Origin of the sequence: Aquitalea sp. FJL05 (genome assembly GCF_003852595.1) — a bacterium.
In the GTDB taxonomy this organism is placed as follows: domain Bacteria; phylum Pseudomonadota; class Gammaproteobacteria; order Burkholderiales; family Chromobacteriaceae; genus Aquitalea; species Aquitalea aquatilis.
Map to the genome: position 1 here is coordinate 243,149 of NZ_QAJS01000018.1, position 56,461 is coordinate 299,609.

Here is a 56,461-nt window from a genome sequence, read left to right on the forward strand (position 1 = left end):
TCGAGCGCGCCTTCAAAAAACTGGACCAGATCAAACCATTCATCCAATGGTGGGAAGCTGGAGCCCAGCCCGCCCAGTATCTGTTGGCGGGTGATGTGGTGATGAGCACGGCCTATAACGGACGCATTAGCAATGCCCGCAAGGAAGGACGCAATTTGCGAGCGGTGTGGCTCAACAACATCTACGAAATGGATTACTGGGCCATTCCCAAAGGCTCGTCTAACAAGGCAGCTGCACTGCGTTTTATCAGCCTCGCCAGCCGTTCCAGCCAGCAGAAACGGTTTGCCGAGCAGATTGCCTACGGCCCCACCAATAACAAGGCGCTGACCCAGCTATCACCGGCGGCACTGGCCGACCTGCCCAGTGCCCCACAAAACCAGCGCACGGCGCTGGCGTTGGATTACCGCTTCTGGATCGACCATGGCGAATCGCTGGAACAGCGTTTCAATAGCTGGGTTGGGCGTAAATAAATTAAGGGTCCGTCAGTAATCTGACGGACCCATCTCATTGCAGTGTTGCCAGATAATTGACAATGGCGGCACGCTGGCCGGCATCCGGCACGCCAGCAAACGGCATCACATTGCCGGGTACTGCTTGCTGCGGATTGGCCAGATAGGCGGACAACAAGGCCTTGTCCCAACTCTTGCCCAGGGTTTTCATGGCGCGGCTGTAACGAAAACCCGGAGAGCTACCGACCTTGCGTCCGATAATCCCTTTCAGGCTGGGGCCGACACCATTGCTACCGTTCACGCTGTGACAGGCGGCGCACTGCGCAAAGGCAGCCGGTGCAGTAGCCGGGCTATCGGCAAAGACGGGCAAGGAAAGCAATAGCAGGCCAGTCGCCAACAAAATGGTACGCATTGGAATCTCCTTCTGTGGACAAGGGCCGCACTCTGCGGGCAGCCCGATAGTATTACAAGCGACCAGGGCGTTGCAGATAACGCAGCAGATCGTCACCCAGACGCAGGGCCAGTGCCGCCAGTGGGCCGGTAGGGTTGTAGCCGGAGTTGTGTGGATAGACCGATGCGCCCACGACAAACAGGTTATGGGCATCCCAGTGCTGCAGATGGGGTGACACCACGCTGTTATGCGCTGACTCGCCCATGATGGTGCCGCCCACGATATGGGTGGTCTGGTAGAGACGGCTGTCAAACGGCGTAATCAGCGGCTGCAACCTGCCCACTTGGTCGGCACCGCAGGCGTTGGCAATCTCCATCATCTTGCCACTGACGAAACGGGCCATTTTTTGCTCGTTGTCGCGGAAGTCGAAGGTCATGTGCACCAGCGGCCGGCCGAATACATCACGATAGGTGGGGTCCAGGCTGAGGTAATTGCCACGATTGGGGTAGCAGCTGCCCTCGATGCCCAGCGACATGGAGTGGGCATACCAGTCGGCATTGGCCTGTTTCCAGGCAGTCCCCCAGCGTGGTATGCCATCCGGCACGCGTCGGCTCTTGATTGGCCGGCCGCCAAACTGCCAGCCCTGAATGGTGGCACCACCCAGAAAGCCCAGCCCGGTGTGGTCGAAGTTATCGTTGTTGAAATCGTCGATCACCATCTGGGTACTGCCGCTGGCCAGGTAGGGATTGAACCATTTGTCCTTGAAGAACAGATCCACCCCGGCGTTCACCTGATAGCAGAAATTCTTGCCCACCACACCGCTGTTGCTGACCGGGTCGTAAGGTTTGCCGATCTTACTGTGCAGCAGCAACTGGGTATTGCTCATGGTAAAGGCCGCCAGCACCACCACCTCGGCCGGCTGTTCGTATTCCTCCCCGGTGAGCAAATCCAGACAATGCACGGCCGTGGCCCGCTTGCCGTGACTGTCGTAACGCAGCCCGAGTACCTGGGTATTGAGTCGAACCTCAAAACTCTTGCGCTGACGCAGCATGGGGTAGAGCAGCACCTGTGGCGAACCCTTGGCATTGGCTTCGCAGATGAAACGCTCGCAATGACCGCAGTACTGGCACTGCCCCAGTTTCTGCCCATCCGGATTGGTATACGCACCGGAAGAGTTGGCCGCGGCTTGCGGAAACGGGTGATAGCCCAGTTTTTCGCAGGCGGTTTTGAATACCTGGCCCGACTCCAGAATATGCAAAGGTGCTTGCGGGTACTCACCTCGCCGCGCTGCTTCAAATGGGTTGCCACCCTCCTGTTTTTGGCCCTTGATGTTACCCGCCTTGCCAGACAGACCAAACAGGCGCTCGAACAGATCGTGGTAGGGCTCCATCTCGGCGTAGCTCACCCCCCAGTCCTGCAAGGGCATGTCGGCCGGAATGGCCTGCTTGCCATAACGCTGGATAGTGTGGCTGCGCAGTTGCGGGTCATATTCCGCCCAGCGGTAAAGGTGGCCATTCCAGTGGTTGCCAGCCCCACCCAGCCCCTGGCCCGGCAGGAAGGACTCCATCCAGCGCACCGGCAAGGCAGTCTGGCCATGCTGATGGCGCAACGTGTAAGTTTCGCGTGACCAGTCCTGCATCAGCCCCTGGCGCACCGCCCAGCGCAGCTCGTCACGCTGGTTGGGCAGGCTCGATTCAGGGCCCTTGCGGTGATCCCCACCGCGCTCCAGCACCAGTACCTCGCAGCCCTTGGCCGTCAACTGGCGGGCAATCAGCCCTGCCGTAAGACCACCGCCGACAATCACCACCGTCTTGCTTGCACGTGTTTTCATGCCGGCCTCCTTAGCTGAAATCTGCAATCGATTTGGGCGTGGCACGTCCCGGATAGGGTTTGCCCAGATAATTCACCACATCCAGCGCATGCGTGGCGGGCAGGCCGGGGTAGCCAATCATTTTCCAGAACACCATGCCGACATTGCCGCCGTAGAGTGGATCGGCAAAACAGGCCTCGGTGAACAGCGGATACACCAGATCGTTAAACCAGTGGTCCAGTGCCAGCTGCTCCCCATCCACCGCACCGCCAGCCAGGCGCTGCAAGAAGGCATCGGCCTGGGCCGGAGCAAGCGCGTCGAATAATTGGCCATGCAAGCGCAGGGCTGCACGGTCGGCCTCTGCTACGCCTGCCTTGAAATATTGCTCCGGCGTCAGTGGCAGTTGTGGGCCACTCTGCGGCGCCCCCTGCAGGAAAGGGCCAGCCATATAACGCTTGGCACCCTGGCCAAAACTACCAGCCAGCTGGCGGTCGATATAAATGGCCAAGCCACAATCCACGCCATTGGGCGTGAGAGGGTCGGCTGGGCACATCAGGTTGACCAGCGCTTCGACAAACGCCGCTTCATCCGGGCTGAAACTGGCATAGCCATAGACCGTATTGATTGGTGGGCTGGCGCTGGCCGAGTTGGCAGCAAGGGCATCCTGCCCGGGCAGCAGCAGGGCAGCGGCACTGCCACCCGCCAGCGGCAGGCTGCCGGAGGCGGCGGCCAGCTGTTTGAGGAAAAGGCGACGAGACGTTTGCTGCTCATTAGCGGGGGGCAAATCGACAGGGGCGGTCATTACTTGCTCCTTCCTGTGACGGAGGCAGTGGAACAATATGGGTCGCGCCGCAGTATGCAGCCAGCACAACCAGACAGGAGTCGTCATCGGGCGGACAACTTGCCCCCAGAATGGGTGTCGCCGGATCAGTTGCACAAGCAGCTGACGCCGGCCGCTGGGCAAAAAGGAAAATTCGCCCCGGCTAGGGATGGGATAAGGGCCAGGGCATACATTTTCGGTATGTAAAAAAAGAAAATGCAGCAGCCCGTCGCCAAGCTCCGCCGGTCATAACAATCTGCAGATGTCAGTGCCCCGCCAAAGAAAAACCGCCACGCGAGAGTGGCGGTTTTGTCATTTTCTACCGGAACGACAGCTCAACCGCTGTTACGCAGGCCGGCCGAGGTGCCGTTGATGGTGAGGTGGATGGCGTACAACGCTTCGGCATCGTCCGGGTTTTCGCGCAGACGCTGCAACAGATCAGCCTGCAGCAGGTTGAGCGCATCCAGATAGGGCAGACGGGTTTCCAGGCTGCGATGCAGGGTGGGGTTCTGCTGCAACAGGCTGCTCTGGCCGCTGATGGCGAAGAAAGCATCGTGGGTTTTCTGCCATTCGGCCTCGATCTGGCCAAACAGCTGCTCGGCCAGCGCCCGGTCGGAAACCAGGCCGGCAAAGCGGCGGGCGATGCCCAGGTCGGCCTTGGCCAGCACCTGTTCCATATTGGACAGAATCACCTGGAAGAAGGGCGAGGTGCGGTACAGGCCCTGCAGCCTTGCCAGCCCGGCGTCGCCATGGCCGGCGATGAAGCCGGCAACGGCCGAGCCGAAACCGAACCAGCCCGGCAGCATCACCCGCGACTGCGACCAGGAGAATACCCAGGGAATGGCGCGCAGGTCCTTGATGGAAGCCAGGCTCTTGCGCGAGGCCGGGCGGCTGCCGATATTCAGCTTGGCAATGGCGTTGATCGGCGTGGCTTCCAGGAAGTACTGCATGAAGCCTTCGGTTTCCACCAGCTGGCGATAGGCCTTGAAGGCCGCCTCGGACAGCTCGTCGAATACTTCGCCATCCGCTTCGCAGCTGGGGTGAGTGGTGAGGCTGGCTTCCAGTGTGGCCGCCACCAGCGCTTCCAGATTGCGGGTGCCGATGTCCGGATCGGAATACTTGGAGGCAATCACCTCGCCCTGCTCGGTAATGCGGATACGCCCGGCCACACTGCCGGCCGGCTGCGCCATGATGGCCTCGAAGGACGGGCCGCCGCCACGCCCTACCGAGCCGCCACGGCCGTGGAACAGGCGCAGCTTGACGCCCGCCTTGTCGAAGCTATGCACCAGACGCTGCTCGGCCTTGTACAGCTCCCACTGGCTGGTGAGATAACCGCCGTCCTTGTTGCTGTCGGAATAGCCCAGCATCACTTCCTGCATCATGCCGCGGCTCTTCAGCAGCAACTGGTACCACGGCAGGGCAAACAGCGTGTCCATGATGTCGGTGGCGGCCACCAGGTCGGCAATGGTTTCGAACAGCGGCACCACATTGATGGTGGACACCGGCATGCCATTTTCCAGCCGGATCAAGCCGGTTTCCTTCAGGATCAGCGCCAGCGACAGGATGTCGCTGACGGTGGCGCAATTGGAAATGATGCTCTGGCTAATGGCTTCCTTGCCGAATTGCTGCTGGATCAGCGCCGCTTCGCGGAAGATGGCCAGCTCTTTTTCGGTGTCGGCGCTGTAACTCAGATACGGCGAGTACAACAGCCGCGGGGTGGACAGTTCGCGCAGCAGCACGCGGATGCGCGCCGCCTCATCCAGTGCCGGGTAATGCTCCAGCCCGGCGCTGGAGAACAGCTCGCTCACCACTGCCTCGTGCATGCCGGCAAACTGGCGCAAATCGACCGGCATCAGGAAGAAGCCGAACACCTCTACCGCACGGCGCAGGCGCGCCAGGCGGCCATCGGCCAGCAAGTCGCTGCCATGGGCGATAAGCGAATCAGCCACGGTGGCGAGGTCGGCCTGAAACGCCGAGATATCGTGATAGGGCTCACCCACCGGCCAGCGGCCACGTACCGCCAGCCCCAATTCGGCCGCCTTGCCCAGCAGGCGGGCTTCGATGGTGGCCAAGGCGCGGCGGTAGGGTTCCTGCTCGCGGCTTTCTTTGTTGTCCGGCGTCTGGTCCGACAGCGCCTGCAAGGCCGGGCTGACGGCGACATGGCGCTCGGACAGCGACAGCTCGCGGTACAGGGATGCCAGTTCGGCCAGATATTGTTCGAAAGCCTGGGTGGCTTGCAGGGTGAAGGCGTGGCGCAAGACCGAGGCGTTGACATTGGGGTTGCCATCGCGGTCGCCACCAATCCAGCTGCCAACACGGATAAACGGCGGCAGGGCCGGAACCTGGCCCCAGGCCGCCTCGACTTCCTTGCCCAGACGCTGATACAGCCGTGGCAGGGCGGAGAAGAAAGTCATCGGGTGGTAGGCCACACCGTTCTTGATTTCATCTTCCACCGACAATTTGAAGTGGCGGATTTCCGAGGTTTGCCACATGGACAGGATCACCCGCTTGAGCTTGCCGTCCAGCTCGGTTTCTTCTTCGGGAGTGATGTCAGGCGAACCCAGCTGGCTGAGGAATTTGCGCACAGCACGGTGGCCGTCCAGCACGCTCTGGCGCTGTACCTCGGTGGGATGGGCGGTGAGGATGGCGCCGACATAGGCATCCTGCAGCGTTGCCGACAGCTGGGCAAAGCTGACGCCGTCTTCCTTCAGCCGCGCCAGCGCCCGGTTCAGGCTGCCCTGCTGCGGACGCGAGCCGGCAATCTGGTGCGCACGACGACGACGGGTGTGGTGCAGGTCTTCCGCGATATTGAACAGCTGCGCATACAGGCCACAGGCGCGCACCAGTGCGGTGGTGGCCTTGGGCGACAAGCTGGCCGGCAAGGGCAGCGCGCGCTGTTCCGGCGTGCGCGCGGCAATGGCCTTGACCTCCTGATACACCTCGGGGCCTTCCTGGGCATGCAATACCTCGCCCAACAGGCGGTCCAGCCGCGCCAGGTCGGCACGTAGGGGAAGATCCTTGTCCAGCTCCGTCATGTCCAGTTTCCTTTGTCGAATCGTCTGGCCGGCTTGTCCGCTTGCGGTGCATATGGCACCGGAACCGTGATGACGGCCTTGTGTATGAATGGGATGGCAATCTTCTCAAGACAGGTTGCAACCTGGCTTCAGCAGACTGGCGAACAAACATCATAGGCAGCATTGCCGCTGTAGTGTGTTCATTACCGAATTTTCCTGATTTTTTTCGCACATTTTGTGCACAACAGCAACGGGGGTTGACCCTTGCCCACCACCACCCGGCCAATTGGTTTTCCTTGATCCGACTCCGGGCGTTGCCATGCCTGCATGCTAGAATCGGACGAAAATTCATCGTCAGGAATGCAATTCATGGACAAGATCGTCATCGCCAGCCGCGAAAGCCGGCTCGCCATGTGGCAGGCAGAACACATTCAGGCCCGCCTGCAAGCGCTGTATCCGCACCTTACTGTCGAAATCCTCGGCATGACCACCCAGGGCGACCAGATCCTGGACAAGACCCTGTCCAAGATCGGCGGCAAGGGCCTGTTCGTGAAAGAGCTGGAAGTGGCGCTGGCCGAAGGCCGTGCCGATCTGGCCGTACACTCCATCAAGGATGTGCCCATGGTGCTGCCGGAAGGCTTTGCCCTGGCCGCCATCTGCGAACGCGAAGACCCGCGCGATGCCTTTGTTTCCAACAAGTTTGCCAGCCTGGCCGAGCTGCCGGCCGGCAGCGTGGTGGGCACCTCCAGCCTGCGCCGCGAATCGCAGCTGCGCGCGCGCTACCCGCAACTGGTGATCAAGCCCTTGCGCGGCAATGTGCAAACCCGCCTGCGCAAGCTGGACGAAGGCGAGTACGACGCCATCATTCTGGCGGCAGCCGGCCTCAAGCGCCTGGAGCTGCACGACCGTATCCGGTCAGAACTCGCCCCGTCGGAAAGCCTGCCGGCTGCAGGCCAGGGTGCGCTGGGCATTGAAATCCGTGCCGACCGCGCCGACATGCTGGCCCTGCTGCAGCCGCTGAACCACCCGGACACCCACGCCTGTGTCAGCGCCGAGCGCGCACTGGCGCGTGAACTGGGCGGCAGCTGCCAGGTGCCGCTGGGCGCGTTTGCCACCCTCAGCGACGACGTCATCAGCCTGGGCGGCTTTGTGGCGCATCCGGATGGCTCGGTCATGCTCACCGCAGCCGCCAGCGCCCCGCGCCAGTATGCCGAATCGCTGGGCCGTGCCGTGGCCAAACGCCTGCTGGATGATGGCGCCAAGCCGCTGATCGACGCCGTACTGAAAGACCAGCAATGACAACTGCTGGCCGCCGCATTCTGGTGGCCAGACCGGCCGCGCAAAGCGGCCGCTTGCTGCAACTATTGGCCGCTGCCGGCTGGCAGGGGCAGGCCTTTCCGGTGATGGATATCCAGCCGCAGCCGGAAGCGCTGGCCCAGCTGCCGCAGCAGGCCGCGCAGGCCGACTGGCTGTTTTTTGTCAGCCCCAGCGCCATCGACATGGCCTGGCCTACGCTGCAGGCACAGCCACTCAAGGCACAGCTAGCCTGTGTCGGCCAGGCCAGCGCCCGCCGCCTGGCCACGCTCAGCGGGCAGGACATCCTGTTTCCCACGGCAGGCAGCGACAGCGAAGCCCTGCTGGCCCTGCCGCAGCTGGCTGATGTCGCCGGCCAGCACTGGCTGATCGTGCGTGGCCAGGGCGGCCGTGCCCTGCTGGCCGATACCCTGCGCCAGCGCGGTGCCACGGTGACGCTGGCCGAGGTCTACCAGCGGGTGGATGGCGCACCTGACTGGAGCCTGCTGGATGATGGCCCGCCGGACGCCATGGTGATCACATCCAGTGAAATGGCCGAGCAATTGTTCAGACTGGCTGGTCCGGCAAGAGCCGGGACGTTACAATGCCTTTTGTATTGTGTGCCGCACCCGCGCATTGCCGAACGATTGCAGGCTCTGGGCGCGACACGCATCGTGACAACCCGGGCCGATGACGATGCGCTCGTCGCCGGCCTCAGAGAATGGTTCTCCCGTCACCCATGAGCGAAACCCAGACTGTCGACACCCCCCGTCCGTCCCGCAAAAAACAGCTGAACCTGGCCCTGCTGGTGGCGCTGGCTGCCCTCGGCCTGTCCGGCTGGCAGCTGTACAGCACCCAGCAGGAGCTGACTGCCGCCCGCCAGGAACTGGCTGGCCGGCTGGCTGAAGGTAATGGCGCCTCCAAGGAATTGCGTGGCATGACCGAGCAGGCACTGACCGCCGCCCGCGCCACCGACGCCAAGCTGGCGGTACTGGAAACCCGCGTCAACGAATCCGCTGGCCAGTACGCCACGCTGAACGGCATGTACCAGGAGCTGACCAAAACCCGCAGCGACTGGCTGCTGTCCGAGGTGGAACACACCCTGGCCATTGCCAGCCAGCAGCTGCAACTGGCCGGCAACGTCCCCGCCGCCATTTCCGCCCTGCAGATGGTGGACGCCCGCCTGTCCAAATTCGACCAGCCGCAGCTGATCGCGGTGAAAAAAGCCGTGGCCACTGATCTGGAAAAGCTCAAGGCCCTGCCCTATCTGGACACCGTCGGCCTCACCGTCAAGCTGGACCGGCTGATGCTGTCCGGCGACAGCCTGCCGCTGGTGGTGGATGCGCATCGCCTGCAAGACAAGCGTGCTGCCAAGCCGCTGCCGGCCAGCGCCCCCTTCTGGGAACGCCTGGTGGCCGACATCAGCCAGAGCCTGGGCGAGCTGGTGCACATCCGCCGCATGGACAAGCCCGAAGCGCTGCTGCTGTCGCCTGAGCAGTCCTTCTTCCTGCGGGAAAACCTGAAAATGCGCCTGCTGGATGCCCGCCTGGCACTGATCCAGCGTGACGGCACCACCTTCGATGCCGATGTCAGCGCCGCCCAGTCCTATGTGCTGCGCTACTTCGACAATGACGCGCCGGCCACTCGCCAGTGGCTGTCCACCTTGCTGGAACTGAAAGGTGCGCCACTGTCCGTAACCCTGCCCGACCTCAATGCCAGCCTGAAAGCGGTACGTGATGCTCAGGGCAACAAGGGAGACTGACCGGTGAAATTTGTCATCTGGATTACCGGGCTGTTCGCCCTGGCCGTGCTGGTGGGGCTGGCCTCCACCCTCAATACCGGCTACGCCATCCTGTTTTTGCCGCCCTACCGCATGGAGGTGTCGTTCAACCTGCTGCTACTGGGCATCGTGGCCCTGATTGCGCTGGCTTACGTGGTGATGCGCATCATCAGCATCACCGCCGGCCTGCCCACCGAAGTGCGCCGTTTCCAGCGTCAGAAAAAGCTGAAAGCCGCCCGTCACGCCCTGCGTGAAGCCGGTATCGCCTTTTTTGAAGGCCGTTTCCAGAAAGCCGAGCGCGAAGCGCTCAAGGCCATGGCCGACGAATATGCGCCGGAAAACCGTGCCCTTGCCCTGTTGCTGGCCGCCCGCTCTGCGGGTGCCACCGGCGATCTGGACAAGCGTGACAGCTATCTGCAACAGCTGGATGCCCTGCCGGAACGCCTGCAGCTGGCGCGCCACATGCTGGATGCCGAACTGAAGCTGGAAGCCAAGGACGCGCTGGGCGCACTGGCCGCCATCGAACGTGCCCGCGCCCTGTCGCCCAATCTCACCAATGCCCTGCGCCTGGAGTTGAAAGTCCGCCTGCTGCAACGCCAGCCGGAAGCGGTACTGGCACTGACCGAAAAGCTGCTCAAGGCCGAAGCGCTGGAACCGGCACAGGCCCGCCGTTACCGTCTGGCCGCCTACAGCCAGCAGCTGACCGGCTTTGTCGGTGGCCGCGAAGTGCGCGACTGGCTGCGCCGCATCCCGGACGCCGAACGGCGCAATCCGGTACTGGTCAGCGAAATCGTCAGCCGGCTGATTGCGCTGGAAGACTTCGACTATGCCGCCACCTTGCTGGGCGAGGCGCTGGCCGACGAAGAACAGGCCACGCCGGAACTGGCACGCGAGCTGGGCCAGCTGGCCGAGCGCCTGTCGCCGGAAAAGCGGCTGGAACTGATGCGCGATGCAGAAGGCTGGCTCAAGAGCCGTCCACGCGACCACATGCTGTTGCTGGCGCTGGGCCGTCTGGCGATGAACCAGCAGCTGTGGGGTAAGGCGCAAAGCTATCTGGAAGCCAGCAACTCCATCAGCGCCACGCTGTGTGCCAATGCAGAGCTGGCCCGGCTGTTCGAGGCCACCGGCAAGGAAGAACAGGCCGCGCAGCATTACCACCGCAGCCTGGAGCTGGCACTGGCCAAAGGCGACTGAAGCCTGGCCACACAGCAAAAAGCCCGCGCTTAAAAAACGCGGGCTTTTTCATTTTCTGTGCGGTACTCAACTGCCGCCGTGACTGTCCTCGCGCTGGAATTCCAGCCGATCCGTACCCGCCTGCAATTGCAGCCGATTGCCCTGCACCACCAGCCGTGGCTGTGCCGACAGCAACTGGCTCAGGCTACGCTCACGCTCATCCAGCGGCGGCGGGCAAGCCATCAGGGTCGACATCATCGCCCCGGTCTTGAGCAAGCCCTGCTCCAGGCTCACCACACCGCCCAGACCGTTGCAACCGGCTGAGGCATGCACCCGGCCGGCGGCGAATTCCAGCCGGTAGGGCTGATCCTTGCCGGCATCCACCTGCTGCCAGCGTCCTTCCAGACTGGCCAGATCACGCGGTGCCTGCCAGCCCTGCGGCTTGTCGGCGGGCGTGGCCGGCGGCGCGCTGGCACAGCCGGTCAGCCAACCTAATACCAGTACCGGTAACCAGAAATGTCTCATGCGCTGACTCCTGACTGAGCGGCCCGTGCTCATTGCACGCTGCGGCTGATGGTTTCGCTGAACACCACGCGGTCCAGGATGGTCCGCACGGCGGATGCATCCGCTGGCGGGTTCTGCACGGTTTCATAGCGCAGCTTCAGGTAGTAGGCGGTATCGGGCTGCGGTGTAAAACCCTCGATCTCACCGTAGAACAACTGCCAGGGCTGGTTTTCGCTGCTGCGGACCTGCAGGCATTGCATCTGCCCCGCGCCAGCACTGCAGTTTTTACGCTGGCTGCTGACATACAGATACTGCGGCCGCTGCGCCGGGGCCGTGGCTGCTGCGGGATGGCCTGCCACCTTGTCCTGCTTGCGCACAAAGCGATATTCGCCTGCGCTACTCGTCAGCACCAGTTGCTGCGCCTTGCCATCAGTCTTGATCTGGAAGGGCTGCGACAGGAATCCGATATACGCCTGTTCGGTCTGCATCATGGCGGGCGGACACATCATGCGCGTGGTGGCCACCATCAGCTTGCCTTCGGCATTGGTATGGCCGGTAAAGCGGTTACAGCCGGCAAAACCACTGATGCCCTTGGCCTGAAACGACAGCGTGGGCAGCGGTTCGGCCACTTTGGGTGATACCAGCTGCCATTCACTGCCCACCAGATTGGGCTGGGCAACAACAGGAGCAGACAACAGAGCGGCGATAATGGCGGTGGTTTTCCAGTGCATATTCATCTCCAAAATTAAATAACGCTAATATTTAAGAGGCCGGAACAAGCCATGAGTTCCATATAGCGACTACAGTCAACCCATCCTAAGGATGGCTGCGCCTGCCGCCAAGCCTGCGCGGCGGGCAAGAAAAAACCCTGCCGGCGCGGCAGGGTTTTCGTTGTGACAAGCGGCAGTGGCTTAGTGCACCACGCCCTTCACCAGGTCTTCCACCACTTTCTTGGCGTCGCCAAACACCATCATGGTCTTGTCCATGTAGAACAGCTCGTTGTCGAGGCCGGCATAGCCGACGCTCATCGAACGCTTCACCACGATCACGGTACGTGCCTTGTGGGCTTCCAGAATCGGCATGCCATAGATGGGGCTGGCCTTGTCCTTCTGTGCCGCCGGGTTGACCACGTCGTTGGCACCAATCACCAGCACCACGTCGGTATTGTTGAAGTCGGAGTTGATCTCCTCCATCTCCAGTACCTGCTCGTAGGGCACTTCGGCTTCGGCCAGCAGCACGTTCATGTGGCCCGGCATGCGGCCCGCCACCGGGTGGATGGCATAGCGTACGGTGACGCCCTTCTCGTGCAGCAACTCGGCAAACTCCTGCAAGGCATGCTGGGCACGGGATACCGCCAGGCCATAACCGGGCACGATCACCACATTGTCAGCATTGCTCATCAGGAAGGCTGCATCTTCTGCCGAACCGGACTTGTAGTTCTTCGGACCGGCATCACCAGCCGGGCCAGCACCACCCGACTCCGCACCAAAGCCGCCCAGCAGCACCGATACGATGGAACGGTTCATCGCCTTGCACATGATGTAGGACAGAATGGCACCGGACGAACCCACGCAGGCACCGGCAATGATCAGCACCGGGTTGTTCAGCGTGAAGCCGATACCCGCTGCCGCCCAGCCGGAGTAGGAGTTGAGCATGGACACCACCACCGGCATGTCAGCGCCGCCGATGGGGATGATCAGCGTCACGCCCAGTACCAGTGCAATCGCCACCATGGCGAGGAAGGCAGCGTGGCTATCCGTCACGAAGTAGGCCACGCCGAAGCCGACCATGGACAGCGCCAGCAGCAGGTTCAGCAGATGCTGACCATTGAAGCTGACGGCCTTGGAGCCAAAGCGGCCAGACAGCTTGCCGTAGGCAATGACCGAGGCGGTAAAGGTGATGGCACCGATAAAGGCACCGATGAACAGCTCCACCTTCTGTACGCCAGTGTGTTCCACACCGCTATGGAAGATGGCAGCCACGGCGATCAGCACCGCCGACAGGCCCACCAGCGAGTGCATGGCAGCCACCAGTTCCGGCATGCCGGTCATCTCCACCGTTCTGGCCTTCCAGCCACCAATCACGGCACCGGCGACAATGGCGCCAGCAATCAGCCCCAGCACCGGCTTGTCCATGATCATGAAGGTGGTGACCACGGCAATCAGCATGCCGATGATGCCGAACTTGTTGCCGCGCAGCGCTGTCACCGGGCTGGACAAGCCCTTGAGCGCCAGGATGAACAGCACGGCCGCCACCAGATAAAGTACTGCAGAAATATTAGCCATGGTTCTTCCTTACTTTTTCTTCTTCTTGAACATGTCCAGCATGCGCTGGGTGACCATGAAGCCGCCGAAGATGTTGATACTGGCCAGGAAGATGCCGATGGTACCCAGCACCGAGGTGAGGGTGATTTCGGAACCATTGATGTCCACCACCTGCAGCATGGCACCGACGATGATGATGCCGGAAATGGCATTGGTGACGGCCATCAGCGGGGTATGCAGCGCCGGGGTGACATTCCACACCACGTGGTAGCCGACAAACACGGCCAGCACGAAGACGGTAAGGCTGGCGATAAAGGGATCGACCATCTTGTTCTCCTTAGTTGGCCGCCGGGAAACGCACCTGGCCGTCGTGGGTCACCAGGGTGGCCGCCAGCAGGTCGTCTTCCAGATTGAGGGTGAAACCTTCCTTGCTCAGCATCAGCGACAGGAAAGTCAGCAGGTTTTTGGCATACAGGCTGGAGGCATCTGCCGCCAGTTCGCCCGGCAGGTTGAACTGGCCCACCACGGTGACGTGGTTGTCAGTGACCACCACCTCGCCCGGCTGGGTGCGTTCACAGTTGCCACCGGCTTCGGCGGCGATGTCGATGATGACCGAACCCGGCTTCATTGCGGCCACGATGTCGGCGCTGATCAGCGTCGGGGCCTTCTTGCCCGGAATCAGCGCGGTGGTGATGATGATGTCGGCCGCACGGGCGTGCTTGCTCACCAGTTCGGCCTGACGACGCTTGTAGTCGTCCGACATTTCCCTGGCGTACACGCCATCACTGGCTGCTTTTTCTTCATCGGTCATCGGTACTTCGATGAACTTGCCGCCCAGCGATTCCACCTGCTCCTTGGTGGAAGGCCGTACGTCGGTGGCTTCCACCACCGCACCCAAGCGCTTGGCCGTGGCAATGGCCTGCAGACCAGCCACACCCACACCCATGATCAGCACCTTGGCCGGCTTCACCGTGCCGGCTGCGGTCATCAGCATGGGCATGAAGCGCGGATAGTAATGGGTGGCCAGCAGCACCGCCTTGTAACCGGCGATATTGTTCTGGCTGGACAGCACGTCCATGCTCTGCGCCCGCGTGGTACGCGGCAGCAGTTCCATGGCAAAGGCCGAGACCTTGCGCGCAGCCAGTTGCGGGAAGGTGGTGTTCTGATACGGGGCCAGCTGGCCGATCAGCACCGCACCCGGTTTCAGCTCGGCAATGCCGGCTTCGTCCAGCGCACGCACGCTGAGCACGATGTCGGCCTGCGCCAGCGCCTCGGCCCGATTGGCCGCAATGCTGGCACCCAGTTCTGCATAAGCCGCGTCGGGAGCAGCGGCAAACTGCCCGGCTCCCTGCTCCACCACCACGGTGTGACCCATGGCGATCAGCTTTTTCACCGTTTCCGGTGTCGCGGCCACGCGTTTTTCACCAGCCAGCCTTTCGGCCGGAATAGCGATCTGCATGGTCAAATTCTCCTGCAATGTGAAATGACAAAAAACAAAACCCAAAAGATAGCGAACGCCCGTGCGAGGCTTTTTCGAACGAGCGTTTGAATTATATTAAAACCATGAATGTTGATTTTGCGCAATACTTTTACACAATTGCGACAGTCACCAACCATATACCGTCTGACGATCCGGTCAATACGGCAGGGTGTTCCGGGCCGGGGTCACGCAGCGCGGAAGTCGGGTGCGGGCAGGGAGTCGGCATTGCCTGCTTTGCACGTCAGCCTGAGCTGCACCGCTGGCGCAGGAAAAATCAACTGGCATCCAGGGTGGCAAGAGCAGTACCAAGTATGGGAAAGCACCGCGTTGCCTGACACTAACGGTTCGCCCGCCAGCTTGTAAAGCAGGGTTAACCATTAACACTAAGGTACTGTTAATCAAAATGAATAGCCGGGTGGCCGGGGTGAAAACATTGAGCGGAAAGGGTTTTATCGTGCAGTGCACCATAGTGCAAAGCCCATTACCGGCAAGGGCAAAGAGCCTGAAGGCGATGCCAGCGGGCAAAGCCTAGTCACAACGCTGACATTTGACGCAGCACAGGCTACTGGCAGTGAGCCTGACTCCTCTGCCCGAGTGGTACAGGAAGGCTGACTCGCCATCTGGGTCATTTGGGTGCGATGGGCATGACGGCCAGCAATCTGGCAATGCTGCCATCACGCAGCATGCCACGCAGCACCGCCGTCAATCGGCCACGCCGGGCATACCAGGCTGAGCGACGCGACAGCCCGAGCCGGCGCTCTTCCTGCGCCGGCAACTGCAGTGGCTGCTCGCGAATCAGAGCTTCCCAACCCTGGCTGTGCAACAACTCCATGCCGTTGCGCCGATTAATGACCACAGCATCAACTCGCCCAGCCAGCAGCTTGCGAAAATTGGACAGACTACTTGGTGCAAAATCACGCTCTAGCTGTTTATCTGCATCAAAAACAGGCTGATAGCGCATCCCCTCGACCACACCAATACGCAATGGATAGAGGTCGGCATAGCGGCGTACCTTGCGCGAATCGACACGCCGCAGGTAAATCGCCAGCGGCGTGGCTGCCGCATAGGGAGGATCGAGAAAATCGATGTATGCATCACGGTCATCGCTGTTGCGTACGCCGATCACCAGATCAGCCTGCCCCTGCTGCATGGCCTGCAGGCAACGTTGCAAGGGACAGGGCAGGTATTGCACGGGGACATCCAGCCTGGCAGCCAGCAGCTTGACGATCTCCACATAGGGACCAGATGGCTGGCCGTGTGCATCCAGCGTTTTCCAGGGGCTGAAGGTATTGAATGCCAATACCAATGGTGGACTGGCCGCCCAAACCGGGCATAAAAACAGTGACAGGACCAGCGGCAACAGCCCGCGCAGGAAAGGAAACATGACATCCGCAAAATGATTTTTGCTCATGCTATAGCCAAACCCTGGTACTGAAAAGGTATTTTCTGCGCGCAGCCTAAGAACCAGTTAATCGTCTGCTGCGCTGCGGTGATACTGCGTTAAAAACGCCTGCGGAATGCGCATTTACTCCAGGTAGAATCCGCCTCCCCACTTGTTTTCGGTCGTTTTCGCCTGGTCTCACTCGCACTCGCAAGCCGCTGACACAGGCTATTACAACAGCCAGGCAGCCAGCATGAGCAGGGCATCCAGCAGCAGCAGACCGACCACAGCCAGACGTCCCTGCAGCAGGCTGCCCAGCCCGGTGAGGCCGGCCACCAGCAACAAGGCAAATGCCCACCGCTGTAGGTTGTCCAGGCCATCCACTTGCCACAGATAAGCCGCACCGGCGGCCGTCAGCAGGACAAACTGCAGCAGGGCCAGCGCCATACTGGTGCGGGTCAGCGGCAGATCAAAGCGCTGGCGGGCGCGCTGCAGATCAAAGGCCGGGCTGTTATCCGCCACGCCGGCCGGCAGCCAGCCCGGCGGCTTGAACCATACCTTGAACTTGTCCTGCCAGCGCGGGGCCTGGCAAGCCAGCCGCCACAGCGGCACATAGCCCGATGCCACCGCCCACAAGGGATTCCAGCTGTTGAGCGGGCTGCGGGTGCCGTATACCGGGGCTTCGTCCTCCTCGGCAAAGGTGCCGAACAGCCGGTCCCAGATGATCAACATGCCGCCGTAGTTCTTGTCCAGGTACGGGTCATTCACCGCATGATGCACCCGGTGATTGGACGGGGAAGAAAACACCCGGTCGAACCAGCCCAGCTTGCCGATATGCTCGGTATGAATCCAGAACTGGTAGAGCAAGACGATCAGCCCGGCCAGCGCAAATTGGGCCGGAGCGACACCGGCCAGCGCCATGGGCAAATAAAACGGCCAGCCGAGAAAGGCCACGGTGCTTTCCTGGCGCAGTGCGGTGGACAGATTGAAATCCTGGCTCTGGTGATGCACGGCATGCGCCGCCCAGAACACCGCGCTCTCATGCCCCACCCGGTGCAGCCAGTAATCGCAGAAATCGAACATCACGATGGCCAGCAGCCAGCCCCACACGCTATTCCATAGCGCAGCACGGGGAAACAACGCCAGGTGCCGCCATGTCAGCGCATACAGGCCGATCTGGAACAAGGTACTGACACTGGCCACCAGCTGGCTGAGCAAACCCTGGCTCAGGCTGGCCAGCGCGTCACTCAGGCGATAGGTGTTGCGGCCAATGGCCAGGCCATAGCCCAGTTCCCCCAGCATCAGCAGCAGGAAAACCGGGAAGGCGTATACGGTGATTTGTTCCATCAGACTTGATCCGCGAGACATGGCAAAACGGCAGGAGAAATGCCTGTACCCAACGGTACAGCAAAGCCAGGTGGAAGATTGTTGGAATTTTGTTGCGGCAAGCGCCAGGCTGCAGGCGCCCGGCCGGGAGAAGCAGCTGGCGGGTGTTACTTGCCGATGCAAAAACGACTAAAAATCACGCCCAGCAAGTCGTCCGGGGTGAACTGGCCGGTGATTTCCGATAGCGCGTTCTGCGCCAATCGCAGCTCTTCGGCGAAGATTTCCACCATTTCCCAATCTGTATGCGCCAGCTCCATGTGTTCGGCAGCACGGCGAATGGCGTCCAGATGGCGTTCGCGTGCCAGGAACACCCCTTCGCTGGCCCCGCTGTAGCCAATCAGCTCCAGCAGGCGGGCTTTCAGCAGATCGACCCCGGCATGGGTGCGGGCGGACAGGTGCAGTACGCTGCGGCCATCCTGTTCAGACAGGCCGATGGCGTCGCCGCTGAGGTCGGCCTTGTTGTAGATGAACAGGCGCGGCAGTTGCGGCGGAATGCGCTCCAGAATGGCCTCCAGCTCGGCGGTGACGCCGTCGCGGCTATCCACCAGCACCAGCGCCACATCGGCGCGCTCTACCGCCTGCCAGGTGCGTTCGATGCCGATTTTCTCCACCACATCGTCGGTATCACGCAGGCCGGCGGTATCGATGATGTGCACCGGCACGCCGTCGATAACGATTTCCTCGCGCACGGTGTCGCGGGTGGTGCCGGCGATATCGGTGACGATGGCAACATCATCCCCCGCCAGCGCATTCATCAGGCTGGACTTGCCGACATTGGGCTGGCCCACCAGCACCACATGCATGCCCTCGCGCAGGATGGCCCCCTGCCGCGCCGTGGCCTGTACCTGTTGCAGGCGCTGGCGCAGGGTTTGCAGTTTGCCCAGCGCGTCGGCCTGCTTGAGAAAATCGATTTCCTCTTCCGGGAAATCCAGCGTGGCTTCCACCAGCATGCGCAGGGTGATCAGCTCATCCACCAGCACATGGATTTCATTGGAAAACGCCCCCTTCAGCGACTTGAGCGCGCTGCGGGCTGCACTTTCACTGGAGGCGTCGATCAGGTCGGCCACGCTTTCAGCCTGGGCCAGGTCCATCTTGTCATTCAGGAAAGCGCGTTTGGAGAACTCGCCCGGCTCGGCCAGCCGTGCGCCCAGTTGCAGGCAGCGCGACAGCAGCATGTTGAGCACCACCGGCCCGCCGTGGCCCTGCAATTCCAGTACGTCTTCACCGGTAAAGCTGTTGGGGCCGGGGAAGTACAGCAGCAGGCCGTTGTCGATGGCCTGGCCATCGGCAGCGTAGAAGTCGGTATAGGTGGCATAACGCGGCTTGGGCTGCTTGCCGCCGCTCAGTGCCGCGGCAAAAGGCAGCAGATCACGGCCGGACACACGGATGACGCCCACGCCACCGCGACCGGGTGCAGTGGCAATGGCACAGATGGTGACGGGAGCGTAGAGAGTAGACATGCGGGCTTTCCTTGCGGCTGACAGGCTGGCCGAAACAGCCGCGGGGCGTGCGGCGGCAGCTGTTTCGGTCAGCTTGCGCTGATTTTTACTGTATCAGAAAAAAGCCCGGCCTTTATCCGGCCGGGCTTTCTGGGGCACTACCGTCCACATCAGGACTGCAGCGCGACTTTCTTGCTGTTTTCAATGCTCTTGTTGATGTACCACTGCTGGGCAATCGACAGGATGTTGTTGACTGCGTAGTACAGCACCAGACCAGCCGGGAAGAAGAAGAACATGGCCGAGAAGGCAACCGGCATGATTTTCATCATCTTGGCCTGCATCGGATCAGTCGGCGGCGGGTTCAGGAAGGTTTGCAGGAACATGGTAGCGGCCATGATCACCGGCAGTACATAGAACGGGTCCGGACGGGCCAGGTCGGTGTACCACAGGATCCACGGAGCCTGACGCAGCTCGACCGAAGCCAGCAGCGCCCAGTACAGGCCGATGAACACCGGAATCTGGATCAGCATGGGCAGACAGCCACCCAGCGGATTCACCTTCTCGCTCTTGTACATCTCCATCACGGCCTGCTGGAACTTCATGCGGTCGTCGCCGTATTGTTCCTTCATGCGTTCCAGACGCGGTGCCAGGGCCTTCATCTTGGCCATGGAGCGGTAGGATGCAGCAGTCAGCGGGTAGAAGATGGCCTTGACGGTGAGGGTCAGCAGCACAATCGCCCAGCCCCAGTTCTGTACCAGACCGTGCAGCTTGGTCAGCAGCCAGAACAGCGGCGAAGCAAAGATGTGCACCCAGCCATAGTCCTTGGAATATTCCAGGCCATCAGCAACACGGGTCAGCACGCTGTAATCTTCCGGGCCGGCATACAGCGGCACGGCGATGGAGGCGGTCTGGCCGGGATTGATGGTTTTCAGGTCCACGGTGGCAGCAGCCGAGTACAGGCCGTTGCTGTCCTTCAGCTCGAAGTGGCAGGATTTTTCATCCTTGCACACGCTGGCAGCATCCACCGGCTTCAGGATCCAGGCGGTCATGAAGTAATGCTGCAGCATGCCCACCCAGCCGTCGGTGGCGTTCTTGGCGTAGTCGCCCTTGCCCTTGGCCAGGTCTTCGAAGGAAACCTTCTGGAACTTGTTGTCGGCAGTGTAAACAGCCGGGCCGGTAAAGGTGTGTGCAAAGCGGCCTTCGCCTTCCGGTGCCTGGCCGTCACGCAACAGACGGTAATAGGCGGTCGGGGCCAGCGGCGTACTGCCGCCGTTGTGGATGTCGAAGCGAACCCCGATATCGTAACTGCCCTTCTTGAAGGTGTAGGTTTTCACCACCTGCACGCCATTCGCCACCGGGGCGGTCAGTTTCACCTGCAGGCTGTCGCCGCTCAGGGTGTAGCTGGACTGCTCGGCGCTATAGACGGTTTTGTGGGTGGGCAGTGCCGGATTGCTGGCTGCCACCAGGCCGGTCTGGGCTACATACACGCGACCATTCTTGTCGGTGAGCAGCTCGAACGGCTTTTTGGCATCCGTGGCGGAATCGTGCTTCAGCAGGTCGAGCTGACGCAGGTCGCCGCCTACGGTATCGATTTCGGCCTTGATCACATCGGTGCTGACGCGAATGCGCTGACCGGCGGTAAGCTTGGCTGCATCAGCAGGCTGGGCGCTGGCGGTATGGCTGGCCTGTGCGTCCGGCTGCGAAGCCGTTTGGGTCTGTGCCACCTGCTGCGGAGCAGGCTTGGGCGCAAAGTACTCCTGCCACAGCAGGAGGATGCCCATGGACAGGACGATGAAGATTATGAGTCGCTTGGAATCCATCTCTACGATACCGGAAAGTTCAGGGAACCGGGTCATAACCACTGCCACCCCAGGGGTGACAGCGCCCGATGCGTTTCATCGCCAGAAAGCCGCCCTTGCAGGCGCCATGCTTTCTCACCGCCTCGATCGCGTAACTGGAACAGGTCGGCACATAGCGGCACCGTGGTGCCAGCCAGGGGCTGATGGCCAGTTGATAAAAACGGATCAGGAGGATGAGGAGGCGCGACATCGTGCCAGTTTAGCAAAGAGTGTAGACAAGGCGATGACAGCTTCTGCTCTGTCAGCGCGGGAAAAGGCCTGTTTGGCTCGGACGATGTAGTCCTGCGCCGGCAAAGCCGCCTGGTTCAGGCGAAACCACTCGCGTACCGTACGCTTGATGTAGTTTCGGCGTACTGCCCGCTTGTGAACCTTTTTGCCGACAACAAGGCCGACACGGGCATGGCCCAATTCATTGGGGCGGGCGTACACCTGAAACAAAGCTGTGCTGCGCGCTTGCCGCAAACTAAAAACGGATGAAAATTCATCCGTTTTTAATAGCCGGTGCACACGGCGAAAGCGATAAGTCATTGCTAACTTATACGGCCAGGCGCTTGCGACCCTTGGCGCGACGGGCGGCAATCACTGCGCGGCCACCGCGGGACTTCATGCGAACGAGGAAGCCGTGAGTGCGCTTGCGGCGGGTATTGGAAGGCTGGTAAGTACGCTTCATGATAAAGAATTCCTGTTTCGAAACGGAAATAAACGCGTGATTTCACAAGAAAAACCGCCGCTTGTCAATGGCAAATTTTTAGTACACCTGTGGATAACTTTGCTGAAAACCGTTAGAATGTCGAAACTTAACGCACCTCACCCCCTGCGTAATTATTAAACGAGACCACCCGCCCAGGGCGGTATGCGCGACAGGAGGATGGTGCAAGCCACTGCCATGCATGAACACATGCCAAGGTTACGCCCCACGCCAGGCGCACTGCGCCGGCCAACCCACCGGGCGGCAAACCATGGCCCATCCCGCCGAACCTGATAATCGTCACGGCGGGTTTTTGCTTTTACTTGTGTGTACTTAATGACCGAACTGGATCAATTCTGGCCTGCCTGCCTCGCTCGCCTCGAGGCCGAACTGTCTTCACAGCAGTTCAACACCTGGATCAAGCCGCTGGCGGCCGAAGCCAACGATGAAGGCATTGCGCTGTTTGCACCCAATCGCTTCATCATGCAGTTCATCAAAGACCGTTTCCTCGGCCGCATTGAAGAACTGGCTGTCGAGCTGGTTGGCGAAGCACCGGTCGAGCTGCGCCTGGGTGCACCCAGCAGCAAGCCGCTGGCCGTGCCCGCAGCCGTGGGCAATGGCGTGCGCAAACCCGCGCCCACCCCGGCAGCCAGCAATATCCCCAGCCAGGCCAAGCAGGCCGCAGTAAAAGCCATTGGCGGCAGCCACGAAAGCACCCGGCTCAACCCCTCGTTTACCTTTGACACCCTGGTAACAGGTAAAGGTAACCAGCTGGCGCGCGCCGCTGCCATGCAGATTGCCGAAAACCCGGGCGACCAGGCCTACAACCCGCTGTTTGTCTATGGTGGCGTGGGCCTGGGTAAGACCCACTTGATCCAGGCCATCGGCAACCACGTGTTCCAGAAGAACCCGCAGGCCAAGATCCGCTACATCCACGCCGAACGCTATGTGGCCGACATCATGCGCGCCTATCAGCACAAGGCGTTTGACGAATTCAAGCGCTATTACCACTCGCTGGACCTGCTGCTGATCGACGACATCCAGTTTTTTGCCGGCAAGAACCGCACCCAGGAAGAATTCTTCTACGCCTTCAATGCGCTGATCGAGGGCGGCAAACAGGTCATCATGACCTGCGACACCTACCCCAAGCAGATAGAAGGTATGGAAGAGCGACTGATCTCGCGCTTCTCCTGGGGCCTGACGGTGGAAATCCAGCCGCCGGAACTGGAAATGCGTGTGGCTATTTTGATGAAAAAGGCCGAGGCCGACAGCATCAAGCTGGATCACCCGGTGGCGTTTTTCATTGCCCAGAACGTGCGCTCCAACGTGCGCGAACTGGAAGGCGCGCTCAAGCGCGTGGTGGCCTATGCCCGCTTTACCAACCAGAACATCTCGCTGGATCTGGTAAAAGAAGCACTGAAAGACATCCTGGCCGCCGGCAACCGCCAGGTTACGGTGGATGCCATCCAGAAAACGGTGGCCGAGTACTACAAGATCAAGCTGTCCGACATGCACAGCAAAAAGCGCAGCCGCGATATTGCCCGGCCGCGCCAGGTGGCGATGGCACTGGCCAAGGAGCTGACCCAGCTTTCCCTGCCCAATATCGGCGACGCCTTTGGCGGGCGCGACCACACCACCGTGCTGCATGCCTGCAAGACCATTGCCGAAATGCGCAGTAATGACGCCGATATGGCACACGATTACGATACGCTGCTATCCATGCTGCGTAACTGAACGATGTTGATTCAACCGATAACTGACTCTGGACACATTCGGGAGCCCGAAACATGCTGATCCTGCAAGCCGAACGCGATGCCCTTCTCAAGCCCCTGCTGGCGGTGACCGGTATTGTCGAACGACGCCATACCCTGCCGATTCTTTCCAATGTACTGATTGAAAAGAAGGGCGGCCAGGTAGGCTTTCTGGCCACCGATCTGGAAATCCAGATCACCACCGCCAGTGCCGACGAACTGCCGGGCGAAGACTTCCGCCTGACCACCTCGGCCAAAAAGCTGCAGGACATCCTGCGCGCCATCCCGGACAAGGCCACCGTCACGCTGGAACAGCTGGACGGCCGCCTGACGCTGAAGGCCGGCAAAAGCCGCTTCAACCTGCAAACCCTGCCGGCGGAAGACTTCCCGCTGCTGTCGGTAGGCTCGGCCTCTGATGCCAGCTTCACCCTGCCGCAGCGCGAACTGAAGCGCCTGATCTCGCAGGTGCAGTTTGCCATGGCCGTGCAGGACATCCGTTACTACCTCAACGGCCTGTTGATGCAAACCGACGGCAACCAGGTCAAGCTGATCGCCACCGACGGCCACCGCCTGGCCTTTGCCAGCGCCGACGTCGAAGCCACCCTGCCCAAGGCCGAAGTCATCCTGCCGCGCAAGACCATCCTGGAGCTGTACAAGCTGCTGCAGGACAGCGACGACGAAATCAATATCGAAGTGCTGGCCAACCAGGTGCGCTTCAGCTTTGGCTCCACCGTGATCATCAGCAAGGTGGTAGACGGCAAGTTCCCCGACTACAACCGCGTGATTCCGCTGGATAACGACAAGATCTTCCTGATCGAACGCCTCACCTTCCTGCACGCGCTGCAGCGCGCCGCCATTCTGGCCAACGAAAAATTCCGTGGCGTGCGACTGGTACTGGCACCGGGCAAGATGTCCATCCTGTGTACCAACAGCGAACAGGAAGAAGCGGAAGAAGAACTGGAAATCGCCTACCAGGGCGGCGAGCTGGAAATCGGCTTCAACATCAACTACCTGCTGGATGTGCTGACCAACCTGCCGGCCGACACCCTGCAGATGGCGTTTGGCGACTCCAACCGCAGCACCCTGGTCACCATTCCCGACTACAGCAACTTCAAGTACATCGTGATGCCGATGCGCATCTGATGCAGCAACACAGTCGGAAGTAGCCGCTGCCACAAGCAGCAGTTTTCGAGATTTTGAGTATAAGCGGCAAAGGGCGGTACAGCGCGGACGGGGACAGCCCCCTCCGCCCCCTCCCCCACCGCAGGAAAGAAGCGGATGAGCGAACAGGAATACGGCGCGGATAGCATTAAAGTCCTCAAGGGTCTGGATGCAGTACGCAAACGCCCCGGCATGTACATTGGCGATACCTCGGACGGCACCGGTCTGCACCACATGGTGTTTGAAGTGCTGGACAACGCCATTGACGAAGCCCTGGCCGGCCATGCCGACACCATCAAGGTCATCATCAACCCCGACAACTCCATCACCGTATCGGACAACGGCCGGGGCATCCCCACCGACATCCACCCGGAAGAAGGACGTTCGGCGGCCGAAGTGATCATGACCATCCTGCACGCCGGCGGCAAATTCGACAGCAACAGCTACAAGATCTCCGGCGGCCTGCACGGCGTGGGCGTCTCCGTGGTGAACGCGCTGTCCGACTGGCTGAAGCTGAAGATCTGGCGTGACGGCAAGGTGCACGAAATGGAATTCCGTCGTGGCGACGCCGTTGCCCCGCTCACCGTCACCGGCCACAGCAACCACCGTGGCACCGAAGTGACCTTCCGCGCCAGCGAAGAAACCTTTGGCCTGGTGGAATTCCACTTCGACATCCTGGCCAAGCGCATCCGCGAACTGTCCTTCCTCAACCAGGGCGTGGGCATCAACCTGCTGGACAAACGCAGCGGCAAGGAAGAAAACTTCGCCTTCTCCGGCGGCGTAGCCGGATTTGTCGAATACATGAACCGCAACAAGAACGTGCTGCACCCCAAGGTGTTCCACGGTATTGGCGAAAAAGACGGCATGACGGTGGAAGTGGCCATGCAATGGAACGACTCCTACCAGGAAAGCGTCCAGTGCTTCACCAACAACATCCCGCAGCGTGACGGCGGCACCCACATGACCGCGCTGCGTCAGGTGATGACCCGCACGCTCAACCAGTACATCGAAGAACACGAAGTGGCCAAAAAGGCCAAGGTGGACACCACCGGCGACGACATGCGCGAAGGCCTTACCTGCGTACTGTCCGTCAAGCTGCCGGACCCCAAGTTCTCCAGCCAGACCAAGGACAAGCTGGTATCCGGCGAAATCGGCCCGGTGGTCAACGAAGTCATCAGCGAAGCGCTCAAGAGCTATTTGCTGGAAAACCCCAACGACGCCAAAACCATTTGCGGCAAGATCGTCGATGCCGCCCGCGCCCGTGAAGCCGCGCGCAAGGCCCGCGAAATCACCCGCCGCAAAGGCATCATGGACGGCCTGGGCCTGCCCGGCAAACTGGCCGACTGCCAGGAAAAAGACCCCAAGCTGTGCGAACTGTACCTAGTCGAGGGCGACTCCGCCGGCGGCTCTGCCAAGCAAGGCCGTGACCGCAAATTCCAGGCCATCCTGCCGCTGAAGGGCAAGATCCTCAACGTGGAACGCGCCCGCTTCGACAAGATGCTGCAAAGCCAGGAAGTGGCCACCCTGATTACCGCCATGGGCTGCGGTATCGGCAAGGACGAATACAACCCGGACAAGCTGCGCTACCACCGCATCATCATCATGACTGATGCCGACGTCGACGGCGCGCACATCCGCACCCTGCTGCTCACCTTCTTCTACCGCCAGATGCACGAACTGGTAGAACGCGGCCACATCTACATCGCCCAGCCGCCGCTGTACAAGGCCAAGCACGGCAAGCAAGAGCGCTACCTGAAGGACGACTACGAGCTGAACCAGTACCTGCTGCAACTGGCACTGGAAAAAGCCGAACTCGTCCCCGGCACCGATGCCGCCCCGCTGGCCGGCGACACCCTGGCCGAAGTAGCCCGCCAATTCCTGCTGGCCCGCGCCGTGATCGAACGCGAAAGCCGCGTCATCGACCCGCTGGTGCTGGAAGCCATGCTCAAGTCCGGCCGCCTGTCACTGGCCAGCGAACAAGCCTCCAACGACACCATCGCCCGCCTGCGCGCGCTGGTACCGGCAGAAGCCATCACGCTGGAACTGCTGCACGACGAAAAGAACGACGGCCACCTGATCAAGATCATCCGCAAACTGCACGGCAACGTGCTGGTTACCGTACTGGACCAGGACTTCCTGGAAACCGGCGACTACGCGGAACTGGCCAAAACCGGCGAACTGCTCAGCGGCCTGCTGCAAGAAGGCGCAGCAGTACGCCGTGGCGAAACCGTGAAGCCGATCAGCGAATTTGGCCAAGCACTGGACTGGCTGCTGGCCGAAGTGAAAAAGGGCATGAACATCCAGCGCTACAAAGGCCTGGGCGAAATGAACCCGGAACAACTGTGGGAAACCACCATGGACCCGAACGTGCGCCGCCTGCTGAAGGTACGCATCGAGGACGTGATGGGCGCCGACGACGTGTTCACCACCCTGATGGGCGACGACGTAGAACCCCGCCGCGCCTTTATCGAAGGCAACGCCCTGATTGCGCGGAATATTGATGTGTAAGCTCTGACGGGTGACACCAACAGTATAGTTGCGTCAGGTTAGTGAAAAGCTACTGATTCAGTTAATGAAAAAGCCACCGAGAACGGTGGCTTTTTTTTGGCCTTAGCAGACCTTCGATTGAGCGGTGAAAGTTACGGCTGCACACATAATTTCTGACTCACACAAATCAACACATCCGAACCAGGAGATGCACTGATTCTTTTCATCTTTAGGTTGCAGGTGACATGATAAATCATTCTACTTTCAATCTTGGTTGTAAATAAATTCAATACAATCAAATACTTACACTCGCCACGTCTGTTTTGAAGTATCACTAGATGTACATTCCATAGTAGAAATTTTTGCATTATGCATTTCGTATGAGTTATCTTTAGAGAACCTTTTTCATACTCTCTCTATAAATCAAAATGAATTCTTTACTCATCATCGCTCTCGCTGTAATTGCTGGTTTGGCTGTCTTAGGTTTAGGTGTAAAGGTAGCGATCAAATGGGTCGGCGGTAAAAAAATTGTACAGCAGAACATTATTTCCGCTGGTGATGTAACTGCCGGCGATAAGATTCATAAGTAATTGCTATGTTTTCAGCTAGAAAAGTTGTTAAGCAAGAAAATATAACTGCACTTGGCGACGTAACCGCTGGTGACAAATATGAAATATACCTTCCCCGTCCAACTCAGCTTGACCTCTTTTCTAATCTTTATAAAAAAGAGGTCGAGAACAAATCCTGTACTAATCAGTTAATTGACGAACTTACTCATTATAAAAACAGTAAGTCTGATATTCGAGATTTGAGTACAAAACTATCTGAAGCTGGGTATTCCTACCTGATAAAAGATGCAGAGGACCTGAAAGAGTCTGTTTCGAAACTGATTGTAAAATACCAACACTACAAGTCTGCTCAAAAAATCATTACATACTTGCTTGCCGAAATTGAGTCAATTTTCAATTCTGAAATAAAGCCTAAAATTAGAAATAAATGCCAGGATCACGAGCTAAGTCTTATTCTGAGACAAAGTATCGAAAATGTGTTGAATGAGAAGCTTGGTGAGAATGTTTTAGATATATATTCTCGCCAATTAAGAGGAATGGTATATTTTCTAACTGGCAACTGTCATCTGGAGTGGAAGTGATGCTACTCTACAATAAAGCTCTAGATCCTTACCATACACTTTTTCGATTACTTAATGTTCTGAACGGAACCAGTAAAGGAAAAATTGAGCACGACCGCCTTAGAATATATGACTTTCTACTTGCCTTTCCTGTTCACGTTTCTCGAATCACTCTTCCAAGAGAGTTACAAAAGCAAAAAAACCCATTCAAGAAATTCAAAAATTCGTATAATGTTTTCGATGCGTATTTTTTGTTCGAGTCCATGAAATCAATTCAGAATTCCGTTATTGACAATTTAATAATATCTAAGATATTACAAAAAATACCCAACAGTAGTTCGTATGTGATTTTGAAAGAAAATTACTCTCCAGAGTTATTTGCTCTTACAGAAATTGAAGTCCGCCAAGAAATAAAAGATGTAATTGCATTTATAAATAACGTTCTTGCTGATCAAGAACTTTATGGCCAAAATGGGCTGAAGGCATCAAGCCATTTAATGGAATACAAGTATGACTCTATTTCATCCAACATTAAAAATTAACAGGCTTGTTGCTCATTGGAAAGGGCAGGTAGTCTATGATGAAAAATTTCATTACGGTCTGAATATTTTAAGTGGTCGCAATGGTGGTGGAAAAACCTCAGTTATTCAGCTGCTGATGTATGGTCTCGGATATGAGATTCGCAATTGGCGAGTTGAAGCAAATAGCTGTGATTCGATTTTTGTAGAGATTGAGACGAATGGCCACCCCCCACTGACTTTGCGAAGGCTTCATTCTGAAAAAGAGAAACAACCAATTGATATTTGCTTTAAAGCATATGATCAAGCTATTTTGACAAGTATCAATGAGTGGAATAACTACCCTTACTCAATAAACTCCAGCAGAGAAAGTTTTTCACAAAAAATTTTTTCTATTTTAGGACTACCCGAAGCTCGAGCGGATGAAAATAACAATATTACATTGCATCAAATTTTTAGATTACTTTATAGTGATCAATCAAACCCTGCGTCATGCATTTTCAATATAGAACAATTTGATTCTGCATTCAAGAGAGAAGCAATAGGAAGATATTTGCTGGGCCTATATGACAATTCTTTATATGAAAAGAAAATAGAATTAAGTAAAAAAGAGAAAGAATTAGATCGAGTTATTGCAAAAATTCAGGCCGTATATACGGTCATTGGAAAAACCTCTTACCCGAAAGAATTGAATTCCATAGAGCAGCAGAAAATTTCTTTAAACAATAAAATAAAACTCTCTGAAGAGAAAGTATTGAAATTGAAGGAAATTGAATCCCTTCAATACTCTAAAGAAAAAGAAGTTACGGAAAATTTTGCACAAGAAAACATAAAGAAAAAGATAGAACTTCTAGAATGCGAAGAAGAAATACAGGCTTTAACCTACGAGATAAACGATTCTACTGAGTTCATTACCGAACTTCGGGACAAGTTGAACTCTATAATTGAATCAATTAGGACAGAAAAAGCATTTACTTCTATTAAATTTGATATTTGCCCTGCATGCTTATCCAATATCAATGATCATGGTGATAGTTGCTGCGACCTTTGTGGGACAGATAACGTAAAGCAAACGAGAGAAGTAAATATTTTACGAATGAAGAATGAGATTGAAATACAAATTCGTGAGTCAACTCGTCTTCTTGAACAAAGAAAATTGCGTATAGATGAACTGCAAAAAAAGAGGAAAGAGTATCGTTCGGCTTTGCAGAAAAATATACGAAGTTCATCTATAAATCTACAGTCAGTGAATAGTGCCGCAGAAAAAGAATATTACACTTTGTATAAGCAAATAGGCGAATATGAAGAAAGAATTGTGAATCTGGAAAAAATTGGTGAGCTACATGCGGCTCTAGAGCAACTCTCAAAAGAAAGAAATGAGCTACAAGGTGAAGTTAATGATCTAAAGACAGCGATCTCGACCTATCAATCAACCTCATCAAGTCGAGAGACTGAAGTAAACCAAACGATAGCAAAGCATTTACTCTATTTAATCAGCACGGACACTGGGACCGAAGAAACATTCAAAGCAGCTACAGAAGTAGAATATGATTTTGCTGCAAATAGGATTTCTGTCAATAATAAAACATCCTTTGCAGAGAGCACCGCTGTATATTTAAACAATGCCTTGCATTTAGCTTTTCTTTTTACATCTTTGGAAAAAAACTATATCCGAATTCCAAGATTGATGATCTTGGACGGAATAGAAAATGGTGGTATGGAAGATGCCAGATCGCAAAACTTCCAAATGGTGATAGCAAAAAACATTGGGACTCTTGAAGCACAAGGGCAGATAATTATAGCTACAAAGAGTATTCATCCTGATCTTAATACTCCTAATTATGTTATCGGCGCAACGTATACTCAACAAAATAAGAGCCTAAAATTTAAATAAATGCTTTATTATTTTTCTTCTGTAGTGATGGGTATTGAGTAACATTTTACTTTAGTAACCACTCCCCCACAAAAAGCCCACCACGTCTGAACATGGTGGGCTTTTTTTATGCTTTTACAGTCCTTGGTGGGAGCCGCTTTAGTACCGGTTTCCTGTTGTTGGTAACGCCTTTGCCATCTTGGGTGGCTGGCATGAGTTTGTCAGCCGCTTTTACGTCACATTCTTTACTCTGCCTTGCCGGACTGCGCGGGGCATCAATCTGCTCATCCACCGCCGTGCTCATCCACGCAGTGTCGTCTAGTCGGGTGTTGGCGTTTGGCTGGCCGCCTGCCTTGCTTCTGGCCCCCTTCCCGGCTGATAATCCCCCGGTGCCGTTCAATAGCGGCACCGGGATTGGCGTCCCGACTCAACTCTCGGCGGACTGCTGCGTTTATACGCACCAGTCCTCGCACCATTGCTTTGCCTTTTTCTATGGCGGGCCGTGGTGGGAGCTTCCTTGGAAGCGCCGGTTCCGAGAGTCCGGTAACGCCAATCCCGCCATGTGCCTGCCACCCCCGATTGGCGTCGGCATGGCAGGCAGAAGTTCTCAACTCTCGGAGGATTTGCCATGAGCAGCACGCCTCGCGATACACCGCCGTCCGGGCAGCCGTCTTTTTCTTCTCCCCGTCAGTCCGATCCGCAGTTTGCCCATTTCCTGCAGCAAGCCTGTCTGCCGCTGGGGCCGCTGCATGCCAGCCTGTCCGCCATGCAGGCGGCGCTGGGTAGCCAACCCGCGCCGGCCGTGGCGCAGGCCTGGCAGGATGTGTTGGCTGTCTGCCATCGGCTGGAAGCGCAATGGAGCGAGGTAGATGCGCGCCTGCTGGAAAGCCGCCGCACCTTGGAGGGTTTGCTGCAGTTGCTGAATGCCGAGCATGCGGCCGCGCTGGAGCCGAGCGACCAGTATCTGATCTTGCAGCATCTGCACCATTTGCTTACCCGTACGCTGGCCGCCCTGCATCCGACATAGGCCCGCGCTTTGGCCGCACGCCGTCCGGCAAAGAAAAAAGCAAGGCTTGGCCTTGCTTTGCTGATTACTGGGCGGCCCGCGCTGGCCGTGGCAAACCTCTCGCCCGTGCGGCCTGCCACCGTTTTCTGTCCGTGGCTGGGCGTGGCGCGCGGCGCGCTGGCGGTTACCGGTAGCGGCCTGGCGGCTTACACCATGTGAGCGGGCTGCACCCAGGCGTCGAACTGGGCGGCGCTGATGCCAGCCTGTTCCAGTGCCGCTTGTTTCAGCGTGCAGTTGGTCTGCAAGGCGTGGTGGGCAATGCTGGCGGCCTTGTCATAGCCGATGTGCGGGCTGAGGGCGGTGACCAGCATCAGCGATTGTTCCAGCAGCTGGGCGATGCGTGTGCGGTCTGGCTCCAGCCCGGCAATGCAGTGCTGGCCCAGGCTGTGCATGCCATCGCAGAGCAGACGCAGGCTTTGCAGGAAGTTGTGGGCAATCAGCGGCTTGAACACATTCAGCTCGAAGTTGCCCGAGGCCGCGCCGATGGTGAGCGCCACATCGTTGCCCATCACCTGACAGCACAGCATGGTGACGGCCTCGCACTGGGTGGGGTTGACCTTGCCCGGCATGATGGAGCTGCCGGCTTCGTTGGCCGGCAAAATCAGTTCGCCCAGGCCACAGCGCGGGCCGGATGCCAGCCAGCGGATGTCGTTGGCGATTTTCATCAGCGCGGTGGCCAGCGTTTTCAGCGCGCCGTGGGCCACCACCATGGCATCGTGCCCGGCCAGGGCGGCAAATTTATTGTCTGCGCTGCGCAGGGGCAGGCCGGTTTGTGCTGCCAGGATGGCGGCTACCCGGTCGCCAAACTGCGGGTGGGTGTTGAGCCCGGTACCCACGGCAGTGCCGCCGATGGCCAGCTGGCAGAGTGCGGGCAGGCTGTTTTGCACGGCTTGTTCGGCATGCTGCAGTTGTGCGGCCCAGCCTGATATTTCCTGGCCCAGGGTTAGCGGGGTGGCGTCTTGCAGGTGGGTGCGGCCAATCTTGATAAGCTGGGAGTACGCCTGCGCTTTGGCCTGCAGCATGGCGCGCAGCGTGCCAAGCGCCGGCAGCAGTTGCCGGCTCAGGCCCAGTGCGGCGGCCAGGTGCATGGCGGTGGGGAATACGTCGTTGGATGACTGCCCCCGGTTGATGTCGTCATTGGGGTGCAGCACGGCAGGCTGGCTAGGCAGGCCACCCAGCGCCAGGCTGGCCAGATTGGCCAGCACTTCGTTCATGTTCATATTGCTTTGCGTGCCGGAGCCGGTTTGCCAGACCGACAGCGGAAACTGCCGCGCATGCTGACCGGCGCAGATGGCATCGCAGGCAGCCATGATGGCCTGGGCCTTGTTGGCGTCCAGCAGGCCCAGTTCACTGTTTGCCTGTGCGGCAGCGCGCTTGACGGCGGCCAGGGCATGGATCAGCGCTGGCGGCATGGTTTCGTTTGAAATGGCAAAGTGTTGCAGCGAGCGCTGGGTTTGCGGCCCCCACAGGGCATCGGCGGGGATGGCGATGCTGCCAAAGCTGTCGCTCTCCATGCGTTGGAAAGTAGTCATCAAGCTGGCTCCGTCTGACCGGGCGGGTGGCGGCTGGCCCGTGCCCGCCATCATGCAAAATGCCCATCAATTCCGGGATGAAATTGACAGGCAGCTTATTACCGCCAGGCTGGTGCCACAAGGCAGGCCGGGGTGTGCATGGCGGACAGCCTTGGCTTAGTAGCAGGCGAGTCCGCTAGTGCGGTGCGCGGCTCAGGCCTTGGTGTTGTCCGCGGCCTTGTCCTGCATGTTGCCGGGCTCTTTGCCTGCTGCGTCCTTGGCGACGTCCTTGCCGGATTCAACGGTATTGCCCTTCTGGCTGAATACCGGGCCGGTACTGGTGATGCCGGCATTGGCCTTGCTGTTGCTACTGTCGGCGGGTTTTGCGGTGTCGTGCTTTTCGGTGATGGAAGTCATTGCGTGTACCTCTGGTCTTACTGATTGTGTCGGGTGAGTTCACCCGGCATCCACGCCACCATGCGCGCCTGGCGCTGGGCCGTCTGTGCGTTAACCGGCATAGCGCAAGATATCTTCCGCGTTGGCAGTTGGCGGCCCAGCGTCGTCACCCTCAGATAAGCACGGCAATCTTGTCGATGACATTGCGCACACCCGGCAGGCCGGCGGCGGCATGGTTGGCCAGTGCCCGCTCCGACCAGCTGTGTACGGTGCCACCCAGAATGACATCCGGCCCGGAAATACTCACGGTGATGCTGTCGATATCATGAATGGCGCGCCGTTTGAGCGCGGCTTCCACTTCTTCCTTGATGGCTGCGCTGACCAGCTTGCTGCGCAGCGCAATTTCGCAGCTGACGCCGGTGACGCCAGTCAGGTGGCGCAGCAGCCGGGTAGCGGTCTTGCGCTGGAAATCCCACTCCACATCACCGGACAGGGTGATCCAGCCGTTTTCCACCATCACCTTGATGGCGTGGCCCTTGAGTGCGCCCACCAGCTGCAGTGCATGGGCAGCGGCACCGGAGATGTCGCTGTCGGTACGGCGGTCTGGCCAGGGCAGTTCCACGTTGATTTCGATGGCGATGGCCTGCACACCAGCCACCCGCAGCGCGGCATGTTCGGCGGCCCATTTCTGGTTGAAGTCAGTCACATGCCCGCTCAGGGTAATGACGCCATCGCTGGCCTGTACGCCGATATGGCTGGCATTGATCTGCGGGTCCCACTGCAGCTCGGCCATCACATCCGCCTGCAGTTGGCTGTCGGTCTTGATCATGATTGCACCTCCTGGTCCTGTGAAGGGCCATCGTCAGACCTGGCCGGCACGCTCGTCTGTCTGCTGGCGCACATAGCAGGTGGGTAGGCCTGCCCTGCTGATCGCCGGCCGGATTACTGTGGTGCAGGCCTGCTGCCGCAAGTCTTATGTTCGATAGCGTACAGACTCTGCTTAATTTTTAGATTATGTTTATAGAGATTTAATTAAACGGTTCAATATGCGGAGGTGACAGATGGATACTTGTCTGGGCAATGGCCTGCTCGAGGTCTTGCCCGATACCGAGCTGTTACACATCACTCCCTTTCTCGAAAAAGTGGAACTGCCGCTGGGCAAGACACTGTACGAGTCTGGCCATACGCTGAGTCACGTGTATTTCCCGGTGACAGCCATCGTTTCACTGCTGTATGTGATGGAGAATGGCGACTCCGCTGAAATTGCCGTGGTGGGCAATGAAGGCATCGTCGGTATTGCCCTGTTCATGGGCGGGGAGTCCACACCCAGCCGGGCAGTGGTCCAGAGCGGGGGAAGTGGCTACCGTCTGCCGGCAAAAATCATCCGCCAGGAATTCGACCGCTCGCTGCCCTTCATGCATCTTCTGCTGCGCTATACCCAGGCGCTGATTACCCAGATGTCGCAAACCGCGGTATGCAACCGGCACCACTCGCTGGATCAGCAGCTGTGCCGCTGGCTGCTGCTCAGCCTGGACCGGCTGCAGGGCAATGAGCTGTGCATGACGCAGGAGCTGATTGCCAACATGCTGGGGGTGCGCCGCGAGGGGGTCACCAATGCGGCGCTGAATCTGCAGCGCGAGGGGGTGATCAGTTATTCCCGTGGCCATATCAAGGTGCTGGATCGTGAGGCGCTGGAAAGCCGTACTTGCGAGTGTTATGCGGTGGTGAAAAAAGAGTATGAGCGCTTGCTGCCACCACGCCGGGCGCTGTAAAAAGCCAGCAGCCCGGCACAGCACGAGCCGGGCCAGGCTGCGGGAAAGGTTTACAGAACCGTGCTGACGGTTTTCTTTTTGCTGCCGTCAGCGGCAGGCAGGTCGGACAGTACGCTGCGCAAGGCGCTGAAATGATGCTCGGTCAGCGCGCACAGGTTTTCATGGCTTTTGGACAGGTCGTTACACAGCTCGCTTGAGCAGTGCATGACCTTGCTGGAGGCATCGCTGCTTATCTTGCTGATTTTGCTCATGGTTTCCTCCGGCGAGGCCGCAACTGTCAGCTCTTTCATCGACAAGGCGCAGGTGTCCATCCCGGCCCGGCCCAAGGCCAGATTGAAGTGGACGATTTTCTCTGCGCAGTCCAGGGAAATGGCCATGAATTTGAGGCCCAGCCCCACGACGGGCTGGCTGAATGTGGGCAATGGCTGATATGTAGTGCTCATGAATGTTCTCCGCTACGGGTCATGGTGGCTGCCGGGAAAGGGGCTTGTTCCCTTGCCCGGACAGTGCAAATCGGGCCTGGCCTCATCCAGCAGCAGGGCAGCAGCAATGGAATCCGGCAGGCCAGACGGAGATGTTTTTCCGCCAGCCCTATCTTGTGGCAGCCGCGATCCGCTCGTATGTGCGTTGGCAAACATTGGCCTGGCCATCGGTAAAATCCGGTGTGGATGGCCGATGCGCTAAGCGCGGTAACAGACAGTCAGCGCTTGCTGCTGCGCGCAGGCTGGCGGTGGCGCTCAATACCGGGCTGCCAATCACCGCCGGGCTTGCGGCGCGGAGTGGAAACATGGCGCAGCCATATAATTGCATCTTGCAGCGTTTGCCCGCTGCCGACCGCCGCCAGCTGCTGGCACTATGCGAGGAAACGGCATTACCGCTAGCCACCCGGCTGGGCCTGCCCGGCCATGGCGGCAGTCAGGTCTATTTCCCGCTGTCCGGGCTGGTGGTGGTGCAGGCCGCTAGCGGTAATCATGGCGTGGCGGCCGGCATGTTCGGCAATGAGGGCATGCTGGGTGCCGGCCTGGTATTGGGCAAGGCACGCTCTCCCTTGCAGGCCACGGTCATGGAAGCCGGGCGAGGTCTGCAGCTGAGCTATCTGGGTTTCTGGCATGTGCTGCGACATAGCCGCCCGCTGATCCGGCTGAGCCAGCGCTATCTCTATGCCACGCACGAACAGCTGGCGCTGTCTGCCAGCTGTGCCCACTTTCACCAGATCAAGCCACGGCTGGCCTGCTGGCTGCTGATGGCACACGACCGCCTGCCAGGGGATGAAATCCATTTCACCCAGCAAATGCTGGCCGACATGCTGGGTGTGCGCCGGGTCGGCATCACGCAGGCGGCCGGCCAGTTGCAGCGCCAGGGCCTGATTGGCTATCGCCGTGGCGTGGTCAGCATTCTGAACCGGCCCGGCTTGCAGCTGGCGGCCTGCAGCTGTTATGCGCTGTTTGCGCGCAATCATGCCCAGCTGGTTTAGCGCCGCCGTTACGGCGCGCCGGATAAGCCGGCAGCGGGTAGATCGACCACAATTGGATGCTGCAATGCGAAAATTTCCCGTCGCTCTAGTAATAGGGAGTAGGGTGCAAGGCACTGCCCGGTGTCATATTGCCCCGGGCTGTCTGGCGTGCAGTGTGCTGCACAGAAAAACGTGATGAAAAACTCTCTCCATGCGGAATCTCCCCTAGCGCCCCCCGCCTGCCCGCCGCTTGCCATCATTGGCATCGGCTGCTCGGCCGGCGGGCTGGAGGCGCTGGAAGCATTTGTGGCCGGCATTGTGCCGGGCAACAGCATGGCGCTGGTCATCGTCCAGCATCTGGCCCCCGACTACGCCAGCATCCTGCCGGAACTGCTGGCAGGCCATACCCGCCTGGCCGTGCATGAGGCCAGTCACGGCACGCCGATTCTGCCGGATTGCATTTATGTCATTCCGCCCAACAAAACCCTGAGTTTTGAGCGTGGCTGCCTTTATCTGTCGCCACCGGCGGCAGGACAGCGGCTGCCGATCGACCACCTGTTTCACACGCTGGCGCACGGGCTGGGCAAGCACAGCATGGCGGTGCTTCTGTCCGGCATGGGTGCGGATGGCATGCTGGGCATGCAGGAAATCAAGGCCTGCGGCGGGCTGACCTTTGCCCAGGACCCGGAAACCGCCCGCGCCGACAGCATGCCGCGCAGCGCGATAGACCGTGGCGTGGTGGACTTCGTGGCCGCACCGGAACGGCTGCCCCGGCTGGTGGCTGAGCAATGCGCCGGCTGGCTGGACGACCACCCGGGGACAGCGCAGACCCTGCCCGACCCGCAGCAGGCCATGCGCGAAATCATCAGCCTGCTGCTGCAGCATACCGGTAATGATTTTTCCCATTACAAGCCCAATACCCTGAATCGCCGCATTGAGCGGCGCATGGCCCTGTTGCAGCTGGAGAACCTGCAGGCTTATGCCGCGCATTTTCGTGCCAATCTGCAAGAGCGCGACTTGCTGCTCAAGGAGCTGCTCATCGGCGTCACCCGCTTTTTCCGCGACACGGCGGTGTGGGAGTACTTACGCGACGTGGCCATGCCGGCCCTGTTTGCCCTCTATCCGGCGGGCAAGGCATTGCGCGCCTGGGTGCCGGCCTGCTCCAGCGGCGAGGAAGCGTACTCGCTGGCCATCCTGTTTCGCGAGTCGCTGTTATTGCATCAGCCTGCGGGACAATTCAGCCTGCAAATCTATGCCACCGATCTGGATGACGACGCCATCCAGCTTGCCCGGCGTGGCGTCTATCCGTGCAGCATGGCTGCCGATGTGGGGGCCGCGCGGCTGGAACGCTACTTCGTGGCCGAGGATAATCACTTCCGGGTCAGCAAGGGCATCCGCGACATGATTGTTTTTGCCACGCAGAACATCATTTCCGATCCGCCCTTTACCCGGCTGGATATCCTGTCATGCCGCAATCTGATGATTTATCTGGATACCGTGTTGCAGGACAAGCTGCTGCCGCTGTTTCATTACGCCTTGTGCAGCCGGGGTATTCTGGTGCTGGGCAGCGCGGAAACCACCGGACGGTTTTCCAACCTGTTTTTACCGCTGGACAAGAAAAACCGCATTTTCACCCGTAGCGACAGTGCCAGCCGCAGCCGGACGCTGGAGTTTCCGCTGCGGACACAGTCCAGATCGTTGCTGACTATTGAAGAAACAATGCCAGATTATCGAAAAAGCCTTGAATACCAGACCGACCAGCTCATCCAGCAGAATTACGCCCCTGCTGCCGTCCTGATCAATAGCGACGGCGATATCCTCTATATCAGCGGCCGGGTGGGCAAATACCTGGAGCCCGCCGCCGGCAAGGTGAATGTGAATATCCATGCCATGGCACGCGCCGGGCTGGGTAGCGCGCTGAATACCGCCATTCTGCAAGTGCAGTCCGGTGTGGAGCTGGTGCAGGTGAATGATTTGCAGGTGGATGGATTTGGCACGCCACACCACTTTCATCTGACGGTACAGCTAATCCGCCAGCCAGAAGGGCTGCAAGGCCGGCTGCTGGTGGTGTTTACCGAAGCACCGCAGCCCAAGGCCAGGCCACGACGCCGCGCGTCGGTCAGCGAACGCGAGCTGATGCTGGAACAGGAACTGGAGCAAAACCGCAAATTGCTGCGCTCCATGCAGGAAGACATGCAGATTGCCCTGGAAGAAGTGAAGTCCGGCAATGAAGAGCTACAGGCCACCAACGAGGAGCTGACCACCTCGCGCGAGGAGCTGCAATCGCTGAACGAAGAACTGCAAACCATCAATGCCGAGCTGCAGGCCAAGCTGGACGACCTGACCTGGGAACGCAATGACATGAACAACCTGCTGAACAGCACGGAAATTGCCACGGTGTTTCTGGATGGCGAGATGCGGCTGCGACGCTTTACCAGCCATGCCACCGCGCTGTTCAAGTTCATTCCCAGCGATATCGGCCGCCCTTTGTCCGACATCCGGGGCGAGCTGGAATACCCCCGCTTGCTGGACGATGCCGCCAAGGTGCTGCAAACCCTGGTCTTTGCCGAAAAACGGGTGCATAGCCGCAGTGGCCGCTGGTACCGCGTACGCATCATGCCGTATCGCCGACTGGATAACGTGATTGACGGCATCGTGATCACTTTTATCGACACGACGGAGATCGCCAGCCTGGAAGCACGCCTGCAACAACACCTGGAGTAAGCGCTGATGGTCAAGCCCCATGCAAAACAAGACGCCGCCACCTTGCGCCAGCGTGCCGAGCAACGGCTGCAAGCCATGCCGGCCCATTTGCACGGGACGCCAGATCCCTTACGCCTGCTGCACGAGCTGCAAGTGCACCAGATCGAACTGGAAATGCAGAACGAAGAACTGACGCATTCCAACGAAGCGCTGCGGCTGGCCGCCTGCGTGTTCAGTCATAGCCACGAAGGCATTGTCATCACCGATGGGGCCATGCGCATTGTCGACATCAACCCGGCATTTACCGCCATCACCGGTTTTACCGCCAGCGAAAGCATTGGCCTGCGGGTGGCCATGCTGGCCAGCAAGGGCGTGGACGGCTTGCAGCCCAGGTCGTGGCTGCGCGCACTGCGCCGGGACGGCAGCTGGCACGGCGAGCTGAGCTGCCTGCGCCGCGATGGTTCATCCTATCCGGCACGCCTGTTTCTGACCTTGCTGCGAGAACCCCCCGGTGCCTGCCGTCGCGCACGGCACTATATCGGCTTCTTTTCCGACATCAGCCAGCTCAAGCAGAAAGAAGACGAGCTGACCCGCATGGCCAATTACGATTTGCTCACCGGCCTGCCCAACCGGCGCCTGCTGACCGAGGGGCTGAATCTGGCCATTCAACGGGCGCAGCGCACCGGCAAGCACCTGGCGGTATGTTATCTGGACCTGGACGGCTTCAAACCGATCAACGACAGCCTGGGACACGAGGCCGGCGACCAGTTGCTGGTGGATACCGCCGACCGGCTGCGCCTGGCGCTGCGGGCCAATGACATCATTGCCCGGCTGGGGGGCGATGAATTCGTGCTGCTGCTGACCGACCTGGCCGACGACGCAGAGTACCGCCAGGTGCTGGATCGCGTGCTGCAGGCCGTTGGCACGCCGCAGTTGCTGACCGGCCGCCTGGTGCGGATTACCGCCAGCATCGGGGTAACGGTTTATCCGTATGACGATTCCGACAATGACACCCTGCTGCGCCATGCCGACCAGGCCATGTATCTGGCCAAGCAATCCGGCAAAAACCGCTACCACTATTACGATCTGGCCCAGGATCAACTGATACGGGAATACCACCACCAGCTGTCACGGCTGACCAGCGCGCTGGAACAGGGCGAGCTGCTGCTGTACTACCAGCCCAAGGTCGACTTGCGCGATGGCCGGGTGACCGGCCTGGAAGCCTTGCTGCGCTGGCAACACCCGGAGCTGGGTTTGCTGACCCCGGAAAATTTCCTGCAAGTGCTGGAAGGCAGCAGTGCCGAACTGGTGCTGGGCCAATGGGTGGTCAGCCAGGTGCTGCAGCAAATGGAACACTGGCGGCAGCAAGGCATGGTGCTGGATGTCAGCATCAATATCAGTGCCAGCCAGCTGCAGCAGCAAGACTTTGCCGACAAGCTGCTGCAGCAACTGGCGCGCTTTCCACTGCTGTCGCCGGCACAGCTGGGGCTGGAATTGCTGGAAACGGCAGCGCTGGAGAAGGTGGCCCAGTCGATACAGACGCTGCTGACTTGCCGCGCACATGGCATCCGCTTTGCGCTGGACGACTTTGGTACCGGTTATTCTTCGCTGTCCTATTTCCGCAATCTGCCGGTGGACATGCTGAAGATTGACCAGAGCTTTGTCAGCAACATGCTGAACAGTCCGGAAGACCGCAATATCGTCGACAGCATCATCCGGCTGGCGCGAGCATTCAACCGCGAAGTGATTGCCGAGGGGGTGGAAACCCTGGCGCATGGTGCCATGCTGTTGCAGCTGGATTGCCACTACTGCCAGGGCTATGCCATCGCCCGCCCCATGCCGGCCAGTGCCGTCAGCGCCTGGATGCTGCATTGGCAGCAGGAACGCAGATGGGAAAACATGCCGTCGCTGCGGCAAGAACGCTAGCTCACGGACCACCCGCTTGCCGCCGGCGGCGAATCTGCCCGCTATGTATGCTGCAGCACCGACAGCCGCTGCCACTTCCCTGATGATGTCCCGTCCGGTTGCCTTCGGCGCATAGCCGGTATCCATGCAGGAGCATCAGCGTGAACCCCATTACCTTTTTCATTGTTCTATGCCTGCTGGCCACGGGTGCCGGCATCGGCATGCTGGGTAGCACCTGGCTGGCGGCTATCTTCTGGCTGGCCGGCATGGTGACGGGCATGTCGCTCAAAATGGCCAATACCTGGCAGAAATTCGTGGTGCTTCGCGCCGGCAAGCTGCAGGGGGTGCGCGGCCCGGGCCTGTTTGTCATCCTGCCGGTGATAGACAGCGTGGTCGCCATCATCGATGAGCGCATCCAGACCACCGCCTTCAACGCCGAACAGGCCCTGACGCGCGACACGGTGCCGGTCAATGTAGACGCCGTCATCTTCTGGCATGTGCACGATGCGCAGAAAGCCGCGCTGGCGATTACCGACTTCCAGCAAGCCATCGACCGTGTCGCCCAAACCTCTTTGCGCGAGATGATTGGTTCGTCCATGCTGGCCGCCTTGCTGTCGGACCGGCGGGCGGCGGACCAGCAGCTGTGCACGGACATCGGCCAGAAAACCAGCGAGTGGGGCATTACCGTCAGCTCGGTGGAAGTCCGCGATGTGGCCATCCCGGTAGCCTTGCAGGATGCCATGTCCCGTCAGGCGCAGGCCGAGCGCGAAAAGCAGGCGCGCATCATTCTGGGCGCAGCCGAAGCGGAAATTGCCGGCCAGTTTGTCGCGGCGGCCCGCATCTATCAGCAGCAGCCCGGGGCTTTGCAGTTGCGGGCGATGAACATCATTTACGAGACCACCAAGGAGCGGGGAACCACCATCCTGATTCCCAGCACCATGGTGGACAGCATGAACCCCGCCATGCTGACGCTGGGCATTGCCGCCAGCAGCAGCTTGCCGCCGGTCGCCCCTGCCATGCCGGCGGCGGCATGAGCAATGCCCAGGCTTCTTGAAGAAAGGGTGGTGCGGACATGACGGAAAGCGAAATTCTGGCTCGGATCAATGCAATGGATGGCAGCCGGGACGGTGCCATGCTGGCGGGTTTCTGGCTGCTGATGGGCTCTCGCTACGATGTCCGCCTGTTTACCCTGGGCGATCTGCGTCAGTTATCCGGCGAAAGCCGCACGCTGTTTCACGCCATCAGTGCAGCTTACCGGTCGCAGCGCTTTTCCATGTTGACACCCGCCATGACCACCATGCTGATGAATATTCTGGTGAGCTACGAGCATGAACAAGCGGTAAAAAGCGACAGGCAACGCCATCAGCCCAGGCTGGGCGAGTGCTGATGGCGGGGTAAGTGGTCCACGCCGTCCAGCATGCTGCAGAGCAGCCAGCCCTACTGGCTTTGGCGCAGGGATGATGCCTTTCCGGGAGCGTCGCTGCAGAACTGGGCAAGTGCTTGCCTGGAGCCTTGTTCTGGGCCTCCCCCAGACCGGCTTGCCTTGGCAATCCGGCACGGCACATCCCAGCCAGCCAAACAATGCCATATGGTTATTTTCATTACTTAACACCTTATTTACTGTCTAATATCTTGATTTGCTTTAATTTAACAATTATTGTCTTGTGGCAATTATTGTTAAGAGTATTCAAGAAATGTTTTCCTTCAGGCAAAGAAATATATCCAGACCGCTGCTGCACCCTGTCTCCGGCAAGGGCAGCAGCAGCAAGGCTGCGCGCTGGATGATGGTTTGTATGGATGCCATCATCCAGCAAATGTGCGGCATCAGCATGCTGTGCCTGCTTATCCTGCTCACGCTGGGTTTCATGTTTTTCTTTAAATAATTCCTGCTACGCCCTTCCTCATGCCAGATCCTGGCATGTCGCCTGCCCTGCCCTTACCTGCCCTGCCCGGCATTCCTGCTGTGGTAAATACCTGCACTGCCATTCTGTTCATTCTCCTGCAGCCATCTATACCACGGGCATTGCCCTGCAATGGTCTGGGGATATTCCGGCTGCCAAATAAAGCATGCTGATATTTTTTGGCTATCAAATGAATTGAAAATATCAATTTACCTACCAGCATTTTGATTTGCGCTATTTGATCTGCGACAAATCAGCCGATCTCAAACTGCCCCATCTTGGCACTCAACCATGGCAACGCATTAATCATCGTGTATGCGGCTTTATTTCATACTGTTTTATGACGGGATAACTCCCACAATTATCCCGACCATCCCATGAAATACGCCATGGCCTGTTTTAAAAGACGCAATAGAATAATTCAGCTACACGGAACATTTGCCGACACACCATGAAATTTTTCGATTCGCTACGCGCAACAATCATTTTTCAACCGCAAATGGAGATGGCAATGCAATTCATCAAATATATCGGCATGATGTTTCCGCTGTGGCTGGCAATATCTGCCAGTGCTGCGCCCAGTATTCAGAGTGAACCTATTCAGCCCATTCCCAAGCCAGTCATCAAGAATCCGGCCATGGTGGAATTGGGCAAAAAACTGTTTTTTGAACCGCGCCTGTCCAAATCCGGTTTCATTTCCTGTAATTCCTGTCACAACCTGTCCACCGGCGGCAGTGACAATCTCACGTCCTCGATTGGCGACCATTGGCAACAAGGGCCTATCCGCTCACCTTCGGTGCTCAACTCCAGCCTGAACCTGGCCCAGTTCTGGGATGGCCGTGCCAAGTCCTTGCAAGAGCAGGCCAGCGGCCCGATTGCCAACCCCAAGGAAATGGCGTCCAACCATGTGCTGGCGCTGGATGTGCTGCGTTCGATGCCGGCCTACGTCAATGAATTCGACAAGGTGTTCGGCAACCGCAATGTCTCAATGCAACAGGTAACCAAGGCGATTGCCGCCTTTGAAGAAACCCTGGTCACGCCGGATTCGCGCTTTGACCAGTGGCTGAAGGGCAACAAGAAGGCGCTGAACACGCAGGAGCTGCGCGGCTACCAGACGTTCAAGACCGCCGGCTGTGTGGCCTGCCATAACGGCCCCGCCGTGGGGGGGAATTCCTTCCAGAAAATGGGCCTGGTAACACCGTATCAGACCAGCAATCCGGCCCAGGGCCGGGCGGGGGTAACCGGCAACGATGCCGACCGCATGTCGTTCAAGGTCCCGTCCTTGCGCAATGTGGCACTGCGCGCGCCCTATTTCCACGATGCAGGCGCCCCGACACTGGAAGCCGCGGTGTCCACCATGGGCAAGCTGCAACTGGGCCGCGCCTTCAACCAGCAGGAAATAGGCGATATTGTCGCCTTCCTGCATACCCTTACCGGCAAACAACCGCAGGTCGTGCTGCCGATTCTGCCGGCATCCAGCAATAACACCCCGCGCCCGACGCCATTCAACTAGAGCGCTCTGCTCCCGTCAGGCAGCTGCGTGCCTTGACACGACAACAGGTCTGCTGAGTTGGCAGGCCTGTTTGCTTTTCAAGCACTACCCAGGTGTTTGCCACGCACAACCCTGACTATCGCTAAAAAATAAGTAGTAACTGATATGGCGCAAGTCCCAGGCCGGCTCGCTGCCCGATGATGGCAGACGCTCAGCCTCGGCTAGCGAAGCCCATACCGACTGCTGGCTGATCCTGCCAGGGCTTATCGCTGCTGTTTACTTAACAAAAATGTCATTTTCATAATCGAAATATTTGTAAAGATCACTTTTAAAATGGCTGAAAATTACCCTACTATCTAAGCTGAAACGATTTAGCTGGTGCTATGCACATGCGTTATACCTGGCCAGCCGTCACTACTTTTTTGATTTCGGGATAAATCATGAACATCACGAAAAAATTATTGCTGACTTTGTCGATTGCGCTGGCCAGCATGTTGCTGGTTGGTGGCTATGCCATTCACGCGCTGCATGACGGGCAGCAGCGCTTCGAATATGTGCGGAACAGTACCTTTCCCGATCTGAAAGTCATGCAGGGAACCCTGCGGGCGGTGGCAGATATCCGTGCCAATACCTTGCGCCATGTGCTGGCCACCACGGCCGAGCAAAAAGCGCTGGCTGAAAAAAACCTGGCCGATGCCGACCAGCGCTTTGACACGCTGATGGAGTCCTATCAGATCAATGCAAGCGCCAGCGACGAAGACCGCCAGCTGCTGGCCGCAGACAAGGCGATGATGGTGCAGTATCGCGAGGGACGCAGCCGGATTCTGGCCTTGTCGCGCAGCAATCAGACCGAACAGGCGGTAGCGCTGACCAATAACGAATTTGCCCAGACCGCCACTCAGCTGATGCAGGCAGTAGAACAGCATGCCAAGTTCAATTACCGGCTGGCCGAGCAACTGGCGGCCGACAACGACCGCACTTACCAGACCGTATTTGCCGTGGCACTGGGGCTGATGGCGCTGGCGCTGCTGGTGACCGGCGCGCTGGCCTTGCTGTTGTACCGCACCATCAGCCACGGGCTGGGCTCCATCCAGCACACCATCGAGGCGGTCAGCAGCCAGCGGGATTTCCGCCTGCGCGCCGACAGCAGCAGCCAGGATGAAATCGGCCTGACTGCCCGTGCCTTCAACCAGCTGCTGGATGGCCTGCAACAGGCGTTTGGCCAACTGGCCGATGGCGCGCATCAGGTGAAGCGCTCGTCGCAAGAGCTGGCACAAACCGCCAACGAGGTGTCGATGGCCTCTGGTGCGCAGAGCGAGGCCTCGGCCAATATCGCCGCCACCATCGAGCAGATGACGGTGAGCATCAACCATGTGGCCGAGCAGTCGGCCGAGCAAAGCGCCGGGGCCAAATCGGCGCAGACGCTGGTCGAAGACAGCAGCGGCATCATCGAACAGACCATCCACGACATTCACCAGATTTCCCAGGTGGTAACCGTGTCGGCCAGCAGCATTCACGAGATGGAAGCACACAGCGGCGAGGTGGCGACCGTGATCAATGTGATCCGCGATATTGCCGACCAGACCAATCTGCTGGCGCTCAATGCCGCCATCGAGGCCGCCCGCGCCGGCGAACAAGGCCGCGGCTTTGCCGTGGTGGCCGACGAGGTACGCAAGCTGGCCGAGCGCACCACCAAGTCGACCCAGGAGATTTCCTCCACCATCGAGGCCATGCTGGGCAATGCCGGCCAGGCCACCGCCCAGATGCAAAAGGCGGAAGAGCTGGTGAAAGTGGGCGTCACCCGCGCCGATCAGGCGGCGGTGGCCATGCGTCGTATCGGCGAACTGGCCGGCGGTGCAGTACAGGGCAGCGATGCCGTGGCCGCCGCCATCCAGCAGCAGGGCGAGGCCAGCAACAATATTGCCGCCATGGTGGAAAGAACGGCGCAGGCTTCGGAAGAGGCCAGCGCGGCAGCCCAGCATACGGCGCAGAATGCCGCCCAGCTGGATGAGATGGCGCGACAGCAGGCGGATATTCTCGCCCGCTACCAGGTGTGATGGTGCAGCCGTCCCGGGCCGTGCTCAGGGCGCGGCCGGGCGGCTGACTCAGGCCTTGGTATTGATCAGCGAGCCAACATTGCCGCCCAGGCTGGCCGGTTGTTCTGTCGCCGGCGTGGGGGTGAACGGTGCCGGCGCGGGTGCCGGACGACTGCTGCTAATGGTTTTGGGCATAGTGCTGCCATAGCTGCTGGCGGGTGAAATCGGCATGGCCATCTTGCTGGACTCCTGGCGGTCTGGTGGTGGTATCTGGATGGTCCCGGCACAAGCCAGCAAGCCCGGCAGGGGATGCCCGGCTACTGCAATATCCATACCAGCCTTTTATCGAGCCGATTTTTCTTTTCTTATCATTGCTTTACATCTCTTGACGCCAATCTTGCCGCCGGCAGGCAATCTTTGCCGCCAGCTGCCGGTTGGTCGCGCGTCAACTGCCGTCTTTTTCTTCCAGCCCTGGCAAGCAGCGCTGCAGCCCCTCCAGAAATACGCTTTCCGCCGTACCCAGCTTCTGCTCCCGGTTCCACAGCAGATAGAGATCCAGATCGGCAATGCCTGCGGCTGGCGGCAGCCGCCATAGCTCGCCTTGTGCCACATCGCGGGCCGCCACGTGTTCCGGCAGGCTGCCGATGCCAAAGCCGGCGCGTACCAGCCGCCGCACTTCTTCCAGGCTGGATGATGCCGCAATGATCTTGCCGGTATAGCCTTGCTGGTCGCGGAAGATGGTCAGCGGCGACAGGTTGCCGCCAATCTGGTCGCTGATGAAGCTGACAAAATCCTGCCCCTGCAATGACTCCAGCGTCAGATCGCTGCGGCCGAACAAGCGATGGCTGCGGCCACAGTAAAACGCATAACGCTGGGTGATGAGACAGCGCCGCTCCAGCCGTGCCTGCGGCAGGCGGCACAGGCCCAACCCCAGGGTGGCGGTTTTTTGCAGCAGGCCGCTGATGATGTCGGCGCTGCGCATGACTTCCACTTCCAGTTCCACCCGTGGGTACTGCTGGTGAAAACGGGCCAGATAGGCATCGTAGCCGGCCACCTCCAGCCCGGTGGCACACAGTATGCGCACCTTGCCCAGCATGTCCTCGCTGCGGCTTTCCAGCGCGGCACTCAGCCGCGACACATTGCCGTAGATGTCGCTGGCAATGCGGAAGATTTCATCGCCGGTTTCCGTCAGCGCGAAGCGCGTCCCCTGCCGCAGTATCAGTGTGCATTGCAACTGTTCTTCCAGCCGTTTCAAGGCCTGGCTCACCGCCGACTGCGTGACATGCAGGCGGGCAGCAGCCCGGCTGATGCTGCTTTCCTGGGCGATTACCAGATAAGTCCGTAGCAGATTCCAATCCAGCCTGTCGCTCAGAAAACGCCGTCCTGCTGTCATGTTGGCCTGGGTTGTCCCTGTTGTTTTTGCCATGTTCAGCCCTCCTGTTACTCATTAATTCTGCTTATTTTAAGCTTCAATTTTGATAATTTTACTAATGGTAATGCCCATGCGATAAACCCTCACCGCGCCAACAGAGCGCAGACCGACGTGCATGTCACCCGATCTCGAACACGTATCTACAAAAAAGAGGAATCCCCCATGTCACAAGCCTCCAGCCAGTCGCGCCGAGCCGCGGCGGCCGCCTTCATCGGCACCACCATCGAGTTTTACGATTTCTACATCTATGCCACCGCTGCCGCCCTGGTGCTGGGCCAGGTGTTTTTCCCCAGCAGCGACCCCACGCTGAGCACGCTGGCGGCCTTTGCCACCTTTGCCGTCGGCTTTATCGCCCGCCCCATGGCCGGGATGGTGTTCGGCCATCTGGGTGACCGGCTGGGGCGCAAGAAAATGCTGCTGTTCACCATGATGCTGATGGGCGTGGCCACCGCCGGCATCGGCCTGTTGCCCAGCTATGCCAGTGCCGGCATCTGGGCGCCCATTGGCCTGGTGGCCTTGCGCTTCATCCAGGGCATTTCGGTGGGTGGCGAGTGGGGCGGGGCCGTGCTGATGGCCAGCGAACACGCACCGGCCAAGCGCAAAACCTTCTATGCCTCGTTTGCCCAGCTGGGCAGCCCGGCCGGGCTGATTCTGTCGCTGATCGCCTTCCGGCTGGTCACCTCGCTGGATCAGGCCGACTTTCTCAGCTGGGGCTGGCGCCTGCCCTTTCTGGCCAGCGGCCTCTTGATGTGCGTGGGCCTGGCCATCCGCATCGGCGTGGACGAGTCGCCGGAATTCAAGGCCGTACAGGCCGAACAAAGCACGGCGAAATATCCGGTACTGGAAGTGATACGCGATTGCTGGCGTGAAATCCTGTTCGCCGCCGCCGCCGTCACCATTGGCTCGGCCGGCTTCTTCTTCACCAACACCTTCATGATCACCTATGTGACCCAGTATCAGGGCATTGCCCGTTCCACCATTCTGGACACGCTGTTCCTGGTGACCATCCTGCAATTCCTGTCGCAGCCCTGTTCCGCGCTGCTGGCCGAGAAGATCGGCGAGGGGCGCTTCCTCAAGATCGTCTCCCTGCTGTGCGTGGTGCTGCCCTATCCCATGTTCCTGCTGGTGCAAACCGGCAACATCCTGCTGATGACCGTGGGCATCGCCATGGCGGTGGTCACCCTGTCCGGCCTGTATGCGGTGATTGCCGGTTATATGGTCGAGGCCTTTCCGGTGCGGCTGCGCTATTCCGGCATTTCGCTGGCCTACCAGCTGATCTGCGCCCTGGCCGGCGGCACCACGCCGCTGATCGGCACCTGGCTGGCCAGCCGCTTTGCCGGCGAATGGTGGCCGCTGGCGCTGTTCTTCTCACTGTTGTCCCTGGTGTCTTTTGTCGGCGTGGCCGGGCTGGCCCGCCTGCGGCGGCAGAGCACACCCCCCGAGCTGGTCTTTGTCCGTTAACCCCTGGAGAACCTCATGAATCAAGCGGCCCGATTTTCCCCTGAAGAATGGCAGGCGCGTTGCGAGCTGGCAGCGCTGTACCGGCTGATCGCCCATTTCCGCATGACGGACATGATCGACACCCATATTTCGCTGCGCATCCCCGGCCCCGAGCATCATTTCCTCATCAACCGCTACGGCGTGCTGTTCCAGCACATGCGTGCTTCCGACCTGGTACGCATCGACCAGCATGGCAATGTGGTGGGCGGTGACGGTGAGGTGCAGCGCGTCAACAAGGCAGGCTTTGTCATCCATTCTGCCGTGCACATGGCCCGGCCCGACCTGCACTGCGTGGTACACACCCATACCGCAGCCGGCATGGCGGTGTCGGCACAGGAACATGGCCTGCTGCCGATTACCCAGCATGCGCTCAAGTTTTACGGCCGGCTGAGCTACCACGAGTACGAGGGCATTGCCCTGTCGCTGGAAGAGCGCGAACGGGTGGTGGCCGACCTCGGCCCGCACAACAAGGCGCTGATCCTGCGCAACCACGGCCTGCTGGCCGGTGGCCGCTCGGTGGCCGAAGCCTTCCACGAAATCTACTTCCTGGAGCGCGCCTGTCAGGCACAGGTACAGGCCATGGCTGGCGGCGCACAGCTGCACTACCCCAGCGAGGCGGTGCGCCAGCACACCTCGGCCCAGTTCGCCCGTAGCGATGAAGAAGAAATCATCGCCCTGGGCTGGCAGGCGGCGCTGTCGCTGATTGCCGATCAACAGCAAAGCTATGCCTCATGAGCACGGTGGTGCTACTCACCGACGATGCCGAACTGATCGAAGCGCTGCGCCAGGCCTTTGCCCAGGTGGCACCCGCACTGTGCGTGCTGCAAGCGCACGAGGCGGGTGCCAGCGAAGCGGAAGTTGCCGCCTGCTGGTTTCCGCCAGCAGGCAGCTTGCAGGCATTGCCCCGGCTGCGGCTGATCCATTCGGTCTCCGCCGGCATCGAGCACCTGGACACAGCCGGCGGCTTGCCGGCCGTGCCGGTGTGCCGGGTGGTGGACCCGGAACAGCGCCAGGGCATGGTGGAGTTCATGCGCTGGGCAGTCATCCACTATCAGCGTCATTTCGACCTGGTGCTGGCCAACCAGCGCCAGGCGCGCTGGCAGCGGCCGCCGCAATGCCCCGCTAGCGCATACCGGGTGGGCGTGCTGGGACTGGGCTCGATGGGCAGCGCCGTGGCACAGGATCTGGCCGGGGCCGGCTATGCGGTACGCGGCTGGTCGCGCAGCCCCAAGACGCTGGCCGGGGTGGGCTGTTACCACGGCGACAGCGGCTTGCAGGACTGCCTGGCCGGGCTGGATCTGCTGATCAATCTGCTGCCGCTGACCACCGCCACCGCAGGACTGCTGGATAGCCAGCTGTTTGCCGCACTGGCCCCCGGCGCAGTGCTGGTGAATGGCGGCCGTGGCCAGCATGTGGCGGCTGCGGATCTGGCAGCAGCCCTCGGCAGTGGCCAGTTGCGCGCGGCCTTGCTCGACGTGTTCGAACAGGAACCGCTGCCAGCCGCTCACCCGTGGTGGCGCACGCCGGGCGTCACCGTCACGCCGCACATGGCTTCGGCCGCCTCGGCGCGCTGCATTGCCAGCCAGATCGCAGAAAACACCCGGCGGCTGGCCGCAGGCGCAGCCCTGCTGCATCGCGCCGATCCGGCGCTGGGCTACTGAAGCCCCGCCGCGTAAACAAACACAAACAATTGAGGAGAACGACAATGCTGACCGTGAATGGTCCACGCTTATGGAATAGCCTGATGGACATGGCCAAAGTCGGCCCCACCACAGCAGGCGGCAATTGCCGGCTGGCCCTGTCGGCGGAAGACTTCGCCGGCCGCGCCCTGTTTGCCGACTGGTGCCACCAGGCCGGCATGAGCCTGGACACCGATGCCATCGGCAACCTGTTTGCCCGCCGCCCCGGCCGCGACCCGCAAGCCATGCCGGTGGTGATGGGCAGCCATCTGGATACCCAGCCGGCCGGCGGCCGCTTTGACGGCATCTATGGTGTGCTGGCCGGGCTGGAAGTGGTACGCAGCCTGAACGATGCCGGCATCACCACCGACAAGCCGCTGGAAATTGCGGTATGGACCAATGAAGAAGGCGCGCGCTTCACTCCGGCCATGCTGGGTTCGGCGGCGTTTTGCGGTGTATTGCCGCTGGACGAGGCCCTGGCCGCAGAAGACGCACAGGGCATCAGCGTGGCCACCGCGCTGGCCGGCCATGCCGGCAACCTGCCGCTGGGCCGGGCGTTTGATGCCTATTTCGAAGCCCATATCGAACAGGGGCCGATCCTGGAACAGGCCGGCCTGCCCATCGGGGTGGTGACGGGCGGCCAGGCCATCTGCTGGCTGGATGTGCTGGTCACCGGCAGCCCGGCCCACGCCGGCACCACGCCCATGGCCCTGCGCCGCGATGCCCTGTTTGCAGCCAGCACCATGATCAGCCGGCTGGAACAGCTGGCCGGTGAATTCAGCCCGCACGGGCTGGTGACCGTGGGGCAGCTGGCCATTCCCGGCTCCTCGCGCAATACCATTCCCGGCCAGGTCCACTTCACCATCGACCTGCGCCACCATCAGGACGCGCAGATCGCGGCCATGGAGCAACGCGCCCGCGCCGTACTGCAGGAACTGGCAGCGGCGCGCGGCCTGACGGTCGACATCCAGCAGCACTGGTTCAGCGCCGCCACGCCGTTCGACCGCGACTGCATCGCTGCCGTGCAGCAGGCGGTAACGGCCTTGGGCTATCCGCATCAGGAGATTGTCAGCGGTGCCGGCCACGACGCCATCCATCTGGCACGGCACTGTCCTACCACCATGATCTTCATCCCCTGCGTGGGCGGCATCAGCCACAACGAGGCGGAAGACGCGCTGCCACACGACGTCCGCATGGGGGCCGATGTGCTGTTGGGTGCGGTGCTGCAAAGGGCCGGAGGACAGCCGCAAGACTGACGCCAGGCGGCGCTCAGTCGCTGCCCACCGCCATGGCATCCGTCGCCAGCTGCAGCTGGTTGCGCCCCTGCTGCTTGGCGCGATACAGCATGCGGTCGCAGCAGGCCAGCAGGTCGGTGGCGTGGCGCAAGCCCGGCAGACTGGACAAGGCCGCACCCACGCTGATGGTGAGATGCGGCAGCCCGTCCGGGCGGTGGCGGTGTTCTACCTGCAAGGCCGCCACCTGCTGCAGCAGGCGCTGGGCGATGTGCTGCAGCTCGTCCTGATGGCCGCTTTGCAGCAGGATGGCAAACTCTTCGCCGCCATAGCGGAACGCTCTGGCCTGCCCGCTGCGCAGGCTGCCCACCATGGCGCTGGCGACCTCGGCCAGCACATGGTCGCCTGCCAGATGGCCATAGTGGTCGTTATAGGGTTTGAAAAAATCGATATCCACCAGCAGCAGGGCAAAGGGCCGGCCATGCTGGCCCATCTGCAGCCAGAGCTGCTCCAGCTGCAGATCAAAGGCGCGGCGGTTGCCCACCTGGGTGAGCGCATCGGTGGAGGCCAGCATTTGCAGCCGCCGGTTCAGCGAGGACAGTTCGTTCTTGCACCTTGCTTCTTCCCGTGAGGCATAAAAAGCCAGCCGCACGCTGCTGGTGGTATTCCAGCTCATGAACAGGCAGAACAGCAGCACCGGCAGGTAGACCAGCGAGAACACCAGCAGCGGCTTGCTGTCCTGCGGGTTCATCAGCGCCACATTGCCCATGATCACCAGTGAAATGGCCAGCGAGCTGGCCAGCGCACCCTTGAACGACACCCGCACGCCCAGATTGGCGAACACGATGAAAATCAGCGAGGCATAGAGAAAAGTGGGCACATCCGGCGAGTGGCTGCGCTTGAGCAGCTCGAACCAGGCCACGGTGGCAATCAGGTCGTGCAGCGGCATCAGCTGGTCCATCAGCAGGACGTTGCGGCTGCGGCCAAACACCAGCCAGATATCCAGCAAGGCCACCAGCAACAGGGCAGCGCGCAGCAGCAGTGATGCTTGCGCCATGTCAGGAATCAGCAGGGAATCGGCCAGCACATAAGAGAAAAATGCCAGCGCGGCGATGATATTGGTCAGCAGCAGGAAACCGCGATGATGCTGCCAGATATAGCCTTCAAATTCCGGCCACAGTGCTTTGGGGATGGTGACCCGCCAGCGGCCTGGCAAGGCGAGCGGCTGGTCTGATGCAGTATTGAACACGGGATTCTGCTTCGGCATGCAGCAGCCATGAGGGGAGAGCGGCCAGTTTAGGCCAAGCCCCGCTACCCCGTCCACCGCGACATGCCGTCGTCCTTATCGCCGCTACCGCGGCTTCTGCGCTTGTTCTCAGTCCGGCCACAGCACATAGGATTTGCGCACGGTTTCCGTCACCTCCCACACCCCCGCGCTATTGGCGGGAAAAAACAGTGCATCGCCGGCGCGAATGTCGATGGCCTCCCCATCATCGGGGATAAAGCGGCAACGCCCCTGGATAAAGTGGCAAAACTCCGCCTGCATGATCTGGCGCCGCCAGCGGCCGGGGCTGCATTCCCACACGCCGGTTTCCACGCCGTCCGGGCGCTCGACGGCATGCACGCGGGTGGCCGCGTGCGGCAAGCTCAGCGGCATGGCCACCGGGCTGGCTGCGGATAGCGGAAGCGCGCCGCATTGCGGCAGCAGGGTAATCGACATGATGCTTCTCCTGTTAGCTGGCACTCACTGTAAATGGTCTGGCCTTGTGGCAAGGGGCGGTGCTGGCTAGCGCATCAGGCTTTCCATCCGGTCGGCCAGCCGCTGCACCAGCCGACGCTGCCATGGCGGGCTGGCGGGGTTGTTCAGCGTCTGGTCTTCCCAGACAAAGCTCTTGATGATGGCGTTGTAGCCCAGCCAACGTAGTGGCTCCGGCTCCCAGCGGCCCAGGCTGGCCACGGTTTTTACCCAGGGCTGGCGGGTCAGCAGTGTGTCCTTGCCCAGCATCAGCTCGGCCAGGGTACGGCCAGCCAGATTGCTGGCACCCACGCCCTCACCGCCATAGCCACCGGCCCAGGCCAGACCGTGGCCGGCATCGCACACCATATGGGGCTGAAAACGCCGTGCCGCACCCAGATTGCCGCCCCAGCCATGGGTAATGCGCGCCCCGGCCAGCATGGGAAACAGCTCCACCATCAATTGGCGGCGCAGATTGATTTCGTCCGGGCTGAGATTGAAGTTCTGCCGCAGCCGGCCACCAAAGCGATAGCCGCCACGGGCACCAAACACCAGCCGATTGTCGCGGCTGCGCTGGCCATAGCTGACCTGCCGGCTGTTTTCGCTGAAGGCCTGGCCGTGTTCCAGTCCGATTTCCTGCCACAGCGCCTCGGACAAGGGTTCGGTGGCGATGATCAGGCTTTGCACCGGCAACTGATAACGGCCAAACGGCGGCAGGGTGCTGGCATAGCCTTCTACCGCCGGCACCACCCAGCGCGCCCGCACCCGGCCGTGGGCGGTGCGCAGCTCGCCGGCACGCAGCGTGTCGACACGGCTTTGTTCGTGGATGGCCACCCCCATGCCTTCGACACAGGCGGCGAGGCCACGTACCAGCCGCGCCGGCTGAATGGTGGCCACATGGGGCGAAAACACCGCGCCATACGGCGTGGCCAGACGCAGCTGCTGGTTCAATTCGGCCACCTCCAGCCAGCGATAGTCTTCCTCGCCGTGGCCATGGGCGCGCCAGTCGACCAGTTGCTGGCGCAGCCGGCTTTCCTGCTCGGGATAGCGGGCGGCACAGTACAGCACCCCGCCCTTGCGATAGTGGCAGTCAATGCCTTCGCGGGCGATGACCCGGCCCACTTCGTCGGGAATGTCATGCAGCAGTGCGCGGCTATGGCTGCGGGCGAGCGGGTCCAGCCCGGCCAGCAGCCGGTCTTCGCCCAGCACCTCGCCAATCACCCAGCCACCATTGCGGCCGGATGCGCCAAAGCCGGCGATCTCGGCTTCCAGCACCACGATGTTCAGATCCGGGGCCTGCTGTTTCAGGTAATAAGCCGTCCACAGCCCGGTAAAGCCGGCACCGACAATGGCGACATCGGCTTCGATATCGCCGTGCAGCGCCGGGCGCGGCTGCAGGCTGTCGCCCAGCTGTTCCATCCACAGGCTGATATTGTGTGTTGCGCCCATCGGCAGGCCTCCATGCAAGAAGCCTGCAGCTTAGTCCTTGTCCGGCTGGCTGGTCGTCTGTGCGGACCCGCACGGAAAACGCCGCAGCCAGGTGGCGGGGGTCAGGCCGGTATGGTCGCGAAAACAGCGGTAGAACACCGATAGCGAATTGAAGCCGGCGGCAAAGGCCAGCTGGTCGATGCGCGCCATGCTGTCGGCGGCGGGCAGGCTGGCCAGCAGATGCTGCAGCCTGGCCTGATTGACGTAGCGGTAAAAGCTTTGCCCCAGTACCTGGTTGAGCAGATAGGACAGCTGGTTGCGGCTGTAGCCGGTGGCGCTGGCCACGGCCGCCAGATTGCAGTCGGCCTGCAAATAAGGCTGCTGCAGACGGAAATAGCTGTGCAGGTCTTCCGCCATGCGCCCCAGCTGGCGTGCCGACAGGCCCAGCCTTTGCAGCGGACTGCGCTGGCTGGTCGCGCCGCTGCCAGCCTTGCTGCCGTGTTGCAGGGTGGCATATTCGCGCACGCGCCAGATCAGCCCGTCGCGCACGCTAATGGCTTCGCTGCTCTG

General features: G+C 59.8%; 53 protein-coding genes (2 of these 53 cut by a window edge). 26 read left to right on the forward strand and 27 right to left on the reverse strand.

The annotated features are described in order from the left end of the window. A protein-coding gene (locus DBR44_RS17680; RefSeq protein ID WP_124645307.1) for an ABC transporter substrate-binding protein crosses the window boundary here: on the forward strand, positions 1-470 show its 3' portion. The gene continues 571 nt to the left of window position 1, outside the view; 470 of the gene's 1,041 nt are visible here — the last part of the coding sequence; its start codon lies beyond the left edge, outside the window; it ends in the stop codon at positions 468-470. Positions 471-504: 34 nt separating this feature from the next. On the opposite strand, the gene DBR44_RS17685 is transcribed toward DBR44_RS17680, so the two are convergent. The 4 genes from DBR44_RS17685 to ppc form a co-directional block, all read right to left on the reverse strand. Further along, positions 505-861 carry a cytochrome c family protein gene (locus DBR44_RS17685; RefSeq protein ID WP_124645308.1) on the reverse strand — a complete coding sequence of 119 codons (357 nt, stop codon included), beginning with the start codon at positions 859-861 and terminating at the stop codon, positions 505-507. A 52-nt stretch (positions 862-913) separates the two neighbouring features. Next, on the reverse strand, positions 914-2,671 hold the full coding sequence (locus DBR44_RS17690; RefSeq protein WP_124645309.1) for a GMC family oxidoreductase: 1,758 nt from the start codon (positions 2,669-2,671) through the stop codon (positions 914-916). Between the two features lie 10 nt (positions 2,672-2,681). Then, a complete protein-coding gene (locus tag DBR44_RS17695; protein WP_199731093.1) occupies positions 2,682-3,452 on the reverse strand; it encodes a gluconate 2-dehydrogenase subunit 3 family protein in 771 nt (256 codons plus the stop codon). A gap of 353 nt (positions 3,453-3,805) precedes the next feature. Further along, positions 3,806-6,505: a phosphoenolpyruvate carboxylase gene (ppc, locus tag DBR44_RS17700; RefSeq protein WP_124645310.1), complete on the reverse strand. Its 2,700-nt coding sequence runs from the start codon at positions 6,503-6,505 to the stop codon at positions 3,806-3,808. A gap of 348 nt (positions 6,506-6,853) precedes the next feature. On the opposite strand from ppc, the gene hemC reads away from it, so the two are divergent. The 4 genes from hemC to DBR44_RS17720 are packed head-to-tail and all read left to right on the forward strand — an operon-like array spanning position 6,854 to position 10,751. After that, on the forward strand, positions 6,854-7,783 hold the full coding sequence (gene hemC, locus DBR44_RS17705; RefSeq protein WP_124645311.1) for a hydroxymethylbilane synthase: 930 nt from the start codon (positions 6,854-6,856) through the stop codon (positions 7,781-7,783). Further along, positions 7,780-8,520: a uroporphyrinogen-III synthase gene (locus DBR44_RS17710; protein WP_124645312.1), complete on the forward strand. Its 741-nt coding sequence runs from the start codon at positions 7,780-7,782 to the stop codon at positions 8,518-8,520. Before hemC ends, DBR44_RS17710 begins: the two co-directional genes overlap by 4 nt. Next, complete coding sequence (locus DBR44_RS17715) at positions 8,517-9,539, forward strand: uroporphyrinogen-III C-methyltransferase (RefSeq protein ID WP_124645313.1); 1,023 nt, start codon at positions 8,517-8,519, stop codon at positions 9,537-9,539. Before DBR44_RS17710 ends, DBR44_RS17715 begins: the two co-directional genes overlap by 4 nt. Positions 9,540-9,542: 3 nt before the next feature. Then, entirely contained in the window at positions 9,543-10,751 is a 1,209-nt protein-coding gene (locus DBR44_RS17720; RefSeq protein ID WP_124645314.1) for a heme biosynthesis protein HemY, read from the forward strand. A 66-nt stretch (positions 10,752-10,817) separates the two neighbouring features. Here DBR44_RS17720 and DBR44_RS17725 read toward each other — a convergent pair whose 3' ends face one another. From DBR44_RS17725 to rpmH, 12 genes are all read right to left on the reverse strand, one after another. Then, complete coding sequence (locus tag DBR44_RS17725; RefSeq protein ID WP_158613652.1) at positions 10,818-11,255, reverse strand: META domain-containing protein; 438 nt, start codon at positions 11,253-11,255, stop codon at positions 10,818-10,820. 29 nt (positions 11,256-11,284) lie between these two features. Then, positions 11,285-11,965, reverse strand: coding sequence for an META and DUF4377 domain-containing protein (locus tag DBR44_RS17730; RefSeq protein WP_158613654.1), 681 nt, complete (start codon positions 11,963-11,965; stop codon positions 11,285-11,287). 180 nt (positions 11,966-12,145) lie between these two features. Beyond that, positions 12,146-13,519 (reverse strand): NAD(P)(+) transhydrogenase (Re/Si-specific) subunit beta, encoded by a 1,374-nt coding sequence (locus DBR44_RS17735; RefSeq protein WP_124645317.1) that lies wholly within the window; start codon positions 13,517-13,519, stop codon positions 12,146-12,148. A 9-nt stretch (positions 13,520-13,528) separates the two neighbouring features. After that, entirely contained in the window at positions 13,529-13,825 is a 297-nt protein-coding gene (locus DBR44_RS17740; protein WP_045848133.1) for a proton-translocating transhydrogenase family protein, read from the reverse strand. Between the two features lie 10 nt (positions 13,826-13,835). After that, a complete protein-coding gene (locus tag DBR44_RS17745; RefSeq protein ID WP_124645318.1) occupies positions 13,836-14,957 on the reverse strand; it encodes a Re/Si-specific NAD(P)(+) transhydrogenase subunit alpha in 1,122 nt (373 codons plus the stop codon). A 646-nt stretch (positions 14,958-15,603) separates the two neighbouring features. Beyond that, entirely contained in the window at positions 15,604-16,389 is a 786-nt protein-coding gene (locus tag DBR44_RS17750; RefSeq protein ID WP_124645319.1) for an ABC transporter substrate-binding protein, read from the reverse strand. A gap of 201 nt (positions 16,390-16,590) precedes the next feature. After that, positions 16,591-17,706 (reverse strand): sterol desaturase family protein, encoded by a 1,116-nt coding sequence (locus DBR44_RS17755; RefSeq protein WP_124645320.1) that lies wholly within the window; start codon positions 17,704-17,706, stop codon positions 16,591-16,593. A gap of 146 nt (positions 17,707-17,852) precedes the next feature. Next, a complete protein-coding gene (mnmE, locus tag DBR44_RS17760) occupies positions 17,853-19,205 on the reverse strand; it encodes a tRNA uridine-5-carboxymethylaminomethyl(34) synthesis GTPase MnmE (RefSeq protein WP_124645321.1) in 1,353 nt (450 codons plus the stop codon). Positions 19,206-19,354: 149 nt separating this feature from the next. Continuing rightward, positions 19,355-21,004 (reverse strand): membrane protein insertase YidC, encoded by a 1,650-nt coding sequence (yidC, locus tag DBR44_RS17765; RefSeq protein WP_124645322.1) that lies wholly within the window; start codon positions 21,002-21,004, stop codon positions 19,355-19,357. A 19-nt stretch (positions 21,005-21,023) separates the two neighbouring features. Then, positions 21,024-21,233, reverse strand: a complete 210-nt coding sequence (gene yidD, locus DBR44_RS17770) for a membrane protein insertion efficiency factor YidD (RefSeq protein ID WP_045848138.1) — start codon at positions 21,231-21,233, stop codon at positions 21,024-21,026. Continuing rightward, positions 21,209-21,571 (reverse strand): ribonuclease P protein component, encoded by a 363-nt coding sequence (gene rnpA, locus DBR44_RS17775; RefSeq protein WP_124645323.1) that lies wholly within the window; start codon positions 21,569-21,571, stop codon positions 21,209-21,211. The genes yidD and rnpA overlap by 25 nt, the downstream gene beginning before the upstream one ends. Before the next feature lie 7 nt (positions 21,572-21,578). Further along, positions 21,579-21,713 carry a 50S ribosomal protein L34 gene (gene rpmH / locus DBR44_RS17780; RefSeq protein WP_103523664.1) on the reverse strand — a complete coding sequence of 45 codons (135 nt, stop codon included), beginning with the start codon at positions 21,711-21,713 and terminating at the stop codon, positions 21,579-21,581. A gap of 354 nt (positions 21,714-22,067) precedes the next feature. On the opposite strand from rpmH, the gene dnaA reads away from it, so the two are divergent. The 8 genes from dnaA (at position 22,068) to DBR44_RS17815 (ending at position 31,677) form a co-directional block, all read left to right on the forward strand. Then, on the forward strand, positions 22,068-23,465 hold the full coding sequence (gene dnaA / locus DBR44_RS17785; RefSeq protein ID WP_124645324.1) for a chromosomal replication initiator protein DnaA: 1,398 nt from the start codon (positions 22,068-22,070) through the stop codon (positions 23,463-23,465). 53 nt (positions 23,466-23,518) lie between these two features. Further along, the gene (gene dnaN / locus DBR44_RS17790; RefSeq protein WP_103523662.1) at positions 23,519-24,625 is read left to right on the forward strand and encodes a DNA polymerase III subunit beta; all 1,107 of its coding nucleotides are present in this window, start codon (positions 23,519-23,521) and stop codon (positions 24,623-24,625) included. Positions 24,626-24,760: 135 nt separating this feature from the next. After that, positions 24,761-27,151 (forward strand): DNA topoisomerase (ATP-hydrolyzing) subunit B, encoded by a 2,391-nt coding sequence (gene gyrB / locus DBR44_RS17795; RefSeq protein WP_124645325.1) that lies wholly within the window; start codon positions 24,761-24,763, stop codon positions 27,149-27,151. 407 nt (positions 27,152-27,558) lie between these two features. Then, entirely contained in the window at positions 27,559-27,720 is a 162-nt protein-coding gene (locus DBR44_RS19545; RefSeq protein WP_158613656.1) for a hypothetical protein, read from the forward strand. A 5-nt stretch (positions 27,721-27,725) separates the two neighbouring features. Beyond that, a complete protein-coding gene (locus tag DBR44_RS17800; RefSeq protein WP_124645326.1) occupies positions 27,726-28,280 on the forward strand; it encodes an ABC-three component system protein in 555 nt (184 codons plus the stop codon). Then, a complete protein-coding gene (locus DBR44_RS17805; RefSeq protein WP_342773794.1) occupies positions 28,280-28,801 on the forward strand; it encodes an ABC-three component system middle component 5 in 522 nt (173 codons plus the stop codon). The genes DBR44_RS17800 and DBR44_RS17805 overlap by 1 nt, the downstream gene beginning before the upstream one ends. Next, the gene (locus DBR44_RS17810; RefSeq protein WP_124645328.1) at positions 28,770-30,671 is read left to right on the forward strand and encodes an AAA family ATPase; all 1,902 of its coding nucleotides are present in this window, start codon (positions 28,770-28,772) and stop codon (positions 30,669-30,671) included. Before DBR44_RS17805 ends, DBR44_RS17810 begins: the two co-directional genes overlap by 32 nt. Positions 30,672-31,278: 607 nt before the next feature. Continuing rightward, a complete protein-coding gene (locus DBR44_RS17815; RefSeq protein ID WP_124645329.1) occupies positions 31,279-31,677 on the forward strand; it encodes a hypothetical protein in 399 nt (132 codons plus the stop codon). 185 nt (positions 31,678-31,862) lie between these two features. On the opposite strand, the gene fumC is transcribed toward DBR44_RS17815, so the two are convergent. The 3 genes from fumC to DBR44_RS17830 all read right to left on the reverse strand — a co-directional run bounded on the left by fumC (position 31,863) and on the right by DBR44_RS17830 (position 34,452). Continuing rightward, positions 31,863-33,248: a class II fumarate hydratase gene (gene fumC / locus DBR44_RS17820; protein ID WP_124645330.1), complete on the reverse strand. Its 1,386-nt coding sequence runs from the start codon at positions 33,246-33,248 to the stop codon at positions 31,863-31,865. A 192-nt stretch (positions 33,249-33,440) separates the two neighbouring features. Beyond that, positions 33,441-33,644 carry a hypothetical protein gene (locus tag DBR44_RS17825; protein WP_124645331.1) on the reverse strand — a complete coding sequence of 68 codons (204 nt, stop codon included), beginning with the start codon at positions 33,642-33,644 and terminating at the stop codon, positions 33,441-33,443. A gap of 151 nt (positions 33,645-33,795) precedes the next feature. Then, positions 33,796-34,452 carry a BON domain-containing protein gene (locus DBR44_RS17830; protein WP_199731094.1) on the reverse strand — a complete coding sequence of 219 codons (657 nt, stop codon included), beginning with the start codon at positions 34,450-34,452 and terminating at the stop codon, positions 33,796-33,798. Between the two features lie 232 nt (positions 34,453-34,684). Here DBR44_RS17830 and DBR44_RS17835 point away from each other — a divergent pair, with 232 nt between their 5' ends. Beyond that, on the forward strand, positions 34,685-35,395 hold the full coding sequence (locus tag DBR44_RS17835) for a Crp/Fnr family transcriptional regulator (protein ID WP_199731095.1): 711 nt from the start codon (positions 34,685-34,687) through the stop codon (positions 35,393-35,395). 50 nt (positions 35,396-35,445) lie between these two features. Here DBR44_RS17835 and DBR44_RS17840 read toward each other — a convergent pair whose 3' ends face one another. Continuing rightward, positions 35,446-35,838, reverse strand: a complete 393-nt coding sequence (locus DBR44_RS17840; RefSeq protein WP_124645332.1) for a hypothetical protein — start codon at positions 35,836-35,838, stop codon at positions 35,446-35,448. 344 nt (positions 35,839-36,182) lie between these two features. Between DBR44_RS17840 and DBR44_RS17845 the strand changes: the two genes are divergently transcribed. The 6 genes from DBR44_RS17845 (at position 36,183) to DBR44_RS17870 (ending at position 43,339) form a co-directional block, all read left to right on the forward strand. Continuing rightward, entirely contained in the window at positions 36,183-36,869 is a 687-nt protein-coding gene (locus DBR44_RS17845; RefSeq protein ID WP_158613658.1) for a Crp/Fnr family transcriptional regulator, read from the forward strand. A 174-nt stretch (positions 36,870-37,043) separates the two neighbouring features. Continuing rightward, a complete protein-coding gene (locus DBR44_RS17850; protein ID WP_124645334.1) occupies positions 37,044-39,572 on the forward strand; it encodes a chemotaxis protein CheB in 2,529 nt (842 codons plus the stop codon). A gap of 6 nt (positions 39,573-39,578) precedes the next feature. Then, positions 39,579-41,477, forward strand: a complete 1,899-nt coding sequence (locus DBR44_RS17855; protein WP_124645335.1) for a bifunctional diguanylate cyclase/phosphodiesterase — start codon at positions 39,579-39,581, stop codon at positions 41,475-41,477. Positions 41,478-41,617: 140 nt separating this feature from the next. Continuing rightward, positions 41,618-42,490, forward strand: a complete 873-nt coding sequence (locus tag DBR44_RS17860; RefSeq protein WP_233578647.1) for a slipin family protein — start codon at positions 41,618-41,620, stop codon at positions 42,488-42,490. Positions 42,491-42,528: 38 nt separating this feature from the next. Continuing rightward, positions 42,529-42,843, forward strand: coding sequence for a hypothetical protein (locus DBR44_RS17865; protein ID WP_124645336.1), 315 nt, complete (start codon positions 42,529-42,531; stop codon positions 42,841-42,843). A gap of 277 nt (positions 42,844-43,120) precedes the next feature. Further along, complete coding sequence (locus DBR44_RS17870) at positions 43,121-43,339, forward strand: hypothetical protein (RefSeq protein WP_124645337.1); 219 nt, start codon at positions 43,121-43,123, stop codon at positions 43,337-43,339. Here DBR44_RS17870 and DBR44_RS17875 read toward each other — a convergent pair. After that, complete coding sequence (locus DBR44_RS17875; protein ID WP_124645338.1) at positions 43,332-43,580, reverse strand: hypothetical protein; 249 nt, start codon at positions 43,578-43,580, stop codon at positions 43,332-43,334. The genes DBR44_RS17870 and DBR44_RS17875 overlap by 8 nt on opposite strands. 288 nt (positions 43,581-43,868) lie before the next feature. Here DBR44_RS17875 and DBR44_RS17880 point away from each other — a divergent pair, with 288 nt between their 5' ends. After that, complete coding sequence (locus tag DBR44_RS17880; RefSeq protein WP_199731096.1) at positions 43,869-44,870, forward strand: cytochrome-c peroxidase; 1,002 nt, start codon at positions 43,869-43,871, stop codon at positions 44,868-44,870. 419 nt (positions 44,871-45,289) lie between these two features. After that, positions 45,290-46,906, forward strand: a complete 1,617-nt coding sequence (locus DBR44_RS17885) for a methyl-accepting chemotaxis protein (RefSeq protein ID WP_124645340.1) — start codon at positions 45,290-45,292, stop codon at positions 46,904-46,906. 48 nt (positions 46,907-46,954) lie between these two features. On the opposite strand, the gene DBR44_RS17890 is transcribed toward DBR44_RS17885, so the two are convergent. Together DBR44_RS17890 and DBR44_RS17895 are read right to left on the reverse strand one after the other, a co-directional pair. Next, a complete protein-coding gene (locus DBR44_RS17890; RefSeq protein WP_124645341.1) occupies positions 46,955-47,218 on the reverse strand; it encodes a hypothetical protein in 264 nt (87 codons plus the stop codon). A 112-nt stretch (positions 47,219-47,330) separates the two neighbouring features. Then, complete coding sequence (locus DBR44_RS17895) at positions 47,331-48,311, reverse strand: LysR family transcriptional regulator (RefSeq protein ID WP_199731097.1); 981 nt, start codon at positions 48,309-48,311, stop codon at positions 47,331-47,333. Between the two features lie 168 nt (positions 48,312-48,479). Between DBR44_RS17895 and DBR44_RS17900 the strand changes: the two genes are divergently transcribed. From DBR44_RS17900 to DBR44_RS17915, 4 genes are read left to right on the forward strand one after another with little or no spacing between them, the layout of a single operon-like run. Next, positions 48,480-49,778 carry an MFS transporter gene (locus DBR44_RS17900; RefSeq protein ID WP_124645342.1) on the forward strand — a complete coding sequence of 433 codons (1,299 nt, stop codon included), beginning with the start codon at positions 48,480-48,482 and terminating at the stop codon, positions 49,776-49,778. A 15-nt stretch (positions 49,779-49,793) separates the two neighbouring features. After that, a complete protein-coding gene (locus DBR44_RS17905) occupies positions 49,794-50,552 on the forward strand; it encodes a class II aldolase/adducin family protein (protein WP_124645343.1) in 759 nt (252 codons plus the stop codon). Next, positions 50,549-51,478: a glyoxylate/hydroxypyruvate reductase A gene (locus DBR44_RS17910; protein ID WP_124645344.1), complete on the forward strand. Its 930-nt coding sequence runs from the start codon at positions 50,549-50,551 to the stop codon at positions 51,476-51,478. Before DBR44_RS17905 ends, DBR44_RS17910 begins: the two co-directional genes overlap by 4 nt. 44 nt (positions 51,479-51,522) lie before the next feature. After that, positions 51,523-52,752, forward strand: a complete 1,230-nt coding sequence (locus DBR44_RS17915; RefSeq protein ID WP_124645345.1) for a Zn-dependent hydrolase — start codon at positions 51,523-51,525, stop codon at positions 52,750-52,752. Between the two features lie 13 nt (positions 52,753-52,765). On the opposite strand, the gene DBR44_RS17920 is transcribed toward DBR44_RS17915, so the two are convergent. The 4 genes from DBR44_RS17920 to DBR44_RS17935 all read right to left on the reverse strand — a co-directional run. Next, positions 52,766-53,977, reverse strand: a complete 1,212-nt coding sequence (locus tag DBR44_RS17920; protein ID WP_199731098.1) for a GGDEF domain-containing protein — start codon at positions 53,975-53,977, stop codon at positions 52,766-52,768. Between the two features lie 126 nt (positions 53,978-54,103). Next, complete coding sequence (locus tag DBR44_RS17925; RefSeq protein WP_124645347.1) at positions 54,104-54,448, reverse strand: cupin domain-containing protein; 345 nt, start codon at positions 54,446-54,448, stop codon at positions 54,104-54,106. 66 nt (positions 54,449-54,514) lie between these two features. Beyond that, positions 54,515-55,912: an FAD-binding oxidoreductase gene (locus DBR44_RS17930; protein ID WP_124645348.1), complete on the reverse strand. Its 1,398-nt coding sequence runs from the start codon at positions 55,910-55,912 to the stop codon at positions 54,515-54,517. Positions 55,913-55,942: 30 nt separating this feature from the next. Further along, positions 55,943-56,461, reverse strand: the 3' portion of a protein-coding gene (locus DBR44_RS17935; protein WP_124645349.1) for a nuclear transport factor 2 family protein. It continues 303 nt past the right edge of the window; only the last 519 of its 822 coding nucleotides appear in the window; its start codon lies beyond the right edge, outside the window — the gene reads right to left on this strand; the stop codon is at positions 55,943-55,945.

What these genes read in the sequence shown, in the direction of transcription:
- DBR44_RS17685 (WP_124645308.1), bottom strand. Translation starts at nt 861, where the DNA reads ATGCGTACCATTTTGTTGGCGACTGGCCTGCTATTGCTTTCCTTGCCC.
- DBR44_RS17690 (WP_124645309.1), bottom strand. Translation starts at nt 2,671, where the DNA reads ATGAAAACACGTGCAAGCAAGACGGTGGTGATTGTCGGCGGTGGTCTT.
- DBR44_RS17695 (WP_199731093.1), bottom strand. Translation starts at nt 3,452, where the DNA reads ATGACCGCCCCTGTCGATTTGCCCCCCGCTAATGAGCAGCAAACGTCT.
- ppc (WP_124645310.1), bottom strand. Translation starts at nt 6,505, where the DNA reads ATGACGGAGCTGGACAAGGATCTTCCCCTACGTGCCGACCTGGCGCGG.
- hemC (WP_124645311.1), top strand. Translation starts at nt 6,854, where the DNA reads ATGGACAAGATCGTCATCGCCAGCCGCGAAAGCCGGCTCGCCATGTGG.
- DBR44_RS17710 (WP_124645312.1), top strand. Translation starts at nt 7,780, where the DNA reads ATGACAACTGCTGGCCGCCGCATTCTGGTGGCCAGACCGGCCGCGCAA.
- DBR44_RS17715 (WP_124645313.1), top strand. Translation starts at nt 8,517, where the DNA reads ATGAGCGAAACCCAGACTGTCGACACCCCCCGTCCGTCCCGCAAAAAA.
- DBR44_RS17725 (WP_158613652.1), bottom strand. Translation starts at nt 11,255, where the DNA reads ATGAGACATTTCTGGTTACCGGTACTGGTATTAGGTTGGCTGACCGGC.
- DBR44_RS17730 (WP_158613654.1), bottom strand. Translation starts at nt 11,965, where the DNA reads ATGCACTGGAAAACCACCGCCATTATCGCCGCTCTGTTGTCTGCTCCT.
- DBR44_RS17735 (WP_124645317.1), bottom strand. Translation starts at nt 13,519, where the DNA reads ATGGCTAATATTTCTGCAGTACTTTATCTGGTGGCGGCCGTGCTGTTC.
- DBR44_RS17740 (WP_045848133.1), bottom strand. Translation starts at nt 13,825, where the DNA reads ATGGTCGATCCCTTTATCGCCAGCCTTACCGTCTTCGTGCTGGCCGTG.
- DBR44_RS17745 (WP_124645318.1), bottom strand. Translation starts at nt 14,957, where the DNA reads ATGCAGATCGCTATTCCGGCCGAAAGGCTGGCTGGTGAAAAACGCGTG.
- DBR44_RS17750 (WP_124645319.1), bottom strand. Translation starts at nt 16,389, where the DNA reads ATGAGCAAAAATCATTTTGCGGATGTCATGTTTCCTTTCCTGCGCGGG.
- DBR44_RS17755 (WP_124645320.1), bottom strand. Translation starts at nt 17,706, where the DNA reads ATGGAACAAATCACCGTATACGCCTTCCCGGTTTTCCTGCTGCTGATG.
- mnmE (WP_124645321.1), bottom strand. Translation starts at nt 19,205, where the DNA reads ATGTCTACTCTCTACGCTCCCGTCACCATCTGTGCCATTGCCACTGCA.
- yidC (WP_124645322.1), bottom strand. Translation starts at nt 21,004, where the DNA reads ATGGATTCCAAGCGACTCATAATCTTCATCGTCCTGTCCATGGGCATC.
- yidD (WP_045848138.1), bottom strand. Translation starts at nt 21,233, where the DNA reads ATGTCGCGCCTCCTCATCCTCCTGATCCGTTTTTATCAACTGGCCATC.
- rnpA (WP_124645323.1), bottom strand. Translation starts at nt 21,571, where the DNA reads ATGACTTATCGCTTTCGCCGTGTGCACCGGCTATTAAAAACGGATGAA.
- rpmH (WP_103523664.1), bottom strand. Translation starts at nt 21,713, where the DNA reads ATGAAGCGTACTTACCAGCCTTCCAATACCCGCCGCAAGCGCACTCAC.
- dnaA (WP_124645324.1), top strand. Translation starts at nt 22,068, where the DNA reads ATGACCGAACTGGATCAATTCTGGCCTGCCTGCCTCGCTCGCCTCGAG.
- dnaN (WP_103523662.1), top strand. Translation starts at nt 23,519, where the DNA reads ATGCTGATCCTGCAAGCCGAACGCGATGCCCTTCTCAAGCCCCTGCTG.
- gyrB (WP_124645325.1), top strand. Translation starts at nt 24,761, where the DNA reads ATGAGCGAACAGGAATACGGCGCGGATAGCATTAAAGTCCTCAAGGGT.
- DBR44_RS19545 (WP_158613656.1), top strand. Translation starts at nt 27,559, where the DNA reads ATGAATTCTTTACTCATCATCGCTCTCGCTGTAATTGCTGGTTTGGCT.
- DBR44_RS17800 (WP_124645326.1), top strand. Translation starts at nt 27,726, where the DNA reads ATGTTTTCAGCTAGAAAAGTTGTTAAGCAAGAAAATATAACTGCACTT.
- DBR44_RS17805 (WP_342773794.1), top strand. Translation starts at nt 28,280, where the DNA reads ATGCTACTCTACAATAAAGCTCTAGATCCTTACCATACACTTTTTCGA.
- DBR44_RS17810 (WP_124645328.1), top strand. Translation starts at nt 28,770, where the DNA reads ATGACTCTATTTCATCCAACATTAAAAATTAACAGGCTTGTTGCTCAT.
- DBR44_RS17815 (WP_124645329.1), top strand. Translation starts at nt 31,279, where the DNA reads ATGAGCAGCACGCCTCGCGATACACCGCCGTCCGGGCAGCCGTCTTTT.
- fumC (WP_124645330.1), bottom strand. Translation starts at nt 33,248, where the DNA reads ATGACTACTTTCCAACGCATGGAGAGCGACAGCTTTGGCAGCATCGCC.
- DBR44_RS17825 (WP_124645331.1), bottom strand. Translation starts at nt 33,644, where the DNA reads ATGACTTCCATCACCGAAAAGCACGACACCGCAAAACCCGCCGACAGT.
- DBR44_RS17830 (WP_199731094.1), bottom strand. Translation starts at nt 34,452, where the DNA reads ATGATCAAGACCGACAGCCAACTGCAGGCGGATGTGATGGCCGAGCTG.
- DBR44_RS17835 (WP_199731095.1), top strand. Translation starts at nt 34,685, where the DNA reads ATGGATACTTGTCTGGGCAATGGCCTGCTCGAGGTCTTGCCCGATACC.
- DBR44_RS17840 (WP_124645332.1), bottom strand. Translation starts at nt 35,838, where the DNA reads ATGAGCACTACATATCAGCCATTGCCCACATTCAGCCAGCCCGTCGTG.
- DBR44_RS17845 (WP_158613658.1), top strand. Translation starts at nt 36,183, where the DNA reads ATGGCGCAGCCATATAATTGCATCTTGCAGCGTTTGCCCGCTGCCGAC.
- DBR44_RS17850 (WP_124645334.1), top strand. Translation starts at nt 37,044, where the DNA reads ATGAAAAACTCTCTCCATGCGGAATCTCCCCTAGCGCCCCCCGCCTGC.
- DBR44_RS17855 (WP_124645335.1), top strand. Translation starts at nt 39,579, where the DNA reads ATGGTCAAGCCCCATGCAAAACAAGACGCCGCCACCTTGCGCCAGCGT.
- DBR44_RS17865 (WP_124645336.1), top strand. Translation starts at nt 42,529, where the DNA reads ATGACGGAAAGCGAAATTCTGGCTCGGATCAATGCAATGGATGGCAGC.
- DBR44_RS17875 (WP_124645338.1), bottom strand. Translation starts at nt 43,580, where the DNA reads ATGCTGGTAGGTAAATTGATATTTTCAATTCATTTGATAGCCAAAAAA.
- DBR44_RS17880 (WP_199731096.1), top strand. Translation starts at nt 43,869, where the DNA reads ATGCAATTCATCAAATATATCGGCATGATGTTTCCGCTGTGGCTGGCA.
- DBR44_RS17885 (WP_124645340.1), top strand. Translation starts at nt 45,290, where the DNA reads ATGAACATCACGAAAAAATTATTGCTGACTTTGTCGATTGCGCTGGCC.
- DBR44_RS17890 (WP_124645341.1), bottom strand. Translation starts at nt 47,218, where the DNA reads ATGGATATTGCAGTAGCCGGGCATCCCCTGCCGGGCTTGCTGGCTTGT.
- DBR44_RS17895 (WP_199731097.1), bottom strand. Translation starts at nt 48,311, where the DNA reads ATGGCAAAAACAACAGGGACAACCCAGGCCAACATGACAGCAGGACGG.
- DBR44_RS17900 (WP_124645342.1), top strand. Translation starts at nt 48,480, where the DNA reads ATGTCACAAGCCTCCAGCCAGTCGCGCCGAGCCGCGGCGGCCGCCTTC.
- DBR44_RS17905 (WP_124645343.1), top strand. Translation starts at nt 49,794, where the DNA reads ATGAATCAAGCGGCCCGATTTTCCCCTGAAGAATGGCAGGCGCGTTGC.
- DBR44_RS17910 (WP_124645344.1), top strand. Translation starts at nt 50,549, where the DNA reads ATGAGCACGGTGGTGCTACTCACCGACGATGCCGAACTGATCGAAGCG.
- DBR44_RS17915 (WP_124645345.1), top strand. Translation starts at nt 51,523, where the DNA reads ATGCTGACCGTGAATGGTCCACGCTTATGGAATAGCCTGATGGACATG.
- DBR44_RS17925 (WP_124645347.1), bottom strand. Translation starts at nt 54,448, where the DNA reads ATGTCGATTACCCTGCTGCCGCAATGCGGCGCGCTTCCGCTATCCGCA.
- DBR44_RS17930 (WP_124645348.1), bottom strand. Translation starts at nt 55,912, where the DNA reads ATGGGCGCAACACACAATATCAGCCTGTGGATGGAACAGCTGGGCGAC.